Source organism: Stenomitos rutilans (genome assembly GCF_059505485.1).
On record NZ_JCACKR010000091.1, the window covers coordinates 1 to 57,671 of the forward strand.

The 57,671-nt window shown below is 51.8% G+C and carries 52 protein-coding genes; 18 read left to right on the top strand and 34 right to left on the bottom strand.

The window, feature by feature from the left end:
- Positions 1 to 189 precede the first annotated feature (189 nt).
- The gene (locus AC5JLP_RS18225; protein WP_496069358.1) at positions 190 to 1,545 is read right to left on the bottom strand and encodes a dihydrolipoyl dehydrogenase family protein; all 1,356 of its coding nucleotides are present in this window, start codon (positions 1,543 to 1,545) and stop codon (positions 190 to 192) included.
- A 106-nt stretch (positions 1,546 to 1,651) separates the two neighbouring features.
- Here AC5JLP_RS18225 and AC5JLP_RS18230 point away from each other — a divergent pair, with 106 nt between their 5' ends.
- The 5 genes from AC5JLP_RS18230 (at position 1,652) to hisC (ending at position 6,431) form a co-directional block, all read left to right on the top strand.
- Positions 1,652 to 1,855 carry a hypothetical protein gene (locus tag AC5JLP_RS18230; RefSeq protein ID WP_496069359.1) on the top strand — a complete coding sequence of 68 codons (204 nt, stop codon included), beginning with the start codon at positions 1,652 to 1,654 and terminating at the stop codon, positions 1,853 to 1,855.
- Positions 1,856 to 2,064: 209 nt separating this feature from the next.
- Complete coding sequence (locus AC5JLP_RS18235) at positions 2,065 to 3,021, top strand: S1C family serine protease (RefSeq protein WP_496069360.1); 957 nt, start codon at positions 2,065 to 2,067, stop codon at positions 3,019 to 3,021.
- 4 nt (positions 3,022 to 3,025) lie between these two features.
- Positions 3,026 to 3,916 (top strand): S1C family serine protease, encoded by an 891-nt coding sequence (locus AC5JLP_RS18240; RefSeq protein ID WP_496069361.1) that lies wholly within the window; start codon positions 3,026 to 3,028, stop codon positions 3,914 to 3,916.
- On the top strand, positions 3,883 to 4,599 hold the full coding sequence (locus AC5JLP_RS18245) for a LuxR C-terminal-related transcriptional regulator (RefSeq protein ID WP_496069362.1): 717 nt from the start codon (positions 3,883 to 3,885) through the stop codon (positions 4,597 to 4,599). Before AC5JLP_RS18240 ends, AC5JLP_RS18245 begins: the two co-directional genes overlap by 34 nt.
- Positions 4,600 to 5,381: 782 nt before the next feature.
- Positions 5,382 to 6,431, top strand: coding sequence for a histidinol-phosphate transaminase (hisC, locus tag AC5JLP_RS18250; RefSeq protein ID WP_496069363.1), 1,050 nt, complete (start codon positions 5,382 to 5,384; stop codon positions 6,429 to 6,431).
- 287 nt (positions 6,432 to 6,718) lie between these two features.
- Here the strand turns inward: hisC and AC5JLP_RS18255 are convergent, their stop codons facing one another.
- Positions 6,719 to 7,213: a ubiquitin family protein gene (locus AC5JLP_RS18255; protein ID WP_496069364.1), complete on the bottom strand. Its 495-nt coding sequence runs from the start codon at positions 7,211 to 7,213 to the stop codon at positions 6,719 to 6,721.
- 50 nt (positions 7,214 to 7,263) lie between these two features.
- On the opposite strand from AC5JLP_RS18255, the gene aroA reads away from it, so the two are divergent.
- Entirely contained in the window at positions 7,264 to 8,631 is a 1,368-nt protein-coding gene (aroA, locus tag AC5JLP_RS18260; RefSeq protein ID WP_496069365.1) for a 3-phosphoshikimate 1-carboxyvinyltransferase, read from the top strand.
- A gap of 228 nt (positions 8,632 to 8,859) precedes the next feature.
- On the opposite strand, the gene AC5JLP_RS18265 is transcribed toward aroA, so the two are convergent.
- From AC5JLP_RS18265 to AC5JLP_RS18280, 4 genes are all read right to left on the bottom strand, one after another.
- Positions 8,860 to 9,420 carry a carboxymuconolactone decarboxylase family protein gene (locus AC5JLP_RS18265; protein ID WP_496069366.1) on the bottom strand — a complete coding sequence of 187 codons (561 nt, stop codon included), beginning with the start codon at positions 9,418 to 9,420 and terminating at the stop codon, positions 8,860 to 8,862.
- Between the two features lie 1,515 nt (positions 9,421 to 10,935).
- The gene (locus AC5JLP_RS18270) at positions 10,936 to 11,664 is read right to left on the bottom strand and encodes a DUF4230 domain-containing protein (RefSeq protein ID WP_496069367.1); all 729 of its coding nucleotides are present in this window, start codon (positions 11,662 to 11,664) and stop codon (positions 10,936 to 10,938) included.
- 216 nt (positions 11,665 to 11,880) lie between these two features.
- Entirely contained in the window at positions 11,881 to 12,591 is a 711-nt protein-coding gene (locus AC5JLP_RS18275; RefSeq protein WP_496069368.1) for a M48 family metallopeptidase, read from the bottom strand.
- 95 nt (positions 12,592 to 12,686) lie between these two features.
- On the bottom strand, positions 12,687 to 12,851 hold the full coding sequence (locus tag AC5JLP_RS18280; RefSeq protein ID WP_496069369.1) for a hypothetical protein: 165 nt from the start codon (positions 12,849 to 12,851) through the stop codon (positions 12,687 to 12,689).
- A gap of 60 nt (positions 12,852 to 12,911) precedes the next feature.
- On the opposite strand from AC5JLP_RS18280, the gene AC5JLP_RS18285 reads away from it, so the two are divergent.
- The 5 genes from AC5JLP_RS18285 (at position 12,912) to AC5JLP_RS18305 (ending at position 17,212) form a co-directional block, all read left to right on the top strand.
- On the top strand, positions 12,912 to 13,568 hold the full coding sequence (locus tag AC5JLP_RS18285) for a GNAT family N-acetyltransferase (RefSeq protein ID WP_496069370.1): 657 nt from the start codon (positions 12,912 to 12,914) through the stop codon (positions 13,566 to 13,568).
- Positions 13,569 to 13,656: 88 nt separating this feature from the next.
- On the top strand, positions 13,657 to 13,914 hold the full coding sequence (locus AC5JLP_RS18290; RefSeq protein WP_496069371.1) for a TIGR03643 family protein: 258 nt from the start codon (positions 13,657 to 13,659) through the stop codon (positions 13,912 to 13,914).
- A 34-nt stretch (positions 13,915 to 13,948) separates the two neighbouring features.
- Entirely contained in the window at positions 13,949 to 14,878 is a 930-nt protein-coding gene (queG, locus tag AC5JLP_RS18295) for a tRNA epoxyqueuosine(34) reductase QueG (protein ID WP_496069372.1), read from the top strand.
- 88 nt (positions 14,879 to 14,966) lie between these two features.
- Positions 14,967 to 15,686: an ATP-binding protein gene (locus AC5JLP_RS18300; protein WP_496069373.1), complete on the top strand. Its 720-nt coding sequence runs from the start codon at positions 14,967 to 14,969 to the stop codon at positions 15,684 to 15,686.
- 434 nt (positions 15,687 to 16,120) lie between these two features.
- On the top strand, positions 16,121 to 17,212 hold the full coding sequence (locus AC5JLP_RS18305) for a glycosyltransferase (protein WP_496069374.1): 1,092 nt from the start codon (positions 16,121 to 16,123) through the stop codon (positions 17,210 to 17,212).
- Positions 17,213 to 17,281: 69 nt separating this feature from the next.
- Here AC5JLP_RS18305 and AC5JLP_RS18310 read toward each other — a convergent pair whose 3' ends face one another.
- The 9 genes from AC5JLP_RS18310 to glyS form a co-directional block, all read right to left on the bottom strand.
- Positions 17,282 to 17,980, bottom strand: coding sequence for a glutathione binding-like protein (locus AC5JLP_RS18310; RefSeq protein WP_496069375.1), 699 nt, complete (start codon positions 17,978 to 17,980; stop codon positions 17,282 to 17,284).
- Positions 17,981 to 18,062: 82 nt separating this feature from the next.
- The gene (locus tag AC5JLP_RS18315; protein WP_496069376.1) at positions 18,063 to 18,410 is read right to left on the bottom strand and encodes a GFA family protein; all 348 of its coding nucleotides are present in this window, start codon (positions 18,408 to 18,410) and stop codon (positions 18,063 to 18,065) included.
- Positions 18,411 to 18,453: 43 nt separating this feature from the next.
- The gene (locus AC5JLP_RS18320; RefSeq protein WP_496069377.1) at positions 18,454 to 19,323 is read right to left on the bottom strand and encodes an oxidoreductase; all 870 of its coding nucleotides are present in this window, start codon (positions 19,321 to 19,323) and stop codon (positions 18,454 to 18,456) included.
- 30 nt (positions 19,324 to 19,353) lie between these two features.
- Positions 19,354 to 20,034 carry a nitroreductase family protein gene (locus AC5JLP_RS18325; RefSeq protein WP_496069378.1) on the bottom strand — a complete coding sequence of 227 codons (681 nt, stop codon included), beginning with the start codon at positions 20,032 to 20,034 and terminating at the stop codon, positions 19,354 to 19,356.
- Between the two features lie 98 nt (positions 20,035 to 20,132).
- Entirely contained in the window at positions 20,133 to 20,927 is a 795-nt protein-coding gene (locus AC5JLP_RS18330; protein WP_496069379.1) for an SDR family NAD(P)-dependent oxidoreductase, read from the bottom strand.
- Between the two features lie 170 nt (positions 20,928 to 21,097).
- Complete coding sequence (locus AC5JLP_RS18335; RefSeq protein ID WP_496069380.1) at positions 21,098 to 22,198, bottom strand: alkene reductase; 1,101 nt, start codon at positions 22,196 to 22,198, stop codon at positions 21,098 to 21,100.
- Between the two features lie 424 nt (positions 22,199 to 22,622).
- The gene (locus tag AC5JLP_RS18340) at positions 22,623 to 23,594 is read right to left on the bottom strand and encodes a hypothetical protein (RefSeq protein ID WP_496069381.1); all 972 of its coding nucleotides are present in this window, start codon (positions 23,592 to 23,594) and stop codon (positions 22,623 to 22,625) included.
- A 207-nt stretch (positions 23,595 to 23,801) separates the two neighbouring features.
- On the bottom strand, positions 23,802 to 24,167 hold the full coding sequence (locus AC5JLP_RS18345) for a BON domain-containing protein (RefSeq protein WP_496069382.1): 366 nt from the start codon (positions 24,165 to 24,167) through the stop codon (positions 23,802 to 23,804).
- A gap of 193 nt (positions 24,168 to 24,360) precedes the next feature.
- Positions 24,361 to 26,520 carry a glycine--tRNA ligase subunit beta gene (gene glyS, locus AC5JLP_RS18350; protein WP_496069383.1) on the bottom strand — a complete coding sequence of 720 codons (2,160 nt, stop codon included), beginning with the start codon at positions 26,518 to 26,520 and terminating at the stop codon, positions 24,361 to 24,363.
- A 338-nt stretch (positions 26,521 to 26,858) separates the two neighbouring features.
- Between glyS and AC5JLP_RS18355 the strand changes: the two genes are divergently transcribed.
- Entirely contained in the window at positions 26,859 to 27,038 is a 180-nt protein-coding gene (locus AC5JLP_RS18355; RefSeq protein WP_496069384.1) for a hypothetical protein, read from the top strand.
- A 44-nt stretch (positions 27,039 to 27,082) separates the two neighbouring features.
- Here the strand turns inward: AC5JLP_RS18355 and AC5JLP_RS18360 are convergent, their stop codons facing one another.
- The 5 genes from AC5JLP_RS18360 to AC5JLP_RS18380 form a co-directional block, all read right to left on the bottom strand.
- Positions 27,083 to 28,159, bottom strand: coding sequence for a tRNA dihydrouridine synthase (locus tag AC5JLP_RS18360; protein WP_496069385.1), 1,077 nt, complete (start codon positions 28,157 to 28,159; stop codon positions 27,083 to 27,085).
- Positions 28,160 to 28,163: 4 nt separating this feature from the next.
- Positions 28,164 to 30,101 carry an ArnT family glycosyltransferase gene (locus AC5JLP_RS18365; RefSeq protein WP_496069386.1) on the bottom strand — a complete coding sequence of 646 codons (1,938 nt, stop codon included), beginning with the start codon at positions 30,099 to 30,101 and terminating at the stop codon, positions 28,164 to 28,166.
- Positions 30,102 to 30,168: 67 nt separating this feature from the next.
- The gene (locus AC5JLP_RS18370) at positions 30,169 to 31,815 is read right to left on the bottom strand and encodes an ArnT family glycosyltransferase (RefSeq protein WP_496069387.1); all 1,647 of its coding nucleotides are present in this window, start codon (positions 31,813 to 31,815) and stop codon (positions 30,169 to 30,171) included.
- A 141-nt stretch (positions 31,816 to 31,956) separates the two neighbouring features.
- A complete protein-coding gene (locus tag AC5JLP_RS18375) occupies positions 31,957 to 32,460 on the bottom strand; it encodes an MgtC/SapB family protein (protein WP_496069388.1) in 504 nt (167 codons plus the stop codon).
- A gap of 166 nt (positions 32,461 to 32,626) precedes the next feature.
- Positions 32,627 to 34,315 carry a hypothetical protein gene (locus AC5JLP_RS18380; protein ID WP_496069389.1) on the bottom strand — a complete coding sequence of 563 codons (1,689 nt, stop codon included), beginning with the start codon at positions 34,313 to 34,315 and terminating at the stop codon, positions 32,627 to 32,629.
- 283 nt (positions 34,316 to 34,598) lie between these two features.
- Here AC5JLP_RS18380 and AC5JLP_RS18385 point away from each other — a divergent pair, with 283 nt between their 5' ends.
- Entirely contained in the window at positions 34,599 to 35,705 is a 1,107-nt protein-coding gene (locus AC5JLP_RS18385; RefSeq protein WP_496069390.1) for a Gfo/Idh/MocA family oxidoreductase, read from the top strand.
- A 458-nt stretch (positions 35,706 to 36,163) separates the two neighbouring features.
- On the opposite strand, the gene AC5JLP_RS18390 is transcribed toward AC5JLP_RS18385, so the two are convergent.
- From AC5JLP_RS18390 to AC5JLP_RS18405, 4 genes are all read right to left on the bottom strand, one after another.
- Positions 36,164 to 36,709, bottom strand: coding sequence for a transposase family protein (locus AC5JLP_RS18390; protein ID WP_496069391.1), 546 nt, complete (start codon positions 36,707 to 36,709; stop codon positions 36,164 to 36,166).
- 9 nt (positions 36,710 to 36,718) lie between these two features.
- A complete protein-coding gene (locus AC5JLP_RS18395) occupies positions 36,719 to 37,045 on the bottom strand; it encodes a helix-turn-helix domain-containing protein (protein WP_496069392.1) in 327 nt (108 codons plus the stop codon).
- A 96-nt stretch (positions 37,046 to 37,141) separates the two neighbouring features.
- On the bottom strand, positions 37,142 to 39,691 hold the full coding sequence (gene recG, locus AC5JLP_RS18400; RefSeq protein ID WP_496069393.1) for an ATP-dependent DNA helicase RecG: 2,550 nt from the start codon (positions 39,689 to 39,691) through the stop codon (positions 37,142 to 37,144).
- Between the two features lie 39 nt (positions 39,692 to 39,730).
- On the bottom strand, positions 39,731 to 40,675 hold the full coding sequence (locus tag AC5JLP_RS18405) for a hypothetical protein (protein WP_496069394.1): 945 nt from the start codon (positions 40,673 to 40,675) through the stop codon (positions 39,731 to 39,733).
- A 543-nt stretch (positions 40,676 to 41,218) separates the two neighbouring features.
- Here AC5JLP_RS18405 and AC5JLP_RS18410 point away from each other — a divergent pair.
- Positions 41,219 to 42,400 carry a septal ring lytic transglycosylase RlpA family protein gene (locus AC5JLP_RS18410; protein ID WP_496069395.1) on the top strand — a complete coding sequence of 394 codons (1,182 nt, stop codon included), beginning with the start codon at positions 41,219 to 41,221 and terminating at the stop codon, positions 42,398 to 42,400.
- Here the strand turns inward: AC5JLP_RS18410 and AC5JLP_RS18415 are convergent.
- From AC5JLP_RS18415 to AC5JLP_RS18440, 6 genes are all read right to left on the bottom strand, one after another.
- Positions 42,395 to 43,057, bottom strand: a complete 663-nt coding sequence (locus AC5JLP_RS18415; protein ID WP_496069396.1) for a Crp/Fnr family transcriptional regulator — start codon at positions 43,055 to 43,057, stop codon at positions 42,395 to 42,397. The genes AC5JLP_RS18410 and AC5JLP_RS18415 overlap by 6 nt on opposite strands.
- A 105-nt stretch (positions 43,058 to 43,162) precedes the next feature.
- Positions 43,163 to 43,645 carry a hypothetical protein gene (locus AC5JLP_RS18420; protein ID WP_496069397.1) on the bottom strand — a complete coding sequence of 161 codons (483 nt, stop codon included), beginning with the start codon at positions 43,643 to 43,645 and terminating at the stop codon, positions 43,163 to 43,165.
- 187 nt (positions 43,646 to 43,832) lie between these two features.
- Positions 43,833 to 45,245 carry a GumC family protein gene (locus AC5JLP_RS18425; protein ID WP_496069398.1) on the bottom strand — a complete coding sequence of 471 codons (1,413 nt, stop codon included), beginning with the start codon at positions 45,243 to 45,245 and terminating at the stop codon, positions 43,833 to 43,835.
- Positions 45,238 to 46,329, bottom strand: a complete 1,092-nt coding sequence (locus tag AC5JLP_RS18430) for a polysaccharide biosynthesis/export family protein (RefSeq protein WP_496069399.1) — start codon at positions 46,327 to 46,329, stop codon at positions 45,238 to 45,240. The genes AC5JLP_RS18425 and AC5JLP_RS18430 overlap by 8 nt, the downstream gene beginning before the upstream one ends.
- Before the next feature lie 145 nt (positions 46,330 to 46,474).
- Positions 46,475 to 48,385: a lipoxygenase family protein gene (locus AC5JLP_RS18435; protein ID WP_496069400.1), complete on the bottom strand. Its 1,911-nt coding sequence runs from the start codon at positions 48,383 to 48,385 to the stop codon at positions 46,475 to 46,477.
- Positions 48,386 to 48,695: 310 nt separating this feature from the next.
- Positions 48,696 to 50,510: a serine/threonine protein kinase gene (locus tag AC5JLP_RS18440; protein WP_496069401.1), complete on the bottom strand. Its 1,815-nt coding sequence runs from the start codon at positions 50,508 to 50,510 to the stop codon at positions 48,696 to 48,698.
- A 391-nt stretch (positions 50,511 to 50,901) separates the two neighbouring features.
- On the opposite strand from AC5JLP_RS18440, the gene minC reads away from it, so the two are divergent.
- From minC to AC5JLP_RS18460, 4 genes are all read left to right on the top strand, one after another.
- Positions 50,902 to 51,708, top strand: a complete 807-nt coding sequence (gene minC / locus AC5JLP_RS18445) for a septum site-determining protein MinC (protein ID WP_496069402.1) — start codon at positions 50,902 to 50,904, stop codon at positions 51,706 to 51,708.
- A 434-nt stretch (positions 51,709 to 52,142) separates the two neighbouring features.
- Positions 52,143 to 52,949 (top strand): septum site-determining protein MinD, encoded by an 807-nt coding sequence (minD, locus tag AC5JLP_RS18450; RefSeq protein WP_496069403.1) that lies wholly within the window; start codon positions 52,143 to 52,145, stop codon positions 52,947 to 52,949.
- 174 nt (positions 52,950 to 53,123) lie between these two features.
- A complete protein-coding gene (gene minE, locus AC5JLP_RS18455; protein WP_496069404.1) occupies positions 53,124 to 53,468 on the top strand; it encodes a cell division topological specificity factor MinE in 345 nt (114 codons plus the stop codon).
- 32 nt (positions 53,469 to 53,500) lie between these two features.
- Positions 53,501 to 54,364, top strand: a complete 864-nt coding sequence (locus AC5JLP_RS18460) for a shikimate dehydrogenase (protein ID WP_496069405.1) — start codon at positions 53,501 to 53,503, stop codon at positions 54,362 to 54,364.
- Positions 54,365 to 54,397: 33 nt separating this feature from the next.
- Here AC5JLP_RS18460 and AC5JLP_RS18465 read toward each other — a convergent pair whose 3' ends face one another.
- From AC5JLP_RS18465 to AC5JLP_RS18480, 4 genes are all read right to left on the bottom strand, one after another.
- Positions 54,398 to 55,189 (bottom strand): MlaE family lipid ABC transporter permease subunit, encoded by a 792-nt coding sequence (locus AC5JLP_RS18465; protein ID WP_496069406.1) that lies wholly within the window; start codon positions 55,187 to 55,189, stop codon positions 54,398 to 54,400.
- Positions 55,190 to 55,377: 188 nt separating this feature from the next.
- Complete coding sequence (locus AC5JLP_RS18470; RefSeq protein WP_496069407.1) at positions 55,378 to 56,169, bottom strand: hypothetical protein; 792 nt, start codon at positions 56,167 to 56,169, stop codon at positions 55,378 to 55,380.
- A 478-nt stretch (positions 56,170 to 56,647) separates the two neighbouring features.
- On the bottom strand, positions 56,648 to 57,304 hold the full coding sequence (locus AC5JLP_RS18475) for a MarC family protein (protein WP_496069408.1): 657 nt from the start codon (positions 57,302 to 57,304) through the stop codon (positions 56,648 to 56,650).
- A gap of 131 nt (positions 57,305 to 57,435) precedes the next feature.
- A complete protein-coding gene (locus AC5JLP_RS18480; protein WP_496069409.1) occupies positions 57,436 to 57,669 on the bottom strand; it encodes a hypothetical protein in 234 nt (77 codons plus the stop codon).
- Positions 57,670 to 57,671: the final 2 nt, after the last annotated feature.

A 57,671-nucleotide genomic window follows, 5' to 3' on the forward strand; every position in this document is an offset into this window, starting at 1 on the left:
GATCTGGTTTTTCATTCACCACTACAATGCATCCTTACCTCTTTAGCACTACCGAAATGAGAATGTTCCTGTTTCAAGCAGAAACACTCTCGCTTAAAACAGAAATGTTCCTACTTGAAGCAGCATGAATCCTGTTTCAGGTGCAAAGCTTTTGGCTTTACGCACGATCGCCCACTGGCGAATGCCATATTAGGGACTGTCGATCAGCAATCGTGCCAGACTGGGTAACGCTTCTCCGTAGGTGGGATGGATGTGCACCGATTGTTCTAGCAATTGCCAGGTGGCTCCGGCTTCCATTAACGATAAAAAGACGTGGACTAGCTCTGCGGTTTCATACCCAACCAGCGTGGCTCCCAAGATTTTGTTGGTGTCCTGGTCAATTACCATACGGTAGAAGCCGAAATCGTGCCCCCACTCGATCGCGCGGGCAATCTGGCTCATGGGTAGGGTAACGCTACGCGCGTTGATGCCTTTTTTCTGCGCCTGTTCGATCGTCATGCCGACGCGTCCTACTTGCGGTTCGGTGTATACGGCGTATCCCAGAACGCGATCGTCACGGGTGCGCTGTTCACCCTTAAGAATGGCTTTGAGACGACGATAATCTTCCCAAGACACATGGGTAAAAGCAGGCTGCTTCGCCGCATCGGCGATCGCATACACACCAGAACAGGTGGTATGGAATTGATCGTCAATTTTGACAAAGCCTTTATCGTCGAGTTCAATTCCGCTGGCTGCGACGTTCAATGCGTCTGTATTGGGTTTGCGTCCAATCACCACCAGCAATGCATCGCCTTGGAGTTGTTCCCCATTACTCAAGGTGAGCGTAAACGTCTCGTTCTCATGCGCCACTTGCTCGACATTTACGCCACAGTGAAGGTGCATGCCATCCTGCTTGAGCGCATCAGCCAGAACATCGCTCACATCGGGTTCTTCTTGCCCCAACACGCGATCGCCTCGCACGATGAGATGAGTCTCACTGCCTAAGCGCGCTAATCCTTGACCCAGTTCTAGTCCGATGTAGCCTGCACCTAGCACTAACAAACGAGACGGTAAGGTTTTCAAGTCGAAAAAATTTCGGTTTGTCAAATAGGGCGTACCTGCCAGACCAGGTACATCGGGGATCAAGGATGAAGTGCCCGTATTGATGACGACTAACGGCGCTTGTACCGTGACATCCCCACCTTTTACCGTGCGCTCACCTACAAAGGAGGCTTCGGCACAGACCACTCTCACACCTGCACCGTCTAAGCGCTTGCGGGCACCCTGGTTAAAGCGATCGCGAATCCCGCGTACTCGTTCCATCACCGTCGGAAAATCAACTTCAACATGGGTATGAATGCCCAACTTTTCAGCCTGACGCGCTCGTCCTGCCCCATGAGCCGCTGCCAGAAATGCCTTGGAGGGAGTGCAGCCATAGTTAATGCAGCTACCGCCCACCGCATCGCGTTCAAACAAGACGACATTGCGCCCCTCTCTGGCATAGTCAGCCGCCAGTGGAATGCCACCCTGACCGCTGCCAATCACAATTAAATCTGCTGTTTCCATGCGGTATGGCTCTCCCTGAGACGTTTGCTTGATGGAACTGCTTTTTGAAAGTGTCGCGCCTGAAGCTAAGAAACCCTTGAAGTAAAGCTGAGTGGAGGCTTAATTTGTGAACCTGAAGCCGATGCATATTAGGACGATCGCACAAACACCGCGATCGCTCAGATACTACCACTTGAAACAACGGATCAAAACCATACGTTCAGCCAATGTTGCCGCGATTGAAAAGACGAAACACGCGATCGCAGAAAATACAAAGACTGCAAAACGAGGTCTCTGCGGCCTCAGCACCTCAGCGGTAGAACAGCAATGAGAATGCTTTCCTTTCTTTAAGTGAGAATGCTTTCTCCTGCCACCTTGCACATTGCAGCCACAAGCCTAGCCATTTTTCCAGGGTCTTACTCCCCATTTCGTCGATGTGGTTGAACAGGCAAAGCTTGCATCCTGAATATAGGCGGAGGCAACCATTAGCAGATGCACAAAGCGCTAATCGTTAAACGCTAAATTTTATGGAGACATGACATGACGAATTCACCCCCAAATCTACGTTCTGAGGAAAACCGATCGTTAATCGCGTTTTCGGATCAACTGGCAACGATCGTTGAACAAGCAGGCGCATCGGTGGTAGCGATGAATGGACGACGACGGCGATCGACCAGTGGTGTTTACTGGCGACCAGGCATCATCGTAACAGCGGAACACGCGATCGGTCGAGATGACGAACTCACAGTAACGCTGCCAGATGATCGCACCGTGACTGCAACCTTGGTCGGACGCGACCCAGGAACCGATTTAGCGGTTTTACAGCTCAGTGAAAATTCACCACCCGCTTTACAAGTCCCAACAGTTGGCGACCCTGCCGCGCTTAAAGTCGGCCATCTGGTGCTGGCGATCGCACGCGGTAGTGATAGTGGAGTGAGTGCCAGCTTTGGTGTGATTAGCGCGATCGGTGGTACATGGCGCTCTTGGCATGGTGGGCGCATTGACCAGTTCATTCGTCCGTCGGTCATGCTATATCCAGGGTTTTCAGGGAGTGCTCTAGTTGACACACAGGGGCAAGTGGTCGGCATCAATACAGCGGGACCACGACACATGGCGCTAACCATTCCAGCTTCTACCGTGAACCGAGTGGTCGATCGCCTGCTGCAAGGTGGCGGTTCCCAACGTGGCTTTCTGGGTTTGGGGATGCAATCCGTGGAGCTACCCCGCGCACTGCTCGATCGACTGCACCTGGCTAACCGTCAGGGAGTCATTGTCGTCAGCGTCGAACCCGATGGCCCTGCGGAGCAGGCAGGTGTCTTATTGGGTGATATTCTCATTGCCCTGGGCGGCGCACCCATTAGCGATGTCGGCGATGTCCACAATTTACTAGACCCAGAACAAGTCGGGCAACCGCTTACAGCACAGATTATTCGTGGCGGCGCGTTAATTGAAATCACGATTACGGTTGGCGAACGACCACACCAAACGCGAGGGTAGAAGGATGCAAGAGAATCAATTTGTTCAGCCAGGGATCGTTCAGCCAGACCTTGCGGGGGCGATCGCTGCGATCGCCAAACACCTTCGTCAGTCTACCGTACAGGTACGTACCCAGCGCCAGGGAGCCGGATCAGGCGTGATCTGGAGTGCCGATGGGGTCATTATGACCAATGCCCATGTGGTCACGGGAAACAGCGCTACGGTCGAACTTGCGGATGGGCAGGTGTTGGAAGCAGTGGTAACAGCACGCAATCGGCAGCGGGATTTGGTCGCGCTAAAGGTCGAAGCAACAGGGCTGACCGCAGGAGCGATCGCGGATTCAACCCGGCTGCGGGTGGGCGAAGTCGTGGTGGCAATGGGCAATCCGTGGGGCGTTGTGGGAGCGCTCACAACGGGCATCATCCACAGCTTCAAGCCCCATTATGGCAACCAGCACTGGATTCAAGCCGATATTCAACTTGCTCCGGGTAATTCGGGTGGTCCGTTGGCAAACGCGCAAGGACAGATTATTGGCATCAACACTATGATTGTGCACGGTCGGGGCTTTGCGGTGCCGAGTCACGTCGTGCAGCAGTTCCTTAGCCAGGGCAGCGACGAACCATTCTTAGGGATTACTGCCCAACCAGTGGGCGTGCGGCTTGCGCGTCAGTTGGCGATCGGTCTCTTGCTAACGGCGATCGAGCCTCAGAGCCCAGCAGAAATCGCCGGATTGCAGGCTGGAGACGTGCTACTGGGCGTTCGCGGCAACCTCTTTCAATCGCCCAACGAACTCTTCCATTTACTAGAAAATTCAAACGTAGGTGACGGGTTGCCGTTGGAGGTTTTACGGCAGAATCGGCGCTTTACAGTGGACGTGGTGCTATGCAGCAAAACCTTTCAACCACAGGCAGCATGATCCGCGTTCTGGTCGCTGCAAGCTCGGTGGTGATGCAGGCTGGGCTAGAGGCGCTCCTTTCCTCCAGCTCAGACATTGACCTTGTTAGCAGGCCTACGACGACAGAAACGCTGACACAGCAAATCGCACGATCGCAGCCTGATGTTGTGCTGTGGGAATGGAATGATGCGGAGACAGACGGTATTCCAGCGGTAATAATTACCGATCTAGGTGAAGGAAACGCTGCGCCTGCAATGGAGGGAGGGAGTATAGAGAGCCTCAGCCCCGCGATCGTCGTTATGGTGGATGACTGGCAACCGCCTGCAATTGCCAGCGTTCTCAATGCCGGAGTGCGGGGTATTCTACCAAGCGATGCCACCGCCACTGAGTTTGTGGGCGCGATCGTCGCGGCAGCCAGAGGTTTAACCGTCATTCACCCCGACCTGCTCAGCCCCTTACTCAGCAGTTTGCCCTCCAGCACTCGTGCTACCCCTATAGAACAAGGCGAAGCGCTCACCAACCGCGAGGTAGAAGTGCTCACCATGCTGGCAGAAGGACTGGGCAACAAAGCGATCGCCCGTCGCCTTAACCTCTCCGAGCACACCGTCAAATTTCACATCGGCTCTATTTTCAGCAAGCTTCATGCCTCTAGCCGCACCGAAGCCGTAATTCTAGGCGCACGACAGGGACTTATTTTGCTATGAGCGATCAGTTTGGCAGTGGGGAGTAGAGAGTGGGGGAAGTTTTGAGTTTTGTATAGCCTTCTTCATTCTAGAAAGGTTAGGACTTACGCAAATTCTCACAAAACTAGCCTACCAGCCCCAAATTTGGGCAGAGTAGCTTCATACACCAGTAGAAAAAAGCAAAAGCCCGATTGCCTTGTTTCTGCGATCGCAATTTGAAGCGAACCGCAGCGAAAAAATCAGGAGTCCAGCTTATTCTTTTCTTATATGAAACCACCCTGCCCAGCCCCCAATTTATAGCCCTAGCGGGCATACAAGAAAGGGGGAGCAAGAACTTAAAGTCCCCCAGAATTGGGGCTTAAAGCCCTTTGGGTATACAAGAAAAGGGGCGACTGCATAAGTCCTATTGTCGTTGGATTGTTCAAGTTGTGCTGCGTCCCGAACATTTCAAACACCCTCTGAAGTTAACTTACGATTATCCACCAAGACGCAGAAGTAACAGAAACGCTTTGCGTTCTCTACGCCTCTACGGTGATTTCAAATCTGTATTCCTGTGGAATGAGCACGCATTGGGAAAGGCCATTGAGAAAGACGGCTCGATCCTTTAGGCTAAGGTAATTGATCGGAGCTTGTGGAGGTATGAGATGTCTGATCCAAAGGTGAACGTGGTTAAGGTGGATGCAGGCACACTCTTGCTCATTGTCTCTGCACTGATCTTGCTGCCACTTTTGCTCACAGGATTTTTGTCTCAATGAGCTACTTTCCAGTCTGCAATTTATCTCAGCACGTATTTTTCTATAGCCGTGACTCATTATTTTCGCCCAGCGATCGCTGCGATGACGGGCTACGTTCCCGGTGAACAGCCAAAGCCCAATACTACGATCATCAAGCTCAATACCAACGAGAATCCGTATCCGCCGTCTCCAGACGCGATCGTGGCACTGCAAAACATCCAGGGCGAATGGCTGCGGCGCTACCCCGATCCCTATGCCAACGAATTTCGGCAAGCGGTTAGTGCCGCGTTAGGGGTACCGCTCGATTGGATTATCGTGGGCAACGGCAGTGACGATATTCTCAATGTCATCATTCGCGCCTGTGCTGAACCCAAGCGAAACGTCGTGTATCCAGTACCAACTTACGTGCTTTACCGCACATTGACCGCGATGCAGCCCGCCGAGACAATCGAAATTCCCTATGGGGACGATTACCATTTGCCGATCGCAGATTTGATTGCGACCAATGGTGCCGTTACGTTTATCGCCTCACCCAATAGCCCGTCTGGACATGTCGTGGCGATCGACGAACTACGCCAACTGGCAACTGCACTCACAGGCGTACTGGTGATTGATGAAGCCTACGTCGATTTTGCCGAAGGTTCAGCGTTGCCCCTTGTGCAGGAGTTTGAAAACGTTATTGTGACGCGCACGTTGTCGAAGGGCTATTCCCTGGCAGGGCTGCGGCTGGGTTTTGGGATTGCTCAGCCTTCGCTGTTGAGTGGTTTGTTTAAGGTCAAAGACAGCTACAACATTGACGCGATCGCAAACGCAGTGGGTGCCGCAGCTATGCGCGATCAGGCATACAAAAACGAGTGTGCCGCAAAAGTGAAAGCATCCCGAACGAAGCTGGCGATCGACCTCAAGCAACTGGGCTTCCACCTGTGGGAATCGCACGCAAACTTTCTCCTGGCGCAGCCACCCCAAGGCAATGCGGAACAAATCTACCTTGCCTTAAAGGAACGCGGTATTTTGGTGCGCTACTTCAAGCAAGCGGGCTTAAGCGACAAGCTTAGAATTTCGGTGGGCACTGACGAGCAAAACCAGTTACTGGTTGAGGCCTTGCTGCCTTTGGTGTAGCGATTGGGATCGTTGATTCCGGCCAGCTATCAGCGGTCAGCCATCAGCCGTCAGCTATTAGCGATCAGCTTGATTAGGGTTGAGATTATGTAAGAGGTTGGTGCAAGACAAGCTTAATCGCCATGCTGCAAGTACTGATTGAATTCTACACATCTATTGGTAAACGCTGAAGCATCTACAGTCCTCAATCCTCAGCACTCTATTTTGAGATTTGCACAGCTACCAAAGCTAACCGCCGAGAGCTGAAAGCTATCCCTCAACAATAAACACAACTCCAACTGAATCGCTTAGTGCCGAATATCAAGATTCAGAACGTAATGTCCAAGCAACATGTTAGCTGTCCACAGTTCATATTCCACGCGCAGAAAAGTGGGTAGTGGATGTGCTTCTAACGTCAAACTGCGAGTGAAGTTGCGCAGCTGAAAGTGTCCATCCTCCAGCTTCATCGTGTCAGACTGCAACCAGTAGCGACTTGTACCATATAGCCCCTGTCGCCAAACGTGTCGATAGCTAAACTGCCCTTGGCCTTGCATGGTTAACGTGACTTGGTAAGGCGAAAACTCTAGCCACAGTAAGCGTGGTGTCGTAATTGGAGACGCTGTCGTCACATCGTGGCTGCCTACAAGAGACTCACGATCGCTTACCGTTGGCTCGGTCATGAGGAGATGAAACTGTTCCTGATCTTTCTGGTAGAGCGTGCCAACCGTCTCAAGCCCTGACCACATAGGTAAATCGGTTGCAGTCAGCAACAGGCTGACAGGTTTGCGGTGATGGAGTTGCATAAAGGCGGTACGATCGCTAACGCAATGCCCACCTAGTCTATCTGATCCCCATGTCGCCGAACGTGATTTCCCTCAAAGCTGCTGAACCTCACCAAGACCTCATCATTGCACCGCCCACAACCGGGCTGACCATTAACGGACGGATTCAAGTACCGGGGGACAAGTCAATCTCTCATCGAGCGTTAATGTTAGGTGCTTTAGCAGAAGGAGAAACGACGATCGCCGGACTGCTGCTGGGGGAAGATCCCCGCAGCACGGCTGCTTGCTTTCGAGCGATGGGAGCAGAGATTTCTACCCTCAATACAGAACGTGTGACGGTACGAGGGATCGGTTTAGGGCAATTGTTAGAACCGTCTGATATTCTGAACGCGGGAAACTCTGGTACCACTTTGCGGCTCATGCTAGGGGTTCTGGCATCGCATCCTGGCCGCTTTTTTGCTGTTACCGGGGATCAATCCCTGCGATCGCGTCCCATGTCGCGCGTTGTAAAGCCACTGCGGCAAATGGGAGCCGAACTATGGGGACGGCAAGAAGGAGCCTATGCACCCTTAGCCATCCAGGGCCAATCGCTTAAGCCCTTTCATTACCACTCACCGATCGCCTCTGCTCAGGTCAAATCTTGTCTATTGCTGGCGGGGTTGATGACTGAAGGTCAAACAACCGTGACCGAACCTGCCCTCTCACGGGATCACAGCGAACGGATGCTCAAAGCATTTGGAGCCAATCTAACGGTCGATCCAGAAACCCATAGCGTCACCGTTACTGGGCCAACCAGGTTGAAAGGGCAACCAGTAGTTGTGCCTGGAGATATTAGCTCGGCGGCTTTCTGGCTTGTGACTGGCGCGATCGTGCCCGGTGCCGATCTCACGATCGAAAACGTGGGTGTCAACCCGACTCGGACAGGGGTACTGGAAGCGCTGCTCCTCATGGGCGCAGACATTACCCAGGAAAACGCTCGGACGGTAGCTGGAGAGCCAGTTGCCGATCTGCATGTGCGCTATGCGGGTACAGGCGATCGCCCCCCTCTCTCTGCTTGCACTATTGCAGGAGACCTCGTTCCTCGGTTGATCGATGAGATCCCGATTCTGGCTGTCGCGGCTACGGTTGCTCAAGGCACCACCATTATTCGCGATGCGGCAGAACTGCGCGTGAAGGAAAGCGATCGCATTGCCGTCATGGCTCACCAACTCAATCAAATGGGCGCTCGCGTGACGGAACAACCAGACGGCATGGAGATTGTTGGCGGCACACCGCTTGTAAGCACTGAAGTAGACAGTTATACCGATCACCGTATTGCCATGAGTCTGGCGATCGCAGCACTCACAGCAACTGGCTCCACAACCATTCATCGTGCCGAAGCGGTTGCCGTCTCCTATCCAGATTTTGTTGCTACTTTAGAACAGCTTTGCGCCGTCTAGGTGCCTCTGAACCGCGCCCAACTCAACGAAAACTAGATAAAGGCATCAGGACTTACGCAAAAGCGGTCGTCTTTCGCCCCCTAGCCCCCAATGCTGGGGGAACCGAGTCAATTAAAGCCCCCAGTATTGAGGGTTTGGGGCAAGTGCGTAAGTCCTAGGCATATCTGTTTGGGTGCAGCCTTTAATTGTGGAGCAGATCAAAATGCTTTAGAAAGACCCTGTTTAGAATCAAGCAGAATCGAGGTGGAGCAAATTAGTGACTAGGCACAGTTGTTCAAAGAGCGCGATCGTGGCTACCAGCTCCAACTGTTCGTCTTCTTCTAAACCCGTGTCATGTAGCGCCTGCCTGGTTTGATACTGTAGTCGATGCCACTGATGTTCAGCGGGTGTTCTGGCTAATGTTCGATTGTTGATCGCCATTGTTGTAAACCGCAGTATAGCCAGCGTTGCGTGGCTCACCTCTGCCGCTTTGTAGTTCCCTTGAATGATCGCCGCTAATGTTAGCTGTTCAGCCTGTTGTTCTATCAAGCTATGTAATAACACTGCGCAAATATGGTCACAGTTGGCGGCTGTGGCAACAACGAGCCCTACCATCTCTTTTAACACTCTAGGCAAGTCACCTTGTAACACCAAGGCGCGAAATTGTCCCCAGAGATGTGTTAGCAGTGCCGGTTGAGCCTCCAGCCGTTTAAAGACTTTCGGTATGGTGTCTACACCAAATTCCTGCTCAATTTGCTCCAATATGTGCTTTGGTGGTGAGTCGCTAAAGGGAATTGCCCTAAGTTGCATTGGTTGGCTCCTTTCGCCATCGTAATGGGTTGATGGCAAGCAGATGGTGAAACCAAAGGCAGTAGCTTGTTAGAGCGTGGAAAGCCCACTTCTCCTATGTCAGTCTAATGAGCCGAAACTAGAAGGCATAGAAGTGCCCAAACCAGTTCTAATCATAAACTGCACGGGTTGTCAGTGGCTCCAAGTTGCTAGTACCTTGACTCGATGATGTGATCACCAATTGCTTGCTGATTCACGTCTTCCTTTTGAGGAAGCAGCCAGTGCAGTAGGGGGCTTAACTGAATAGCTTGAGAATGGGTATAGTCCGCTTTTCGCTCGGGCAAAAAACGAAAAGTGAACAATAGCTGAGACAGTCAATTAACTAATATGAGCGTTGAAATAAAATCAACAATATCAACGCTTGTTGAGGCTCGCAGTTAACACGAGCGTGGTTCCATTTAGACCTTTGAGAAATAGCCCTCCTTTAGCTGCTTAAGCATAATTGACGCAGTGAAAAAATTCTACGCCTCAGTAAATGGTAGCTTGAAGTCTGAAGTTCAAAGGTTAAATTAAGATTTAACTTTGTTACAGCAGGTATTGTTAAGGCTCGCCATGATGGCTGATAGGGATCGATCAAGACGTTAGGCACTGTGCGATACAAATGTCCGCAACTGATGTTTGAGAGAAGGCTAAAGCTACAACCCTACACCACTGAGCAACTATGTGTTGTGGATGTAGAGCCACCGTCTGAAGATGTCAAGCAACTAAGCTTATCTTAATAGCTAAAGCAGCATCGATACAGACAATCATAAAGATAACAACGGAGAGTCTTGCCATATGAAGACTGAGTAAAAGAAAATTACCTTTCGCTAGTAAATAAAAAACGAGCGATTGTTTCTCAGCCTTCTTGTATAGGTGAGTAAGCTCTATTGATTCAACCAGATCGGTTCTGCTTCATCAAGCTATGTACGTCTCCTTTTTAGCTTTTTCGCACTGAACATGCTGTCATTGAAGCTCCATCCTGAGATGATGGAGGAGAAAGAAATAAGTTACGGGCTTCAATTGTTCACTCAAGTCTTGACTTACAGCGGTTACTGATTAGCTAAGCCACAGCCCCTTGAGAGGATGTCTTAAAAGGTATGAATACCTACCCGAACCGCCCCCCTGCCCCCCAAATTTGAGGGGTTCTGAGGTGGAAGTCCCCCAGAATTGGGGGATTGAGGGGGCGAAGGCAGCGTCTCTGACACTTCTCAGACATCCTCTGAGGGCGGGCTTGGGGTTTAAGGTGTTGGGTGTGGTGAATGCAATTGAAAATGGCTGTAAAAGCAAAAGGCTGGAAGTATACGCTCCAAGTGAAGGAATGGTACTCAAGGGCCGTCGATAAGGCTCAAAAGTCAACGTAATAGTGCCCAAAAAAATGAAATAGGTTACGATTGCTTGCTCGCAATCACTGAATTTAATTTATTTTTTAGAAATGCTGGTAACACCACCAAACGCTTGGCAGCATCAAATGGTCGTTATCTGACGGGAACCTTGCTATTGATTGGGTTGCGCAACGGTACAGGCTGCTGATGGCGGTGACTGCGTTTCTACAGTGACATTTTGGTAGCCTGCTGTTGTCAGCAGTTGGGTTACAGCTAACTTGGCGCGATCGTTCGCTTTGTCTAACACTCTGTCAGTACAGGCCGCTTCAACGATTTTTTTCAATGCCTCTTGTTGTGCCAACGCTTGTAATTCGGGGGCTACGTCAGGGCCAAGCCCAAGTGTACCTCGGTTGTAATCGTAGACATTGGAGCGGCTGACATCAATTTTGTGATCGAGTAGTTTCGGTGGCGGCAGTTGAATACGAATGGTGTCGCTAGCGATTTGGACGCGGTCAGGCGTAAGGCTGCTTAAGTCAATCCCTGCTTTTACTTCGCCGTAGGCAATGTATAACAGCTTCGTAGTCCCGATCACAAAGCCATTAAAGGTAGTATTTTGGCTAGTGGGCACAACGGCCTGCATGGTGAACACGGCTGTGGTTAGCTCACTCACACCTTGAACTTGCTTGATAACCACCGATCGCACATCGACCTTCGGTGCTGACTGAGTTGGGTCGAAGAGGGACTGCACTGTAGAGAAGACTTGATCGCCCATACGCCAGACACCAACACCCACCAGCAAACTACCTACGGCTATACCTCCTGTAAGCATCCAGCCTATGCTACGAAGAATGCCACCTGCACCATACCGTTTTTTGTAATCTTCGTAATCTTCGTCGCCCATACCCTTTTCCTGATTACGCGCCAAAATAATTCAATTGTACTATTATAAGACTTACGCAGAGCGAAGAGGAGAGGCACTTGACTCTAACTAAAAATCGCTAGAGTGAAAGGATGAAAGACCTGTCACTCAGCTAGATTACTGCCAATATGTGCTCGTTAGCCAAATTAACTATACCTTGACCAACTTTGCCGACCACAGCGAGGTAATGCATCATGACTACGCTTCCATCCACAACGGCACATGATAACGAGCGTCCCGCAAACCTGCATCAAGCTGCTGATAGCAAGGCTCGTAGTGAGCAACCAGTGCCCAAAACGCCGATGAGTGGTTGAGATGCACGGTATGGCATAGCTCATGAATGAGGACGTAGCGCACCAGTTCACTCGGCAGAAAGAGCAGCTTACAGTTGAGGCTAATAGTCTGACGGCTAGAACAGCTTCCCCAACGCGTTTTTTGGCCCCGCACCGACGCTGTTTCAAACGGTAGCTCTAACTCTTGGCTGACGGTTCGCAACCAGGGAAGCAAATGCTTTTGAGCTTTGCCAATCACCCATTGTTTGAGCATCTCGCTACAAGCACTCTGGTCAGCCGTTTGTCCAAAAAGCATGAGGTTCAGGTCGGGTTGTTCGATCGCCCGCACGCCTGGTAGCTGAGTGGGGCAGTAGTCAATTTGCCATGTCTGTTCGATCGCTCGCAAGCATAGCTGCACAGGTAGCTTGTCTGCGGGTTCGATCCCAACTAACGCATGGCGTGTCTCAACTTGCTGCGTGACTCGATTAATCCAGCGTTGCTTGCGCTGTAAGATCGCAGGGATCGCTGTCTGGTCATACCCTTGAGGCACCACAACCTCTAGACTGCCTGCAACTGAAACCTTGAGAGAGACGTGCTTCGCCTTATGGCTTTCTCGCACGGTATAGCTCGGCAGCATAGCGACATCAATTCGTTGTCTTTTTTTGACATTTCTATTAACGCACTCTCTTGTGAAAGTGTCACCCCTCTAAGCATAGAGACTTTACAGCCAGTTCACGCTTGGGCAACTCCACTCCGCAACAAAATCTTCAGACTAAAAGCAGTATTCACTGCGATCGCCCCAAAAATCGGTGAATTTATTCTTCGTTTCGATACTTCTAGCGTTTTAGCAACGCCGTCTACTTCAGTAACGGCTTCCAGCAGAACGACCAATGCCAACAGCAGTGGTTCGTCCTGGTGCCAACCTCGGTATACTAAGTGACGAGTAGAGCGCTAGACATGCTATTGCAACCATTCGCACAAAATATTACTTTGCGTCCCGCGATCTTGGACGATGTGGATTGGGCGGCTCCGCTTTTCTTTGCGGCAGGGCCAGCCTTGTTCAGCTACATTTTTGCGTCGCCCTTTGATGAATCAGAAGCAATTTTTTGTCAGGCGTTTGCCTATCCTCAACACGCTCTCAGCTACGAACACGCCCAAATTATTGAAGTGCACAGTCAACCTGTTGGGGTAATGATTAGCTACCCTGGCTCTTTGAAGCGTCAAGCTGATGAAAAAGTGCATCAGGTGATGGCACGCATTTTGCCCCTTCGCAAGCTACCCAAAATTCTGGTCAACCTAGCCGACCTGACACGCATCAAGCAGGATATTGCAGCTCAGGACTACTATATTTTGGGTCTGAGTATCCTTCCAGCCTTTCAGCAACAGGGGTTAGGCACTTACTTGCTGACCCAGGCCGAAAAGCAAGCCCATGCCTACAATTGTCGAGCGATCGCGCTCGACGTGACCTACGCCAACACTCCTGCTAGAGCGTTATTTGAGCGCCTTGGTTATCGCGTTACATGTAGCAAATCAACCCAGCGCTTTGAGCAGCTTACCCGGTCTGGTGGGCTGCATCGCATGGTTAAACCGTTAGATAGCAACCCGTTGGCATAATGGCCGTTGATCACTCAGGTCGTAAGCAGCCGATTAACCTCTATCAGCGTTAGGCTAGAGCTATTCGACTGCGTTTAAGGCTGCTACGATGAATCTCCCAGAGCTTGATGCCGAAACCATTGGTCGTATTCTCGAAATGGCGTGGGAAGACCGCACTCCCTTTGAAGCGATCGAACAACAGTTTGGCTTGTTAGAAAAACAGGTGATTGCACTCATGCGGCGAGAAATGCAGCCATCAAGCTTCAAAATGTGGCGCAAGCGCGTTAGCGGTCGGTCTACCAAGCATCTCAAAGAGCGGGAATTTGTCGCTGGACGCTTTCGATCGCACAACCAGAAAGGTTCTTAGCCAGCAACTCAGTAGATGCAAGAAACCAGCCGTGATGTCTCTCGATCGCCAGATTAAGCAAAAAGCACTGGAACTAGGCTTTCACAAAGTTGGGATTGCTGCGATCGAGCCTCATGCATCAGATCCAGCAATACACCTGCGTACCTGGCTCAACCAGGGCTATCACGCTGATATGGCCTGGATGGAAAATCCCAAGCGGCAGGATATTCGGCAAGTCATGCCAGAGGCGCGATCGGTCATTTGTGTCGCGTTGAACTATTACACTTCGATCGCTCGTCCTGATGGCAACACAACGGCAAAAATTGCTCGTTATGGTTGGGGGCGCGACTATCACAAGGTTCTACACAAAAAACTGAAAGCACTATCAACCTGGATATGTACTCAAGGAGAATCCATAGAGGCTCGCTACTACGCAGATACGGGGCCTGTTCAGGATAAAGTCTGGGCACAGCAAGCAGGCATTGGTTGGCTTGCTAAAAACGGCAACGTGATCACGCGAGAATACGGTTCGTGGGTGTTTTTAGGCGAAGTTTTGACCAACCTGTCGCTCCAGCCAGATCGCCCCCATACGGCTCACTGCGGCACCTGTACGCGCTGTATGGATGCCTGCCCTACAGGGGCCATTCCTCAACCTCATATTGTCGATGCTAATCGGTGCCTTGCATACCATACGATCGAAAATCGGGCAGAAACCTTACCAGATACGATCGTGCCTCACCTTCAAGGTTGGGTTGCAGGCTGCGACATTTGCCAGGATGTGTGCCCCTGGAATCAACGCTTTGCTCAAGCCACTGATGTGCCAGATTTTCAACCGCAGCCCTGGAATGTCACCTCAACCCTGGCAGACCTTGCTGCCATCCCAGACGAAGCTTATAAACAACGCTTGACGGGTTCCGCACTACGGCGTATTAAGCCCTGGATGTGGCGACGAAATGCTCAAGCAAACCTGAGAGACCAGCCATGAAAAACGGTAGAAAAATGGTAATTTTTTACAATCCTTAACAATACCAGGTTATAACTATCACTATACGCAATCATACTTTTTGGACACAATGTCCCAAGCACACGCGCTCACTAAAACACAGCCCAACGCGCTCCAGCAGTTGCAGTCAGAAAACGAGCAACTGAAGAAGTACCTGACAGCCCAAAAAACGGTCATTGCTTCGCTTGAGCGACGAGTGGGACGATCGCTTGACACGTTAGAGAGCCATTTGCGACCGTTGGTCGAGTCTCTTCAAGCATCACCCGATTACTATAACCACTTGTCCAACGTCCAGAACGAAGTGCATGGCCTCTGCGATTTAATTGCAGACACCATGCTGCTGCAAAAGTTAGAAGCTGGTAAAGTTGATGTAAAGCTAGCACCACTGGCATTAGAGCCACTTTTAGGCTCGGTAAGTCGCCACCTTCTAGAGCCGAGAGACGGACGTGTTGCCTGCCTCATTTGCGAAATTGATATACCATTGCCTTTGGCCTTAGCCGACCAAGACCTTACTGAAGCCGTGCTGACTGATCTTTTAGCCAGAGGTTCAAAATATTCTGATATTGGCTTGCCCGTAGTACTGAGCGCTGAGCATCAAGACGATCGCATTCACCTTCGCATCACAGCCCAACGGTTTGCGCCTGCAGGTAATCGCGATTTTGCTACGGAGATTATCCTTTGCTGTCGTCGCATTGAAGTCCAGCGTGGCACCATAACCTGTCAGCAGCATCCTGATGGCTTGCAAACGGTGACGGTTTCGCTTTACACCGCCGCTCGATCGGCTGCGTGAAGCTGAAAAAAGAGCGGTTCTCGCTTTAAGAAAAAGACATCCTAACTCAATCCTCTAGCCTCAATTCCTAGCTTCAGTCAGCGCTACCTGCTAGACAAGAACGATCTTTGCAGTGAATCATTTGTTGTGATCAATTCTTTAAAGATTTCGAGAAGACAATCGCTCAGCATTTTAACTTTCTTGATCGACGCAAGATACTTTAGGAAGCGATACTTTTATTCTTTGAACATTCGTAATTTGATATTCAAGTATCTCCCCGATCAGTGCTTCGGTTTTTTGGTTCAAGCATTTTTATCCAGGTACCAAAATGCAACGTCCCTTCTCTCACTCAGTGAACGTTCTCAATTGAGTGAAGCTGACGCGCAAAAAACTTTCTTCATCTAGAGACGGCTACAACAATCTGATCGGTGAAATATAGTTAAAGCTTTAATCCTATGACGCAACTGGAGTCCATGCATCAGACGAATCCCTACTTCACCGATGAGCAAAAGCCATTAGCGTTGCTGCCACATCCGGTTTATTTCATCACCAAAGATGCGAAGTGGCAAGATTTAATCAATAACCCTGATCAGCCAATTAGCAGTGCCCTTTATCAGCAGTGTGTGATCTCAGAAGACATCTGGTCTGCCCAGACATTCATGAATTTGAAGAAGCGGGGGTTGAATGTACGCCTTGCCTCAGATCCGGTTCCTGGCTGTATCAGTATTGTGCCGTTTGATTATATCCACCTGTCAGATTTCGCATACAACAGCTATGTCGTGACTGTGCAGTACGATCGCCCACACCCCGAAATTTGTGCGCAATGCATTGTGTTAAATCAACGCGGCGTGGTTGATTCGACTCACCACTTTATGCCCCACTGGCCCCAACCAAATTTGCAACCCCGCGATCCAGCACGTGGTACACGGGTTGAAAACCTCACCTTTAAAGGCAACAGCTACAACTTGGCGGAAGGCTTTAAGAGTCCAGAGTTTCTAAGCGCTCTCAGCGACATGAACATTAAGCTCATGCTGAGTTCCGAAGATGAGGGCTTTGATGGCTGGCGGAACTACACAACGGCTGATGTGGTGATTGCTGTACGCAACATCACCCAATACGACAGCACCCTCAAGCCTGCGCTGAAGCTAACCAATGCCTGGTTTGCTGGTTGTCCCGCTATTATGAGTCCTGAACCTGCGTATCAGGCATTACGGCAATCCGAGTTAGATTATTTTGAAGTCACTCGACCAGAGCAGGCGATCGCGGCCCTCAAGAAGCTACAGGATGATCCAGCACTGTACACTGCAATGGTTGAAAACGGCTTCCGACGGGCCGCCGAGTTTACAGAAGACAACGTCGCGCTGTACTTTCGGGATGTGCTAGCGGGGCCAATTGCCGCAGGGTATGAGCAGTGGATGCGCCAGTCACCGTTTCAAAAGGCGATCGGTCGGCCTCTGCAATATCTTGGGCGTGTTGCCAAGCAACGGCGTGCCCGTCAATACTATCTGACCAACATCCACGAGGGGCCAAGATTGCTCGATGCTTAGCGCAATCGTGATTGAAAGGCAGGATGAGGCTACTTTTTCCCATCCTACCTTTCGTGCTTGCAAGCTTTCCTAGCGCTGGATGGTTTGAGCAGACTGGTTAAAGAGCAAGTCGCGGGACTGTTCAGGACTGACTGCTTGGTTTTTGAACGCGTCCGCTTTGGCATAGGCACGAATGGTTGCAGGGCGAGACTGAATGGCTTCAAACCAGCGCTTCAGGTTGGGGAAGGTTTCCAGCGATTGCCCCTGACGCTCGTGAGGCACGATCCAGGGATAGGACGCAATATCCGCGATCGAATACTCACCTGCCAAGAACTCGCGATCGCTCAAGCGCTTGTCCATCACGGCATACAAGCGCCCCGTTTCATTGACATAGCGATTAATTGCATAGGGAATCTTTTCGGGCGCATACTGGCTGAAGTGGTGGTTCTGCCCTGCCATTGGCCCCAAACCGCCCATTTGCCAGAATAGCCATTGCAAGACTTCGGCACGTTCATGTAAGTCGGCTGGAATCAGCTTGCCTGTTTTTTCTGCCAGGTAGAGCAAAATTGCGCCTGACTCAAACAGGGAAAGCGGTTCGCTGCCTGTTGCAGGTTCGTGATCGACGATCGCGGGAATGCGATTGTTCGGTGCGATTTTGAGAAATTCGGGTTTGAACTGATCGCCTGCACCAATGTTGATAGGGATAAGCGTGTAAGGCAGGCCGACTTCTTCTAAGAAGATCGTAATTTTGTGGCCGTTGGGTGTCGTCCAGTAATAAAGGTCAATCATGGGGGATGGGGTGTAGGGGAAGGGGGAGTTTTGAGTTAAAAGTTTTGAGTTGTAAGTTAGAAGAGATGAGGAATGGGGTGGGTCAGTCGTAGACGGCACCGTTGACTAGCCCAACAGTCATATAAGTGAGATCTGCGTTTTCGAGGCAGGCGACATTGATGCGGTATTTGTCAGGTGCAGTGCGAGGTCGATGAAAGGTGTAAATGCCGCAAACCTTACAGAAGTAGTGTTTTGCGGTTTGGGTATGGAATTGATACAAGGTCAGCAAGTCCTCACCAGCCAGCAACTTGAAGCGATCGGCAGTAACGCTATGCATGATGGCACCACGCCGAGAGCAGAACGAACAATTGCAGCGATCGCCCCGATCGAGCATGGTCGTCACTTCAAACTGCACCTGACCGCAATGGCACTGCCCTCGGTAAGTTGTCATGCCATTCATGCTGACTCCTGACTGCTGGCTTCTGATTTCTGACCTAACCGCCGATCGCACTCACAACCGACCCTTCAAACGCAGTATCAAGGCTGACCTGCTTCCATGCATCAAGTTCAGCTTTGACTGATTCCAGTTTGGCGGCGATCGTGTCTACCGCATCGGCTCCTAACGCCAACCGAAGTGGAGGATTGTCACTTTCAACAACCTGGATCATCGCCGTCGCTGCTTTGTCTGGATCGCCCGGTTGCTTGCCGTCCATGCTCTCAAGCCATTGGAGAATGCCACCTGTGCTGTCAGCGTAATCATCAAGGCGCGTGTCTGCTATTACCAGCCCTTGCCCATTAATTTCAGTACGAAAAGCGCCTGGTTCCACGATCGTCACCTTAATGCCTAACGGAGCAACTTCTTTAGCCAGCGCTTCAGAAATGCCTTCTAGCGCAAATTTTGTGGCGCAATAAATGCCAAGCGACCCAAAGGAGACGAGACCGCCGACAGAAGAGATATTGAGAATGTGACCGCTTCTTTGCTGCCGTAGGGTCGGCAATACTGCCCGTGTCACATCTAATGCTCCAAAGAGGTTCGTCTCAAACTGGCGACGAACGGTATCATCACTCACTTCCTCAATCGCCCCAACAGAGGCAAACCCTGCGTTATTGACGACGACATCAATGCGACCAAAGGCGTCGATCGCTGCTTTAATCGCCTCTCGCACGTCTTGCGGCTTGGTTACATCCAGACGCACCACTTTGGCAGTTGTTGGGTATTGATGAATCAAGCTGTCAAGCTGTTCTGGTTTACGGGCCGTTGCGACCACACGATCGCCATGCTTGAGAACGGCTTCTGTCAGCGATCGACCAAAGCCAGTGGAGCTACCTGTAATGAACCAGACTTTAGGATTTTGCTGGGACATGGAAAAACCTCCGGTGACAAGGAAAAGAAATTAACCGACGTAGGGATGGTCAATGCGATCAACAAAGACATTGGCACTCAGTGGCAGACGACCAGGGTTTTTGCGCGGTTCTTCGGCATAGCCAACGGGCACAAGCAGGGCGATCGCCAGATCATCGCTGCCCGCTGCACCAATCACCGTTTTTACCTGATCTTCCACCCAACCGTTCATGGGGCAGGTTGAAAGCCCCAAACTTTCGGCAGCCAGCATCAAATGCGTCGCGGCGATGATGGCATCTTTCACCGCATATTCGCGCCGCTTGTCTCCCAAAGCCGTTTGACCTTGAGGAATGGCCTTTTTGAAATACTCGACGGTGCCTTCTGTCCAGGCTCCTGTTTGCAAACCCTTTTCATAAATGGCGTTCAGATCGCCCAGTCCTGCATTCGCACTTGCTGCAAAGACAACCGTTACGGGCGCTTGCACGATTTGCTGTTGACCATAAGCCGCTTGAGATAACGCCGCTTTCTGTGCAGTGTCTTGCACCAGCACAATACGCCAATCTTGAATGTTGTAGCTGCTGGGTGCCGCCACCGTTAATTCGACCAGGCGTTTGAGCAGATCGGGCGCGATCGCGTCCGGTTTGAAAGTTTTAATAGCACGGCGTTGGGCGATCGCGCTGGGTACATCGAGAGGCGCAGTGAGGAGATGTGATGGTGAGGTTGTAGCAGTCATAAGGCTCCTTGATCAATCAGGGTATGAGATGACGAAGCACGTAAACGGCCTAAAAGCTGAACGTTCGCTTGAGGTGAAGACTGTTTAGAGCCAGAAAGCTAGAGGATCGATCGCACTACGCCGCCATCGACTCGCAGTGCGGCACCGTTTGTGGCTGATGAAAGTGGACTGGAAACATAAGTAACCAGCGCAGCAACTTCTTCAGAGGTGGCGAAGCGTTTAATCAAAGAAGACGGACGCACCGACTCAAAAAATTCTTTTTCGACCTGGGCCGTATCTACGCCGCGATCAGCTGCCATCTTTTCGACAAAATCCTCAACGCCTTCAGAGCGGGTGGGGCCAGGCAGCACAGAGTTGACCGTTACGCCTGTACCAACGGTCATTTCGGCTAAACCACGGGCGATCGCAAGCTGTGCTGTTTTGGTCATGCCGTAGTGGATCATCTCGACCGGAATTTGCACGGCTGATTCGCTGGAGATGAAGATAATCCGCCCCCAGTTGCGCTCTAGCATGGTGGGAAGATACTGACGGCTCAAACGAATACCGCTGAGCACATTGGCTTCAAAGATATTGAGCCAGTCCTCATCAGCAATGTCACCAAAGGCTTTTGGCTCGTAAATCCCCAGGTTATTCACCAGAATATCGATCGTCGAAACTTGCTGAAAAAGCTGATCAGCAGCCTCACGCGTGGATAGATCCAGCGCAGCACCTGACACTTTGGCGTTTGGTGTCGTGGCTTTGATTTTGTCGATCGCCTGGTTGACGCGCTCCTGCGATCGACCATTGACGATGACCGTTGCGCCTTCCTGAGCCAGAGATTGGGCGATCGCAAACCCAATACCGCCTGTAGAACCGCTGACTAATGCCGTTTTATCAGCTAATTTCAAGTCCATAATCGAGTCTCCAGAAAGATAGGAGGGAAGCCAGAAGGGCGCTATACTCTGGCTTCTGACTCTTGACTCCTTGTGTTCTCAAAAGGAGTTAGAAGGGCGTTATGTTCTGGCTTCTGACTCCTTGTGTTCTCAACCAATACTTCGTCTTGTTCTGAGCATCGACTGCCCATCTAGCTAACTTGAAGCTCAAGCGCAGGGTAATCGATATAGCCCTTCTCGTCGCCGCCATAGAAGGTTGATGGGTCAGGCTCATTAAGCGAGGCGTTGGCCTGAAAGCGCTCCGGTAAGTCGGGGTTGGCAATAAACAGCTTGCCGAAGGACACCAAATTAGCCGCACCACTAGCGATCGCAGCGTTGGCTTTGTCGCGATCGTAGTCCCAGTTGACCATTAGATTGCCTTTGTAAATGGGGCGGAAGTAGGACGTGGGAATGGAGGTGCCACCGTGACGTTCATCGGCTTCGCTGGGTTCTAGCAGATGCAAATAGGCCAGCCCAAAACGGTTCAGGGCGTCAATCGCATACCCAAACGTGGCTTTAGGGTCAGAGTCCGTCATGCTGTTGAAGGTACCGCTGGGCGAAAGACGAACACCCACGCGATCAGCTCCCCATACCCCAACCACAGTTTCGGTGACTTCTAGTAACAAACGGGCACGATTTTCAATGCTGCCACCATAGGCATCGGTGCGTTTGTTTGTACCGTCGCGCAAGAACTGATCGAGCAGGTAGCCATTCGCTCCATGCACTTCCACCCCGTCAAAGCCAGCCGTCATTGCATTGACAGCACCCTGACGGTATTGCTCAACGATACCCGGAAGCTCATTCGTCTCCAAAGCACGAGGCGTGACGTAGGGTTTGGGGCCTTCGTAGGTGGTGGCTTCACCGTCCGTTGGGGCGATCGCGCTGGGTGCTACAGGCAACACGCCATCCGGTTGCAAGGATGGATGGGAAATGCGTCCCACGTGCCAGAGTTGCAGAAAAATGCGTCCTCCACGAGCGTGAACAGCTTTAGTCACTAACTTCCAGCCTTCCACCTGTTCGGGTGAATGAATACCTGGAGTAGCGGGATAGCCTTGTCCGTAGGGCGTAACCTGGGTTGCTTCTGTAATCAGCAAACCTGCCGATGCCCGTTGTGCATAGTAGGTTGCATTTAACTTAGTCGGGACATTCCCTTCACTGGCACGGTTACGGGTCAACGGTGCCATCACAACGCGATTTGGCAACGTGTAAGCCCCCAATTGAATGGGCGAAAAAAGATTGAGATCAGAACTCATGGCACACTTACTCCAAAATTGCTGAATCGTTATCGATACATCAGCCCAACGTCTAAATGACAGATATAAACCAGGAGATGGCGGAACCAGGAACGAAGAGAATGTCTCGCTAAAAGCGACAAAACGCTTCTATCTAAAAGCGACAAAACGCCGCTGTACGCTTTGCTGGTCCTTATCAACAGGTCTGGTCTTCCTCAATAGCCTTAGTTTAATATTTCAAGATTCTCGAACTATTAAACTATACTGTGTGCGTTTCGATCGCGCAAGTAGGTTTGCAGAATCTGTGAGGCCCAGAGTAAAAATAGAACAAGTGATAGAGTAGATGGCTTGCCGATGGCCGCTTCTAACGTATGCCTGAATACATCATTGCAACCATGATGATGTGCTCTGGAGTGAAGCGGTAGCCAAGATGCAGAGTTAAAGGCTAGAAGTTAAACGTCTTACAGTCATTACGCTGCTCAACAGTGTGACGGACACGCGACCACAAGACATCCTCCTGTTGGTACAAACTTAAGGCCGCGATCGCGTCTTTTGCGTCCTGGGTTGTTCCTTTAGCGACCAGCGAAAACAGGAAATCAAGCGGTTCATCCTGCCGCAGCATCGCGATCGCCAATAAACCCGTTTGACGCAATTCGGGATCGCGCGATCGCTTCCACCACCGATGCAGTGGCTCAAAGGCTTCCGTCAAACGTGATTCACCAAGCGCCAGTGCGGTTATTTCGGCAACCTCAGCGGCTCTGTCAAGAGGGAAGAGTTCCTTGGATGGGTCAAGAAACTGAATGACCAAGGGTAACGACTGTACTGGCGCTAACTGGAGTAGTGCCAGTAGGTATTCTGAAAACACCTGCGGTTCGTCTCCAACCTGCACTCGCAAGCGCAGCAGCGGTACGGCGTCTGAATGGTTTCTGTAGGCGATCGCGCGTGCAGCACCAATCCGTGCTTCTGCTTTGGGATCAGCCAGTAAATCGGCGAGTTCGCTCAGCACGTGCGGATAATTCATGCGCACTAGACCCAGTGCGCACACGCTGCGTAAGGCTGGGGCCGTATCTTCTTTACCACCCCATACGGCCTCTAGTTGCACGTGCCGAATGCCTGCGAGAAAAAGCGCTTCTTCCCGGTAGTCCAGATGGTACAGCGCATCTGCGATCGCCGTTTTGGCGTGGCAGTTGGGATCGGTTGTTTCAGGCTTGATCAGACATCGCTCAAAGGCCGCAACCAGATCAGGGATCAGCGTGTGTAGTTCTGCTTTGTGGATTAGACGGCTGGCCTGAGCAATTGCCAATCCTTGCTTGCCATGCAGCACCCGATGAAGAGTTTCAATCGCCGCCTCAGAGCTGGGATCAGTAATTTGGTTCAGTGCAGCCAGTGCTTCTTCTAATGGGCGAGATTTTGCCATTGATCGGGTCGGCAGCGAAGGCTGTAGCGTCCATTTTATAATACAGATGATCTAGCTGAATGTTGAGAGAAAAAGGGTGGCAACTGTCCTTAAACTGTGAAAAGCAGCCGATCGGGAAGATTGACTGCTTTTTCACAATGTCTGCTTTACATTCGTCTGAGACCTTACACCTTAGTCTGAGACCGATCTGTCACGTCAAAAGACAGGCTAGCCTACGTTCACTTCAGCGGTTGTGACATCGGCAGCACCATTCACAGTTCTAGCAATTTCAATGGCTTTGTTAAGAAGATCCTGGCTGGGAACTTTACCCTTTAGCACAACGGTTGTGCCAAGCTGCGCGACCCACAGCGTCTCAATGTCATCCAGGCTGGGATCTTCATCAAAAGCGAGCGCTACCCGCTTTGCCAAACCACTCTGATCGTATTCACCATTTAGGCCCACTCGCTCAGGCGCGATCGTCCCTGATGACGTCTTTTCTGCCTCTGGCACTTCTGGTGGTGCTGGTGCTGGTGCTGGATTCACTTGAGCACCTGCGGGCTTTTCTTTCCCAAAAATTCGTTGTAGCCAACCCATGTTTTTTCTCCAAAAGTACAGTTTTTTAACCGTCAGGCAACCAACTGAGCCTGCACTCAGTGATGATTTTCTCTCAATCAACCAATTCCTTTGTCACCCTACAGGGAGAAGAGTTGAACTTCAAGAAAGAAAGCATTAAGGTAGCGGATCAAAAACGTTAGCGTTGATACGGCTATGAGCCGCTTTAAAGCCGCTAGCTTTTGACGATCGCGCTAAAGTCTGCCAGCACTCGCGCATGGTTACGCAACACGCCTAACAGGTTGAGCCGATTTTGCTTAATGGCTGGATCGGGATCCATGACCAATACACTTTCGGCACCATCAAAGAAGCGACTGAGGGTCGGGGTCATCAGGCTGAGGGTATCAACCAGCCTTTGGTAGTGTGGCTGTTCTTGCGTTGACTTCCCTTGCATCAAGCGGTGCAACTCGCTGAGGGCATCGTAGAATGCCTGTTCCGAGTCTTTTTGGAACAATTTAGGATCAACAACAGCGGCAGGATCAAGCCGATCGGTGGCTAAATTGCCCTGTGCTGCAAGACGTGAGGCGCGATTTACCACTTCATAGATGGTTGCTAGGGTGCCATCGTTGCGGCGGGCTTGCAAGAATAGGGCACGATCGCGCGCATCCAGCACGTTCTTCAAAGCCCGTTCGGCATACTCTGGGTCGTTTTCACCGAGTACCGCATGCACCAGATCGTAATCAACCTGCTGGTCTTCTTGCAGCAGGGTACGAAGACGCTGAAGCATAAAGTCTTGCAACTGTTGCAGCAAGGTTTCCCGATTCAATTTGGCAACGGTAGCGAAAGATGTAGTAAAGCGATCGGTTGTTTGCTGTAGCAGCGCGTAAACATCTAGCGGCAGGTTTGCAGACCAGATGATGTGGACGATCGCTGTAGCCGCACGACGAAGGGCGAAGGGGTCAGAAGAGCCTGTGGGCAGCAGCCCCAATCCAAAAATGCTGACGAGCGTATCGAGCCGATCGGCTAGCCCGATCACCTGTCCCGCTAATGATTGCGGCAGACTGTCTCCTGCACCTTTGGGTAAATAATGCTCAAAAATAGCGGTGGCAACAGCCTCCGCTTCGCCACTGGCAAGTGCGTATTTTTGACCCATTACGCCTTGCAATTCAGGAAATTCGCCCACCATTTGGGTCACCAGATCGGCCTTACACAGCAGGGCCGCCCGTGGAATGTCTTTGTTGTTCTCGACGTGAAGCTGTTCTGCAATCAAAGCCGCATTGGTACAGATGCGATCGACCTTGGCACGGACTGATCCCAGGCTTTCCTGGAAGGTGACGGTATCAAGCTTCGGCAGGTAGCTTTCGAGAGGTGCGGCGCGATCGGCATCAAAAAAGAATTTGCCATCCGACAGACGTGCCCGAATCACCCGTTCATTTCCCGCTGCAATGAGGGTCGCTTTTGCTGGAGCGCCATTAGAAATGGTGATGAAATAGGGCAGCAGTTCGTTCGTTGTGCCTTGCTTGAGGGCAGGAAAGTAACGCTGATGGCTTTCCATCTCAGTCACAATGACTTCGGAGGGTAGTTCCAGAAAGGCTGGTTCAAACTTGCCTACGACAGCGGTAGGCCACTCCACCAGATTCGTCACTTCACGCAGCAGTCCTGGTGATATTACCGCCGTCCCGCCAATGTGAGCCGCTGCCGCGTGTATTTGCGCCTGAATGGCTTCCTGTCGTGGCGCTGGATCAACTATCACAAACGCCGACTCCAGGGTTCTGGCGTAAGCTTCGGCGTGCGGAAGGGCGATCGGTTGGGGATGGAGGACGCGATGTCCCCAGGAGTGGCGATCGCTGGTACAGGTTTCCGATCCGCTCACCAGCGTAATTGGTAAAACCGCATCATCCAATAGCGCGACCAGCCAACGAATCGGACGCGAGAACCGTAAATCGCCATCACCCCAGGTCATAAAACGTTTGCCCTGAAGTCCCGTAATCCACTCAGGCACAAGCTGTTGCAGCAGGCTAGCGGTCGGCTGCCCGACGATCGTTTTGCGAACAAACACAAACTCGCCTTTCTCAGTGGGACGCACCTCCAGATCGGCAAGCGCCACGCCTTGTTTTTGCGCGAAGCCTTCAGCGGCTTTGGTTGGCTGACCGTCTTTGAAGGCTGCTTGAGCCGGTGGCCCCTTTACCTCCTCTTGCTGATCGGGCTGTTGCAGCGGTAAGTCTTTCAGCAATAAGGCTAAGCGTCGTGGGGTACCATAAACCTCGATCGCCGTTGGGTCTAAGTAGCGCTCCTTCAGGGTTTGGGGAATGCGCGATCGCCACTGCGCCAGCGCTTCATCCACAAAGCTTGCGGGCAATTCCTCTGTCCCAACTTCAAGCAAAAACGTTGCCATAACTCCCAAACCTAACGCCAGACAGCTCTCAATTTCACCAGTTTACCGTGCTGAGAGTCGGTATCGCTGTTCTTGAGTAACGGAGAGTGGCTTGCGAAGGTAGAAGGCAGAGGGCATTCCTCACAAGTTAAGACAAAACTGTTCCTGTCAAGACGAATGGGGACGGCGAGCAGTCGAGCTTGGGAGGGTTTTGGCGTACCGCCTTGAGGCCAGCAAGGTCGCGAGTTGCCGATGCAGCGACGTCGGTAGCGAAGGCAGCCAATCAATGACGTCAGGTGTGTCAGAAACTCCCCTCTCGTCCGTTATCGCTGTGGGATGCGGAGTAGCGGTGTGCCCCGTTGCGCAAACAAACCGCTGACATTGCCTGCGATCAGTGGATTCGCTTACGCGCCAAGCGAGTGCTGTATGGTGCACCGCCGCTTGATGCTGGCACTGGACGACCGCGAGTGCAGGGCAACAAGTCTATTCTTTTACTTCCTGAAGGTCTCTTAAAGCACTCAACCGCTGCAAAGGGTTGAGCTATTTCCCCTGCCGTTAGTCTAAACTTCAGTTCTGCCTTTCCTCATCCAACCACCAATGCCCGATCTCTTTCTCGATTAGGACGTGCCGCCAGTCCAGGATATGGTTCTGACGCAAATGCGCGGTTGGGGTCACTGAGCAAGTGGCGATCGCAGGTGTCATACAGTTCCGCTTCTGTGCGAGCGTGGCGCATCTCACTCAAGAAGGCACCAGCGGCATCCACTCCCTGCCCGATGTAGTTGAGATACATCTTCATGTGGTTAACCCGTGCGCGTTCTGGTATCGCTGGGACATACATCGTGACTCGTAAGCGATCGATGTAGCCATGTACATCTGCCAGCGTGATGACCGAAACAGGCTGACTACTCAAAAATTGGCGGGTTTGCTGAAAAATCCAGGGGTTACGGATGGCAGCACGACCAATCATGACGCCAGCGGCACCCGTTTGAGCAAGAACCGTCCCTCCCGCGATCGCAGAAGTCACATTGCCATTGGCGAACACAGGACACTGCACCCGCTGCACGGCATGGGCGATCAGGTCGTAATGCACAGCACTGTGATACATTTCCCGCACGGTACGTCCATGCAAGCTTAATAAATCGATGTGGTGGTGATTGATGAGGCCAAGAATGCGATCGAAGTGGGCGGTATCCTCAAACCCGACGCGCATTTTCACCGTCAACCGTCCGTCTACAGCTTCTCGCAGTGCGCCCAGCATGGCATCAATCTTGTCTGGATCGCGCAGCAGCCCACCGCCCACATTTTTGCGGTAGATTCTGGGAGCCGGACAGCCCAGGTTCAGGTCAATCCCGGCGATCGGGTACTGGCTCAACTCACGCGCAATGCGGATCAGGTCAGGAATGCTCTCGCCAATCAACTGGGCAAACACAGGGCGATCGGTGGCGTTCTCGGTAATCGATCGCAGAATGTGTTTATGCAAGCCCGAACTGGGGTAAACGCGAAAATACTCTGTAAAAAAATAATCGGGACTGCCATAGTGAGCAATCACGCTCATAAACCGCACATCGGTCACATCCTGCATCGGTGCAAGCGCTGTTAAGGCCAACCCCGGCGACAGAGGCGGTGGCAGGGGAAGGGACGAAGGCATGGGAACAGTCATGGTTTTACTTGGGTGCGTGCAACGTAGCCACTCGTATCAGGCGGTAAACGCCAGAGCGGCTGATTTCCTGATATTGATCAGGCTGTAAACCAGATTCCTGTAACGGTTTAGTTCCAGCAATGATCAGCGCGCCCGTTCGATCGCCCGGCTGCGATTGAAGGTAACTCGTCACCTTCACAGGCTGATTGAGATAGGTCACATGTTGGCGTGTATAAAACACCAAACTCGGCTTCTTAAAGCCCAACATCAGCAGATCTTCAGTAGGTTGCTTCATTTGCACCACGACCTCGGCGAGTTGCCGCAACGGGAGTTGACGCTCGACATCGGCAATCAACACCATCGGGTGAATCACGAGAATAAGAAACGCCAGAAAGCCCAGCATATTCGCCAACCACAGCCAGCGACTACGCCACAGCCATAGCCCGATCGCCGCGATCGTCGTTGCACCCCAAATCACACCTCCCACAATGGGCAACTGTGCCTGCTGTATCTGCAACCCCAAATTTGGCATCCAGGGATCATTGCCCAACCAGTGGGGGCAATACACGCTCACTACTGTCAATACGATTAGAAGCACAAGATTGAAAGCGCCGCTGAGCAGGAATCCTGGTTGTCTACGAATCTCTGCTTTTGTGATGTAGTCCGTCCACAGCAGCGCTACCAGAATGGACGCAGCAGGCATCAACGGTAATGTGTAGCTGAAGTACTTGGTTGTGGCGATCGTAAAAAAGCCCAGAATCACGACAAACCAGAACAGCGCAAACAAACCAAGCTGCTGAAAGCGGGGCTGTGCTTGCCAATAGCGGCGTTGCAACGGTTTGACGTGAGCGATCGCGGCTGGCAGATACGCCGCCCAGGGCAAAAACCCTACCAAGATGACCACGATGTGAAAGTACCACGGCCCTGCATGGCGATTGACGACCTGTGTGAACCGTTCAAAGTTGTGATAGCCAAAGAATGAGTTAATAAACGCCTCGCCATTTGCCAGCGTCACTAGCACATACCAGGGCAGCGCGATCACCAGCACCACCAACGTGCCCCGCAGTAACCGCATTTCCCGCAGCACAGCCCTAGCGTTGCCAACGTACAGCAAAAAGCAGCCAATAATCAGTCCAGGGAGGATAATGCCGATCGGCCCTTTTGTCAGCACTGCCAGCGCCATCAGACCATAAAACGCAAAATACCAGCGCTTCTGACTCACCGGGCGATCGGGCTGAGCGTACCCCAGAAAAAACGTGAACAGCGTCCCACCGACACACGCCGTCAGTAGCATATCCGAATAGCCCGTGCGCCCCCAAAAGAAGGTGTTGGGGTTGAGAAGCAGCATGGTTGCGCCAAGCCAGGGGGTGAGGAGTGAGGGGTGAGGGGTGAGGGGTGAGAGTTTTGAGTTTTGAGTTTTGAGTTTTGAGTTTTGAGTTGAAGTATTGGACTCAGAATTTTCTACCTCTCCACGTCTCTGCGTCTCTGCGGTGCCCCTGTCTGCTTCCCCTGCTTCCCCTGCTCCTTCTACCCCCTGCTCTCTGCCTTCTGCCTCTTGTTCCATCCCTTCTACCCCATGCCGTTGGAGTATGTAAAAGCCAAAAAGAACGATCGCAATGGCTGCAAGAACCGATGGCAGACGTGCAGCAAACTCATTGATGCCAAAGACTTGAAACGCGATGACCATCAACCAGTAGATGAGGGGCGGTTTGTCAAAGCGTGGGTCGCCATCAAAGGCAGGAGTCACCCAGTCGCCTGTCACCCACATTTGACGTGAGGCCTCGACAAACAGGGGTTCAGTTTCGTCAATCAGGCCAATGCTGCCAACATGCCAGATGAGTGTAATCGCCGCGATCGCCGCGATCGCCAGTAGCCAGAGCCAGGGAAGCGTCTTGACCAGCGCTGGATACCTTTTTCTGTAGCGCTGTAACGGCTGCATGACACGCGCAAATTTCACACCCATGCGGTTCTTCAGTTCAACATCTTGCGTTGTTCAGACTCACTGTAGCGGGAAATGGGCACAGGTGGCTTTATACCGACTGTGTTTTTCCACGCGTCAGCAAAACCAAACCTTCGGCGCTTCCTAATGGTTGGGCAGACGGCAAGGCAAGGTGGGCCAAGGCTGCTTTTTCTACCAGAATATAGGGGTGAGGCTCTTCCTGCCAGTAGGATGCGATCGCTGCTTCGGTCGCCGTTTGCTTGATGCGTCGATCGCTATAAAAGTTGAGCGAGGGACGACTGTAAGGATAGAGTATCCAAACACTGGCATCCGGTGGCGTGTATTGGCGCACAAGAGCGGCAACAGGCTTGACTGGATAAGACTCATCTAACTCCCAGATCCAATAGGGGGATGCTACAAAAAGCACCAATGAAACATACATGCCCCATAGCAGCACCAGGAGAAACTGCGAATCATGTTGCCAGAGCAGCACGATCGCTACGGTAAGCGTGAGGGCGATTGCTCCAAGAATGACGGGTAAACCAGCTTGAGAATCAGGCCCAGCGGAACTGAAATAGACACTGCCGATCCAGCCTGCGATCGCCACCAGACCCAGCAGCCCAGTCCAGGCGATCGGATAGCGGGGGCGATCGTGACGTAACCCAACCAGATCTGAAGGGTGCCAAAGCTCAGCAAAATAGACTCCAATAATCAGCGCCAGGGCAGGATAGGCTGGCAGCACATACCAGGGCAATTTTGTACTCATCAGCGAAATCACGAGCAGATAGCCAGCCACCCACACCAGCGTCAGCTTTGCCCAGCTTAAACTCCGATGTTCCCACGCCAACCGAAAGCCCTGGGGAAAAAACAGCAGCCAGGGGAGGCTGTATTTTGCAATTTCGAGCAGGTAGTACCAGGGTGCGCCCCGATTGCCTTCGACGGAAACCACCACCCGATCGAGCGATTGACCCAACACGCTCGTACTCAAGAACTGCTGACCGTAGTGCAGCCATTGCGCCCAGTACCAGGCAATGACTGGCGCACTGCCCAGCAGTACCCCCAGCCAGACATAAGTAGACGTGAGTAACCGAGGCGTATCCCATGCGATAAAAGCGATCGCGATCGCGCCCAGCAGTAGCGCTACAATCCCTTTCGTCAGGCAAAGCAGCCCAAACGACAACCCAACCCCCAGCCCCCAACGCAAATCTCGTCGCGATCGCAGCAGACAAAAGACCAGCAGCAGAAAAAAGCACAGCACCGTTCCATCCAGCATTGCCAACCGTCCATGTCGCACGACGGGCAGCAGCGTCAGGTAGACCAATGCCGCAAAAATGGCGGGTGAACGACGAGCAAAGAGTTCTCGACCAATGCTATAAAGCAACGGCACCGAGAGCGCAGTCAGGGTTGCTCCAGGCAGACGCGCCATCCACTCATTCACACCCCCTAGACGAAACGCTAGCGCCATCAACCAGTGCATCAAAGGCGGCTTGTTGAGATACGGTTCGCCCGCGATCGTGGGATGCAACCAGACCCATGAACCGGGTGACGATCGCCAAATATCCCGCGCCACTTGTGCCACTGTTCCCTCATCCCAGTCTCGCAGCGGCAACGTGCCCAGATTCAAGCCAAACAACACACCTGCTGCTAACAGAAGTCCAAGTAGCCACAGACGATCGATCCATACGGGAGCGATCGTCAAGTGACCGGAGTTGTTCCAGGGAAGCGGCTTGCGAAGCATTGGCAGCGTTTAGAAGGAGAAGGTAGAGGAGGGAGCAGGGGAAGCGGGGAGCGGGGGAGGCAAAGGGGGCAACCGCAGAGACGCAGAGACGTGGAGAGGCAGAAAATTCTGAGTCCAGTACTTCAACTCAAAGCTCTCCCCTCACTCCTCTCCCCTCTCCCCTCTTTTCTTCTCATGAGGCACAGGCACAAATTGTTCAAGCCACTTTGCTCCACTTAACGTTAGCAGTGCCATTAGTGTTCCAACTAAGCTAGCTTGCCAATACCCAACGCTGGCAACCATCCCCAACGCGGCTGTTACCCAGATAGCGGCGGCAGATGTTAAGCCTTTTACTTCTGATTTGCCTGACTTCGCACGCGACTGATGCACAATCTCGCCCGCACCTAAAAAGCCAATACCTGTTGCCACACCTTGAACCGAACGGCTGACCGCATCGGGGTGAGCTGTACCGCCGATCGTATTAATCACGACAAACAGCGCCGCCCCCAAACTCACCAGCATATGCGTTCTCAAGCCACCCGCTTTACCAGCCATTTGCCGATTTAAGCCGATTGCCCCGCCCAACAGCGACGCTAACAGCAAACGCCAGGTCAACCCCCACCAATCACCCGCGTCAACCGCAAGCGCCTCTACAGATATTGCCAATGAGTCACCTTCATGCAAAAAACTAGAAGACTCATTATACGGCGAGGGGAAGCTGTGGGATGAAGGACCCTTTCTTGTATGCCTGAAAGGCTCTAGGGCTTTACAACCAGAAACTTCTTCTGCCTTCAACCTTCGACCTTCGACCTTTTGCCTTCTACCCTCTACCCTAATACCCGATCGGCAAGGGTCTTGTCGTCGGATTAATCTCTGGCTGAGCAGGTGGCGACGTGATCGACATTTCTGGCTCCGGAGCAGACATGCGATCAGCTTTGGTAAGGTCAATCGATGCGATCGGCGTTGGTTGAACAGCAGCTTTGGCTAGTGTCGGCTTGGAATTAGAGGCCTCTGGCTGTCGAACCGGAATGTTTGCAAGAGGGGTCACTGAGTGCGCTTGCATTTGATGGAGCGATATCTGCCGTTTCGGACTAACCGAGAGTTTACCGTTACGCAAGGCAGCTTCAATAGCATCTAATGCGATCGGTTTGCTGGCGTTACCCGGCAGATCCACGACAACGAGGTAGCCTGTGAATTTCTTACCACCGACCATTTCTAGTGCATTGAGAATTTTGGGCATATCTGCCTGCACGAGTTGCCCTTGTTCGTTGTAGAGTTCCAGTGCCGACAGACAGCCGATCGTGGGATTCCAGTTGTAGATATCAGGATTTTTGTCTTTGCCGCTGAAAAAGTCTGGTGACTCACCCGTGCCATGAATGCGAAAGAACGATCGTCCAGCTTTACCAGCCCAGAAGCTTTCCTGAAGCGGCCAATGACTGCGCCAGGAGGGCGGTAGCAGGCGTTTGTAATCTGCCAGGCTGCCTCTAAAAGGTCCCGACTTTCCGGGTAAAAACTGTTTCGCACCCGACTCAAATGGGACGAACAGATTCACCAGCGCGAACTGACCGTATGCTCTGAAAAATTCATCATCGGGCTGGGGCACTTCGCCTTCGATGCGAAAAATCCCTTGAGGCGTTTCGCCCCGAATGAAATTCCAACTGAGGCCGTGAATCGATCGCAAGAGCAGCGGCACCGACCAAAGCTGCCCGTTCTGCTGCCGCACGAATCCGCCCTTGCGATCTTTCAGCACCGTCTGGCAGAGCACATCTCGATTTTGCTGACACAGGACGTACATTTGCAGTTGATTAGGGGCGATCGTCCAGGTGAGCAAATCTCTCAGGGGGGGTACCGGGCTGGGCGAAATCAACTCAGCCATTTCGCGCAGGGTGGTTTGCAGAGAGATATTGGCTGACCAATTGGGAAACCGGGCCTTGATCCGCCCTACGAGTGGTTGAATTTGCTCTGGCTCCAGACCGCCTTTAGCAAGTCCAGAGAGCGCCATTGCGACCCATTCAGGGTCAGGGCTGCGATCGATCGTTTGGCGAAACTGCTCACCAATGCTGGCATAGCGGTTGGGATTGCTTAGATACAGTTGCGTTCCTACCCGTGCCGCTGCGTCAATCGTTCGTTTTTGCGCATCCGATAAACCAGGATTGAGCGTCATTGCCAACACCCGCTCGATCGTATCGGCAACAAACGTCTCCTGGGGTTGCACCACGGCAGTTGTCCACAGCAAATTGCGCCAGTATTTTTCGGTTTTGTTCGTAACAGGATAACGATTGAGATCAAAATTTTCAGGCAAAATTTGGCGCTGTTGTTCTTGCCGTTGCTGCACTCTAAAGGCAACACTTGCCTGACTTTGTTCGCGATCACCGCCGGCCAATACTTGAGGGATATCAGCATTCGATCGCAGCGCTGGTTTGAGTGCTAGTCCAGCGCCCAACAGCAACAGACCCAGTGCTCCTACCGCACCGTAGCGCCGAAGCAACTGATCATTAAATGAGGGGGAGAAGCGTTTCATCAGAGCCCAAAAGTATCAAAGGACACAAAGCGATGATGTCAAAAGAGTTCCCTATTTTTAGCATTCCTCAGCCATTTATCCGAGGATGTGCAAAATCTTAAAAAGTATCAGACACGAAATATTGGTTCAAAGGCTGTTTTCCAAAAAGTATGAATGCTTTGGGAACTTTGTCATAGCTTTGAAATTCTTCACAAACAGAGATGCCATGTTACCATCTGGATGGCTAACGTAGCTCTATTGCATTAGTTGGTCAGATTCTCGGTGGTGGAGGAGATTAATAGAAATGCAAAATAGCATTTCGTCGGGTTTTACGGGCGCACAGGCCGCAAGCGCTCATCTTACAAGCGCTCAGTTACAGCGAAATCACCCCGAACCGATTCGGGTTGGTGTGATCGGGGTTGGTAACATGGGTCAACATCATACTCGCGTTCTGAGTATGTTGAAAGACGTTGAGCTGGTGGGTGTGTCTGATGTCAATGTCGAGCGCGGCATTGATACGGCTAGTAAGTATCGAGTTCGCTTTTTTGAAGACTATCGCGATTTGTTGCTACACGTTGATGCCGTTTGTGTCGCTGTACCGACGCGGCTGCATCATCAGGTAGGTATGACGTGCCTTCAAGCAGGCATTCATGTGTTGATTGAAAAGCCGATCGCGGCCAGCATTGCCGAAGCCGAATCTTTGGTGAACGCAGCGGCAGCATCACAATGCATTCTGCAAGTTGGACATATCGAGCGCTTCAATCCAGCGTTTCAAGAGCTGAATAAAATTTTGAAGGGCGAGGAACTGCTGGCCTTAGAAGCACATCGGATGAGTCCCTACTCCGATCGTGCGAATGACGTGTCTGTCGTTCTGGATCTGATGATCCACGATATTGATCTGCTGCTGGAGCTAGCTGCGTCACCTGTTGTTAAGCTCACCGCTAGCGGCAGCCGCGCTTCCGATTCCGGCTTCTTAGACTACGTGACCGCAACGCTGGGCTTTGCAAATGGCATTGTGGCAACGTTAACCTCTAGCAAAGTGACCCATCGCAAAATTAGACGCATTGCGGCTCATTGTAAGAATTCGCTGACTGAGGCAGATTTCCTGAACAATGAAATCTTGATTCATCGCCGCACCACGTCCAACTGCATGACCGATCATGGGCAGGTACTCTATCGGCAGGATGGCCTGATCGAAAAGGTCTACACCAGCAACATTGAACCACTCAATGCCGAACTGGAGCATTTTGTGGGCTGTGTGCGAGGTGGTAATCAGCCATCAGTTGGCGGCGAGCAGGCACTCAAAGCACTGCGGCTCGCTAGCCTGATCGAACAGATGGCGCTGGATGGGCAGGCATGGCAGCAAAAGGATGAGCGCTTGAAGGAGTACTCTCAGGCTGTTGCCGTCTAGAAACTACCAAACTTTCTAGTGAGTCGGCGGTTTCTCAATTTCTTCGGCGTTTCAGCCCAAAGCTTGAGTACTTTACCCTGATAGACTGACAGATCGTTTGTTGCGGGTTGGGTTAAGCAGCATGAAACCCAACGCCGAGCTTACTCCTGCTGAGCGACACTAACGCTTTCTGGTACGCCAGAACAGCTTACCCAACCGACGAGGTGTTGGGATTGCAGGCGTTTTGTCAGTCTATCGGGTATTTTACCCGTTTCCAGAACTTAATTTAATTGTTAGGGTTCAATAAGCTCATTGAACCCTTTTTTATCGTTTGTACGTATCTTTTCTGGTTCCAAACAGAAAGTAGCGATTCAGCGATTCTTTCGGGCATCTTTAGCTAAGGATCGTGGATTAAATAAGAGATTTGTTGAGGAATAGATCTGGTAGTGGAAATAGGGTTTTCCCACTTCATCTCTCCCCTAGGCTGCCTCCAAGTAAAAGTTCCACAAGCCTGCTGCATTGAACATCAAGCGGTCATCGAAATCAGGCACACGATTGCGATAAACATCCGTTACCGACCGATACCGCTTGATGCCTGCATGGGCATGTTCACACTTGACTCGTTGACGACTAAATGCTCGATTTTCTTGCTTTTGCTGGTCGCTCAGTTCTTTGCCTCTGGGCTTTTTATGGGGAAAATGAATGTTGTCAAACTCATTTTGTAATCCTTGAAAGCCTAAATCTCCTTCCACAGCCACCGCATCGGGGATGTGACCCACTAAATCCTCTTCATCCAACTGCCGTTTGTCGTGGATTTTGCCTGCTTTAGCGTTCGGCAGCAGGATCACCCGCTTTTTTCGCGTACTCCCCGTCATGTGCTTGCAGGTATGCCGTTTCTTCTTACCAGAGTAATGCTCATGCTGTTTCTCTGAGTCTTTGGGGCGTTGGACTGGACGTTCTGTGCCATCTAGGATGACTTCTTCAATGTCGGGAAAGCGTTCTGGCAACGCCTGTTTGTACCCCAAAGCCTGCTCTCAGGGCAACAGTCCATGCACCCAGTCCCAAGCGCAGGAGCGGTCAAAGCCAAACAACACACTCATCAAGTCGAAGGTGCAATAGCACTTGCAGTACAGCAAAATGTAAAACAGTTTGTCTTGAGTCGTTCCTAAGGTCGCTTTGCGTCCCCCGCCAGGTGCGCGTTTGCGCTTTACTTCTGGTTTGATTTGACTTTGCCGATAAGCTTCGCTAAAACTGGGCACTAGTTCTTCAAAGGCTTTACGGTTGAGTCCTGTCATGGCTCGCATCATGCGGTTATTCTGGAGGATGCGCTCTAGATTTAGCATCGGTACAGTACCCGGCAACTGCTGCTTATTATCCCTTATATCCCAACAGGTCTATCATTGTACTGGCTGAAACTGAGCCATTCTTACCCTCCTGTAATTTCAAGTGGGTCGGTGTCACGTTAAAATTGCACCACCCATTAAGCGACGGTAGCGGTAGTCTAGCTCTTGCTGCAAGAGTGTCCAGCGGCTCAGGGTTTCGTCTTTTGCCATCACTTTTTCGGCGGCCTGTCGTGCAAGTTCCAGCACGTCTTGATCTTCGACCAAACTTGCTAGCGCAAAGTCGGGTAAGCCTGACTGACGGGTGCCCAACACTTCACCGGGGCCGCGAAAGCGCATATCCATTTCGGAGATGAAGAAGCCATCCTGGGATTGTTCCAGCACCTTTAGCCGTTGTCGTGCGGTTTCGGTTTTGGAACTGCTCATGAGTAGGCAGAAGGACTGAGAGCCACCGCGTCCGACTCGTCCTCGTAGTTGATGAAGTTGGGAAAGACCGAAGCGATCGGCGTGTTCAATCAGCATCACTGTGGCGTTAGGGACATCGACACCGACTTCTACCACGGTGGTGGAGACGAGAATTTGCGTTTCGTTATCGCGGAAGCGGGTGATAGCATCGTCTTTTTCGGCGGAGGTCATGCGTCCGTGCAGCAGACCCACCTGAAATTCGGGGAAGACGCTTTCTTGCAGGGCGTGGTGTTCGTCGATCGCCGACTTCAAATCGAGCTTTTCTGACTCTTCTACAAGGGGCAAGACTATGTACACCTGCCGTCCCTGAGCGATTTCGCGGCGAATCAGGTCATATGCCTGCATTCGTTCTTTCCCAGTGAGTACGGTCGTTTGAATGACCTTCCGTCCGGGTGGCAGTTCGTCAATCTGACTGACATCCAGGTCGCCGTGCAGGGTCAGCGCTAGCGTGCGAGGAATGGGGGTTGCCGTCATCGTCAGCACATGGGGATGTTCGCCCTTTTGCTGGAGCCGTGCCCGCTGCTGGACACCAAAGCGGTGCTGTTCGTCGATCGCCACCAGTCCCAACCGCTGAAAGTTCACGGTGTCCTGAATTAGTGCGTGGGTGCCGACTAGCAAAGGCAACGCTCCGGTTTCTAGCTGCGCGTGAATTTCGCGTCGTTTGGCGGCTTTTGTAGAACCTGTCAGTAGTTCAACGGGGAGATGCAACAGGTTAAACCAACCGACGAGCTTGCGATAATGTTGTTCTGCTAATACTTCTGTAGGTGCCATCATCGCCGTTTGGTAGCCCGATTGAATGGCGGCGAGTAAGGCAACTACTGCCACGACTGTCTTCCCAGAGCCGACATCGCCTTGGACGAGCCGATTCATCGGTGACGGCTTTTGCAAATCGTTGAGAATGTCGTTGATAACGCGCTGTTGGGCATTCGTCATGGCAAAGGGCAGGATGTCGTAGAACTGATCGATCAGTGTGCCTGTGGGAGCCATCACTGCGCTGGCTTGAATCTGGCGTTGGCTCTGACGACGCTTGAGTAAGCCCAGTTGCAGGTAAAAGAATTCGTCAAACACCAGACGACGACGAGCCGTATCTAACGCAGCGCCATCGGGCGGAAAGTGGATATGGGCGATCGCGTCCTGAATCCCCACCAGGCCATACTGTTCGCGCAGGTTCTCTGGCAAGGCTTCCTGGATTTGCTTGACTGCAGGAAGTGCGGCGATTACGGCTCGGCGTACCAGCGCGGCATCTACGCCTTCGGTCAGTGGATAAATGGGCACGACACGTCCCACCGTAAGGGAGTCGATCGCATCGCCAGAATGCTGCAACACCTCGATATCGGGAGCATCCAGCGTCATGCCAAATTTGCTTTTTTTGACCAGACCAGAGGCGGCGATCGTGGCACCAGGTGGGTATTGTCGCTTCTGCTGCTCCTGCCAGCCTCGACTACTATAGCGACTGCCTGCAAAAAAGCGACCGAGCTTGATCTGTCCCGTGTGATCGCGAACAAGCAATTCTAAAATCGTTAGCTTGGGGTTACGAGGACTGGAAAAGCAGGTGCAGCGCTTCACTGTGCCCAGCAGCGTCACCGTTTCGCCCTCCTTTAAATCGCGAATGTTGACCTGACGCGCATAGTCAATGTGGTCACGCGGATAGTAGAACAGCATATCCCGCACCGTGAACAGCCCTAGCCTGGCTAACTTCTCTGCGTTCTTGGGGCCAATTCCCGGCAAATACGTGACGGCTTGATCAAGGGAGAGTTTTGAGTTTTGAGTTTCGAGTTTCGAGTTTTGGGTCAGTGAAGCAGTCTTGGGGTGTTTGTCAGAAGACGTAACAGATTTTAATGCCGCTGACTCTTGACTTTTCTCTTCCCGCGTTTGGCGTATCTGATGCAAAAACCGCCGTGTATCGGCAACGAGATGCTGACGTTGCGCGAAAGACAACTCAGAGTAGGTGGTGAATTGCTTACCCAATTCTTGCCAGCGATGCTGGTCGATCGCAGGCAAACCAGCGGGCAACTCACTCAAGGTCATGCTAAGAAACACGCTAAAGCGATGCTTTTTGCCTTCTACATCGTCGAAACCGTTTTCGGCTTCATAGGAAAGGGCTTTTTGCAGGCGAATCCAATCTGGGGTGTGGGGTGTGGGGTGTCGGGTATCGGGTGTCGGCATATCTGAAGCCGTTGGCTTTTGCTCTAAATCACTCATCTCCTACTCCCTACTCCCGATTCCCAACTCCCCTTTTCCTCACTCTTCTGTCCAGCTCGATCGCCATGCAGCCTGTGCTTCGGCGATCGACTGTTCGTGCCGTTTTTTCTGATAGTCTCGCCCCAGAGCTTTCAATCGGGCAAACAAGCTGCGAATTTTGCTACGAGCTGCCGCAACAGCCGGATCAGCAAACTCAATTTCGGCAAGGCGTAAGTAAATGGCAACGATATGCATGAGAGCATTTCCGTTAGATTCCTCCGCTGATTCGGTTTCTGCTGCATTGCTACTCGTTTCTACCAGCAAATTCAACAAGTTGGGAGCGCCTGCTCTTGCTTCCGAACCCTCAGCTTTGGTTGCGGCTTCCAAGACGGGTTCAGGCAGCGTTTGGGGCAAAATTTGGGCTTGCTGCAACAGCCGATTTGCTGCATGGGACGTTGCTTTAAGTTCAGCCACGATCGCATGCTCTAGCTCTTCACGCCAGTGGGCAAGATGGCTAGGTGTGAGCGATCGTGGCTCAGGGGGTGTCGATGTAGCAAACGTTGGGTTAACCGTTAGCGATGCTGGATTGGGCTGGCTGGAAGTGTCTGCGGTGGCATTTTCCGTGCCTAGCGCTGGATCTCCCACTGCTGGATCTCCCGCCGCTACGTCTCCCAATAAAGCATCTAGAGAAACTGGATCAATCTCTGGATCATCCAGCAAAACCGGAACATGAAGTTGGGCTAGAATTTCTTCCTGCACCTGCAAGCCCAGATTTCGCAGCCGTTGCTGTAGCTGCTGCCGTTGGCTGTACGGCAGGCGCAAAAATGCTTCTGGATAGCCCTGGGTACAGACGTGGTAGCTGGCAAGAATCAACTGTTGGCGCACAGTTTGCCCCAAAACGACGAGGTATGCCGAGTAGGCGCTATAAAGTTCGTCCGCGATCGCGCTGGTTGCCTTGTTTAATGCAGCGATTTCCTGTGCAATACGCTCAATCGTTCCGACCATAGACCTGCTGATCCTTGCCCTAGCCAAGACACTATATTCCAGGATAGCGGGTTCGCTGAAGCATCTGTAGGACAGAATGAAACAGCGATCGACCGCTATCACTCTTTACCGAAGCTCATCTTTGCTCTCTTCAGCACTAATCGCAGATCAGCACTAATCGCAGAAAGGGAGCGATCAATAACAGTCACCCTTAAACCAGCCTGCTGAGAAAGTGTTTGTTTATCGAGAACTTACTCTAAACGGTCTCTTTAAGCTTTGCGATCGACCTTCAAGAGTTTTCTGATTCAGTGTTTTTTCTAAGCTGAACGCTAAAAGCTCAAAACAGTAGAGCCACGAATGTGACGCCTTTACAGGCTACCGTCATCCAATTTTTTTATCGTCTGCCAGTCATCGACACGGTCTTTTAGTCGCTTAAGCACCGCTCAAATGGCAGTCTTGTTACAATCATTATCCTTGGGATAGAGATTTAAAGGTTTTGTGAAGGGTACTATAGAGTACTGTTTTTCGCTTTGTAGTGCTTACTACCATTTACCAAACTTATTCATGCCAATTTTCGGACTTGTATGGGTTGCATCTTGGGTAAACTGCTTTTTCTCGTCTAGCCAAGACCTCCTGCGCGCACCCTCTTACCTGGCAAATATTTTGCCAACTCAGACAACCACTCATTTGAGTGGTGCTCAAACTGCGTTACTGTTACCAACGGTTCACGATCGTCATGACATTGCATTGTCTGATGCATCGCTAAAGCGTTCATTCGGACAGTCAATACAGCCTTTTCACACGGTTTCATCCGCCTCAGCACTACTGCCTTTTCATAGAGACACACCGTTGCCTTCACTTGGCTTTCTAAGTGCCTTTAAAGGGTTGCTCTCCGGGTTTCAAAAATTGACAGCGGTTAATAATGCACCTTCAGTAGTGGTTACTCCGGTTGATCCAAAGCAACTTGCAGTAGAAAGGTCGCATTACTCAAGCACAGCAGGGGTGGGTTTTGATCAATGCCTATCACTTGCTCCAGAGCAGCCATCAACGTCCAAACAGGCCGCTCTAAAGCATCGCCTCTTTCAGGTCAAGGTAAAGGGGCATGTGGTGAGCACTGCCCCCAAACAACAGCAAGCAGTGCGCATCGCGCATCGCCTCGAGCAAGTGCTGAGTGAAGTGAAGCCTCCATTGCAACAACTTCAACCAGGTATCGTCAACGGCGTTCCGGTTGGGCAGATTGGCGATCGCGTCCTTTTTAAGGTTGATCAACAGGTCGCCGCTCAGTGGGATTGCACCCCTGAGATGCTGGCTATTCAATGGATCAACGATTTACGTATGGCTGTTGCAGAACCGCCTCTATCGCTTGCCGACGCTCAGGCGAAGATGTATGGACTACAGGCAACGGGAGCATACATTGAAGGACTCGCGTCTTGGTACGGCCCGTATTTTCACGGACGGCAAACGGCTACGGGAGAAACATTCAACCAAGACGGCTTTACTGCGGCCCATCCGTCACTCCCGTTTGATACCTTTCTCAAAGTCACCAATGTCGAGAATGGCAAGAGCGTGATTGTGAGAGTAAACGATCGTGGCCCTTATTTTGAAAACCGAACACTAGATCTTTCGCGGGAAGCGGCGCGTTGTCTTGGCAGCGAGAATGTAGGCGTTGTGACCGTAGAAGCTGAGATTATGCAATCGGCAAAATCACCGATAGATATAAGTCAAACGATCGCCCAACGGTTATAGCACCACCCCGACTGGCAGAATCAAATGGCGACTGGCATCGACAATCAGCCGTCCTTCACTCCGAAGTTGTCCTAATAGTCGGGTGACAGTCACGCGAGTCGTGCCGATCGCGCTTGCAAGATGTTGATGGGTTAGTCTCACGCTAATGCGAGTGCCTTCGGCTACCGGCTGACCAACCTCCATCTGCAACAGCAACAGCAACTGACGCAGCCGATCTTCAACACGTCGATAGCCAGCCATCGCCAGCATGGCCTCTGTTTGCCGCAGCCGACGTACCGTATGGCGACCAATTTCTTGCGCTAATGGGGGTGATTGATCAATTTCAGCGCTGGTTAGCCCCATCAGGTCAACATCAGATAAAGCTGTTGCCTGGTAGGGATAAATCAACGTCAACGGTAAGCCAAACGGCATTGAAGGCCCTGCTAAGCCCAGGAGTGCCTCATCACCACTTTGGTATAAAGTGCTGAGTTGCACCACCCCACGGCAAACCACCCAAACCACCTGCGAACTCATGGGAATGGACTGACCAGGCTGAAACGAAGTCAGATCGCGCCCCTGATAGAGTTCTTCCAAAAATTGACGCAGATCGGGTTGAGAAAGTTCTCTAGGGGCGTAGGCTTGCAGCATAGAGCATACGAGTGTGATGGAGATTACCATCAGACTAGAACCTCTATTTCAAGGGAAGTTAATTGGGAGGTTGGCTTCAGGTTAAATTTTGCCGCAGGTTGAAACAAGCCTGCCTGATGCAAGCCCTCTACCCGCCTAATCGCCACCCCGCCACATATCAATCAGTTCATCCATGCTTAGCCCCAGGATGCGTGCTAGCGGGCTGAGTTGAGTATGCTCAATGTCTTCGCCCAGATAAATCGCCTGGAGTTCGGCGCGGGAAAGCCGGAACGTATCGCAGAATTTGGCAAACTCTGCATCTGTCAAGTCCAGGTCTTCTTGACGGTGCTGCAATAGCATGACGATCGCCGCTGTACCGCTCTTAGGGCGTGTAGCCTTGCTCAAATATTGCTGCACTATCTCACCGACACTGGCAGTACTCCCACCCGATCGTGCCGTCAGGTCATAGCAAGCCAGCTCCAGCGCTTTATATAATTGCTCCGCCTCATTCAACTGCTTCACGACATGACGCGCATAGGCTGGCTGGCAGAAACCAACAACTTTACCCTCATGGATCATGGAGATAAAAGAGTCAGATTCGTTGACGACCCAAGGTAACGGTTGCTGCATTTTCGCCATGCGGTTGCTCCGGGAGAACTCAGAACTCTCATTCCTCACTATTCCCTAAACACAACCAAACAGCACAGTGGTCATGTAGTGATTTGCCCGCGCCCACGACCAGATCGGTACCAAATATGGGCAGTGCATAGTCCGATCGAGAAACATGACGCAATGCAAAATGCCGAGGGTTAACCGACAGCGGTTGCTATGGCTTAAAGCCACTCCACCGCCACTTAGTCACCGACGAAGCTTTACGCAACCATGCCACAAGTAGCCCACCCACAATCAGCAGCGAGAGCACTGATGCTGCGATAAAGAGAGGCTGACGGCGCGGAATAGTCGCAGCCGTAGGCAAATTTGGTTCAGCAACGAGTTGAATCGGTGGGTAAGACCCAAAAATATCACCTTTATCAACCTGTAACCCCGCCAGGGTAGAAGAGAAAATCGCTTGAGCGATCTGCACATCCCGGTTAAGCGCTTCGAGGGTAGAGCTGCGCTGCGACAAAACGCTGAGCCGTTGCTCTAGCTGTTCTAGCTGGCGATCGAGCTCTTGCACGCGTGCTACCAGTCCACGCTGATCTACATCATTGGTCACAACATCTTTGAAGAGAAGCTCACGTGGGGTACTACCTTGCGCACTAGTACCTGTGTTGAGACGAGCGATCGTAGTCAAGTCAGTCGGATGCCCCAGCAGCGTCTGCCCACGGCTTTGAAGAGCGCTTTCAGCCGTTGTTTGGCTGGTTGTTGCCTGCACCACTACGGGATGTTTAGGGCCAAACTTAGCCGAGACATCAGCCAGACGGGCCGTTGCTTCGCTGTATGCACGCAGATATTCCTGAAACAGCGGATCGGCTCGCAGCGTAAATGCCTCCGTTGCCATTTGGGAGGAAAGATTCAAGCGGCTCGACAATTGCTGAGTCCGTATCACGGCATCGCGTTGTTGAACGATCGCTTCCACCCGTTGCCGCCGAAGCGCCTCAATGTTGTTCGCAAGCTGATCAATTTGCTCGTTCGATGCGAGTCCAGAGCGTACCTTATAGTCAGAAAGGCGAAGCTGAGCAGTTTCCAGCTTTTTACGCACGACGCCCAGAGAGTTTTCAAATCCGGTATCGACTTCGGCTGACTGCTGTAAGCGCAGTTGAATCAACCGCTCTTGAAACGCTTCGTACAATGCTTGTGCTTTTTTCTGCGCTTCCTCTGGCGTTGAGCCTACGATGCCAAAATTCATGAGCGCGGTGCCCTTGGCCCCTTCCACCCAGGGAATGCCAAACTGCGAGGGTGTCATTCCCAGCTTGTTAGCCGCCGATCGACGCACTTCATCCGTGGTGGCAATCAGCTTGTAGCTAGCCTTCACATTTTCGCGGGTACTGTCCGTTATTGCGGTAGGAGACTCAAAGGCTGGACGACCAGACGAACTCTCTTTGGTGCGGCTAATTTGTTCTGGTAAAACAATGGCATACAGGCTGGTGTAAAGACGCGGTGAATCTTTGAGCAAATAGAGCGCTAGCCCCCACACGGCTGCATTTAGCGCTGCCGCGATCGCCAGGTACCGCAGTCCACGCCCCCGGTCTACTGCTGACAATGATGCAGATTGGGAAAGTTGAGGAAACTCATTCATTCCGAAACAACCTGTGGATTAAGAAGAACGGACTGGCAATATCAGTAATCAAACGGAAGATGCTGGCAAGATTCGTGACAGTTGAATCGTAGCAAACTACCCCATCCTGCGGCATTAAAAAGGGATTTTCCGTATCGTCATCCGATCGCCTGAGTAGACGCTCAATTGGACGTTCGAGAACCGTCGTTTTGCCCGTCAGTTGGTCGGTTTGTACCAGCACAGCACGTCTTCTGGCATTGGTGCGCTGGGTGCCACCCGCACAGCCTGCCACGATCGCAGCCTGAGAAAGGCGCGACCCATAGGCAAGCATGATAACCTGTCCACCCTTACTGATATTGGGGGCATTCGGAACCGTCAGGTTCGATAGAAAGACCGGGATTTCCGTTGGCGTGAGCTGTGATGGACGCACCAATGCATTTTGGCTATAGCTTAACGCTGGTACCACAACCTGATCACCCGCAATTAGCGGTAGGTCAGGCACGGCTGTACCCGTCAGAATGCCGGAAAAATCTACGGTTTTTTCCTGCTTGCCGCGTACCAGACGAATGTGTTGCAAATCGGCAGCAGGTTTCAAGCCACCCGCATGACGAATCGCCGTGCTGAGATAGCGATCGGGTGTGTAACTACCACTCACCACTTCTGTTGTAAGCGTTGATCGTGCTGCATCCCTCGGTTCATTCTCGGTGGGCGTGTTAATCAGTACACGCCCTGGCCGAAACGTTTCACCCATCACCGTGACCTGCACGGGTGCCCAAGCCACCACGCTAACGCTTAACTCCAGCGATTCGGGACGAAAAAACCCTTTGTCAACCAAAGCCGCCGCCAACTTTTTTTGCACCTCAGACACTTCCAACCCCACCGCAGGCTGTGGTTCTAAAAACGGGATTTGCAGGGTGCCATCCAGGTTGACCTCATACAATCCACTGAGACGAAAGCGGCTATCTGTTGGCAGTTCATCATCCATCGGCGTTAACACCCGCAACCGATCTCCCGGTGATAGCGGCAACGCACAACCAGGAAACGCCGATACCGTTGCGATCGCAAACGCTGTAAAGATGGAAAGAGCCGCCTGTTGAACGTGCATTGAGGGAGAGATAAGAAATAGGAGTTTTGAGTTTTGAGTTTTGAATTAGATAGCCATCAGCGGTCAGCGGTCAGCCTTTTTCTAAAAATTAAAAACTAAAAACCAACAACTTCTTTAGCCTTTAGCCTTTTACCTTTTGCCTTCTCTAAATGTTGATGCTATTCGGAATGCGCGACGGCAGCAGATACGGATACTCTACCCCGCTCTCGGCGAGTCGTTGCTGATTGCGGGCGTTGATTTTGGCTTCGATCGTTGCGAGATCTGCCTGAAATTGAGCCAGGATCTGGCGATCGCCCGCCTCCACAAATTGCATTAGCTCTGAGCTACCCAAGGTGCCCCAGCGAATACCGCTCAGGGCAAACGAGAGTTCCATTTGAGCCAGATCCTGATCAGCGGCTGGTAGCAGTTGTTGCACCGAAGCGGCTGTATCGGGCCGTCCATAAAGCGCGAGTGGGGCATTAGGGGCATAGCCAACATAGTCAAACTGGCTAAAGTTAACCGCTGCGTGCTGTGGGCCACAGGTGAAAATAACCTGCGTTGCAATGTCGATTAGCTGTTGCACACTAGTTAACGAGCCGCTATCCGTGTCTGAACCGACATGCGGTGGAAACCCTGGTACACGCGGGTAGGTTGGTAAAGGGTCAGGGACAAGTTTGGTTTGCTGGAGCCACTCCGGTGGCAACCATGCAGGCGCTTGGGGAAACTCAGTTGATAGGCGAGAGTCTAACGGAGCGCCCAATTCTGCTGCCCAAGCTTGCAGGTACGGGTCTTGCCGAATGGCCTGATCGTCTGGATAGTACCGCTGCAAAAACTGGGTGACGTAGCGCGCGATCGCCTCCCAAAGCAACAACGCATCATCCCGATACGGAAAGGGCAATGCCTCTGAGTCAAGCCCTCGCTGCGAAATGACCGTGGGTAAAGCGTAATCCTGAAACGATCGCGATCGATACGCCTGGTTAATGATGCCTAGTGAAGCTGCCCGCGTGGGAGCCATCAGGTTATCGATGGCAGCGCCTTCGCCCAACAAAATCGTATTGCCGCGCGTATTAATTGCCAGTAGAAACCGGAAATGAGGACGCAACAAACGATATATGGGATGAGTTGTGGGTAACTGACGGGGAGTGGCGATCGCAAACGCCTCCATCGCTAGATGAGTATCACAGAGATGCACAATCAATTCGTGAGCGGTGACATCTGCCGTCTGCACAAACAGCTTTGCCTGCATCCAGCGATCGACATCCGGTTGGGTGGGCGTGACCAATCGACCCGGTTCAACCTGAATCAGCACAGGCTCCAAACTAGTATCAGCGCGATAGAAGACGGCGATCGGACTACCGACATAGCGCCCAGTTTGCAAATCAGCGGGAGTCAGTTTTTCTAACCAGGGGTAATCCGCCACAAAAAGGCGATTTGCCGCTGCCGCCTGGATGAGATCAACAGCCCCTTCTGCGCTGGCATATTCAGCCCACGTTTGCAGACGTGCTTGATCCGCGTGTTGTATCTGACGCAGCGCCATCGGATTCTGCCCTGCCACTCGCTGACGCGCAAATTCACGATCGCTCAATCCACCCTCGCGCTCATGAATGCGGCTCACCACAGGACGGATACGTCCCAAATCTTCCAGCATTTGATAGAACTGCGATCGACGCACTCCTGTATCAGCATGCAGCTTAGAGGCAGCTTTCGCGGCCAGTAGCGTCCCTGTCATGGCACGTCGTTCACGCACAAACGCGGCATCAAACTGCTCGTTAGGCGGTAGGTTGGCGTTAAACCAACCCGATTGCAACACTTTAAAATCCACCAATAGCGTGGCAAACTGTGACCAGGCTTTTTCCAGCGTCTGATGCGTTTCCTCAAACTGTCGCAACCATAAACTTAATGGTTCTGATAATTGACCCTGAGCCAGCAAATTGTGGCGCAGTTGAGTCAGCACATACTGCAACAGGCCATCTGCACCAGCATGGGGAAATAGACGGGCAGGCCCTTGCTGGTCAAGCGCCGTCGGATCATAACGATAGTGACCCTGCTGCTCAGTCGGAGAAACATGGAATCCCATAAGCTACTCCAATCGTAGATGGCTCAATTAAGACAAAGGCGATCACGACGCATCATAGCAAGTAGATTGCTGCGATGCGATAAACCAGCAAACAATTGGCGAGGAGAGGGGAGGGGGAGAAGGTAAAAGGTAGAAGGCAGAAGAAGTTTTTGGTTGTTAGAAGCTGGCAGAAGGCAGAAGCTGACTAGTTTTTGATTTTTGGTTTTTGGAAGGAGGCAGGGGCAGAAGGTAGAAGGCTAACCCCTAACCCATGCCCCCTCAATTAACTCTTACCTCCGCTTCCCCTGCTTCCCCTGCTTCCCCCTCTTCCCTACCTGCCAGCCAAATTTGTTTCTTGCAGATAGCTCCCCGGATTCAAATCCTGCATCGCTAGCACGTCTGCCCGCACCCGCTGTTTTTCGCTATACTCACGCACCTTCAATTGTGCAGTGGTGTAAGTTGGTGTCGCTTGAGAAATTTGATGGAGCGTTTCAAGTGCTTGATCAAATTCCTTGGCTTCGGCCTGATCGTAAGCCTTCTGGAGGTAGCTTACAGCCTGAATCTGCTGTTTCTCACCATACTCACGGAGCTTTTCCTGCGCTTTCTGGGACACAGAGGTATCTGCGGGAATTTGTTTGAGTGCCTCGATCGCACTAGCAAAATCTTTGTTGATCGCTCGACTGTACGCTTCTTTCAACGATTGAGCCGCCGCAACCTCAACTGGATCGTTTGACGTTTGGGCTGTTGTTGCAAGCGGCGATGGCTGAACGCCCGTTTGCGGTAGCCCCTGTACTGCCGCCATGAACTCGCTACTACGCCGAAACGACGGCTTGGAGAACAGGGCCATACGGTCGTCGAGAAGGGGGTTACGCTGCTGCGCGACGATCTTGTCACGGTTGGGTGCAGCGACACCGCCATTGGAACTTGAGTGAGAAGGGATTGACTCTGCCACCGACACAGCCTTGGGAATCTGCCTTGCTTGCTGGCGCTGGGTTGCATCTGCTACCGATTGACCATCCTGATCACCGTCGCTAAACAAGGTGCGATCGAGCAAATGGGGTAGGGCATAGCCACAAACGGCTGCTGCCATAACAGCACCAATGCCAACTCCAATTTGCACCGCCGGACTAAAGAATCGATCCACCAGCGTTTCTCGATCGGGCGCGCTCAGGGTGGGGAGTGGCAAAGCGTCCTGTAGAGGCAAGAGGGGCGCGATCGTAGAAACCGCTAGCTTCTCCACTGACTCCTGACTTGCAGAACCAACTGAAACAGCCTGCGCAAGCTGACGCAGAGCCTGCAATGCTTCTTTTGCAGACGGGTACCGTTGGGTATGGTCAGCACGCACCATCCGGCTTAGCACGGCAACCAACCCATGCCGCAGCGTTGAACCAGCCGTTTGACCAAAGGGCTGCCAGGTAATCTCTCCTGTTACAGGATCACGGCTCAACTGTACTGGTGAAATACCTGTCAGCGCTTGAATGCCGATTAACCCAACCGCATAGATATCGCTGGCGAGGCACGGTAGCCCTTGCACTTGTTCTGGAGGCTGATAGCCTTCCAGATTGGGTACCATTGAGGGCGCAGCCTGACCTTGCAACGTCATAAGCGACAAATGGCTATCGCGTACAGTACCAAAGTTGGTCAGAATGAGTGCACCGTCCTGCGATCGTCGAATCACATTATCTGGCCGCACATCACCATGTCGGCAGCAGTCTCCATGTACTACTGCTAGCACCTCCAGGCACTCCAGCAGCAGTTGCACCACCCGATCCTCCTGCCAGGGCTGAGACCCTAGCTCCACACTCAAGGCGGTACCGCTCACAAATTCCTGCACCAAATGAAAGCCCTGTTCATCCTCAAAACAGGCAAGCAGTGCGGGCAGGTGCTCGTGCCCACCTAGGCGCTCCAAAGTCGCCGCCTCGCGGACAAACACCTGCCGCAACGCCGCCTGATAAGCAGAATCATGATCGACTGGTAGAACGTGCTGAATCACGCATTCTGGTTGACTGGGGCGACGAGTATCTTGCGCAAGATACGTATGCCCCCAACGGCCAGTCGCCAAAACTTGAATAACTTGATAACGCCCATCCAGTAAGCGATCTAGCCCTGGATAATTGATTTCAACAGGAGTTAATACATTTGGCATAGGGAAAAGATAAAGAAGCAGTGGGTAGGAGAAGAGCGCGCCCCTGTTTCAGGATGCATAATCCTCAAGAAGCACAAGCAAAGCACCGAAATCGAGACCCTTAAATTTCTGTTTACAGGCGCTGAGTTCACTGCTCCGGATCGTTGTGGTAAAAAGCAGAAGGCAGAAGGTAAAAAGTAAAGGCAGAAGGCAGAAGGCAAAAGAAGTTGTTAGTTGTTGGTTGTTAGAAGCAAGCTGGACAGTTAACGGCTGACCGCTGATCACTGAGTCACTGAGAAATTGCGTAACAGCTGTTGTTCACCAATGATGCTTTGCCCAAATGAGTCGATCGACGTGCCGATCGCAGCGTTTCAGCTTACTATTAAAGCCGTTAAAGCTCCGGTTCCCCCGCATGACTGATGCCTCCTCCTCTACATCGGTGCCTGTCGTTCCACCGACTCCTACAGAACCCGATCGCACTCAGCCCGATCACAATCAGCAGGTGCGCTTTCGTAATGAAGGAGGCAAATTGCTGTTGCTCCTGCCCCCCGAAGGCGAAGACAATGAATCCAATACAGCGTTTCACTGGACGGAAGTATGGCAGCAACTGAAGCAGCGGCTAGACGCAAATGAACGCTTCTGGCAGCCTGATACTACTGTGCATTTGTTGGCTCGCGATCGCTTGCTGGATGGGCGGCAACTTCAGGCGATCGCCGATGCACTCACCGAAGCTCAGCTTCAACTCAAGCGGGTTTACACAAACCGACGACAAACTGCTGTGGCAGCTGCCACAGCGGGATATTCTGTAGAGCAGCAGTCTTCGATCGTGCACCTGAATCAACCCACGCAAGAAGCCGCGCAAACCTTAGCAGAACCGCTGTATCTCGAAACTACTTTGCGCTCCGGTGCAGACATTCAGCATAACGGTACCGTGGTCATTCTGGGCGATGTGAATGCGGGTAGTGCGGTTGTTGCAGAAGGCGATATCTTAATTTGGGGACGGCTGCGAGGGGTGGCGCATGCAGGCTCAAAAGGCAATGCTCGTTGTCTCATCATGGCAACGCAAATGGAACCAACCCAGCTTCGCATTGCTGATTTCGTCGCTAGAGCACCTGAAACGCCTCCAGCGCAGTATCAGCCAGAGGTGGCTTACGTAACGCCACAAGGCACTATTCGCATTGCTAGAGCCGTTGACTTTCATCGTGGCGAGAAGGGGTAAAGGAGGAAGTACATTGAGGAGCCAGGGGGCAGTCTTTAGCCTTCTGCCCTCGTCTTCTGCTCTCTGCCTTCTGCCTCCTTCCAACAACCAAAAACCAACAACTAGTCAGCTTCTGCCTTTCACCTTCTGCCCCCTGCCTTCTGCCTTCTTCTTAAAATTGCTTTTTCTGATACCACGATCGGAATGTTACAGACGGAGTATAAGGATAGTCAGGTTCGGTATAGTTAAAGCACTGGTACTGAAACGTCTTGAGCGTCCGATACTGCACTGTTAATTCACCGCGTTACGTCTCAGCCATTTGTCCAGCGTCAGATGCATTTAGTGTCAACACTTTAAGGCATCATTTAGAGTTTAAAAGCAGATGGTGCCACTCTCTGCCTAAAGACCTCCGGTCATTCAGTCCATTGTCCCTGTCGTTATTTACTGCCTAGTCCATGAGTCGCATAATTGTTGTCACATCTGGCAAGGGGGGAGTGGGCAAGACCACGACTACCGCCAATCTAAGCATGACGTTGGCACGGCGAGGCCGTAAAGTTGCCGTGGTGGATGCCGACTTTGGTTTGCGCAACCTGGACTTGCTGCTGGGTTTAGAGAATCGCGTGGTTTACACGGCGGTAGATGTGCTGTCAGGGCAGTGTCGCCTGGAGCAAGCGCTGGTGAAAGATAAGCGCCAACCCAATTTAGTTTTGTTACCCGCTGCGCAAAATCGTACCAAAGATGCGGTCAATCCTGACCAGATGAAGCAACTGGTGCTGGCATTAGCGCAAGCCTACGAATATGTGTTTGTGGATTGCCCAGCAGGCATTGAAATGGGCTTTCAAAACGCGATCGCCGCTGCCAGAGAAGCGATCATCGTCACGACCCCAGAAATTGCTGCCGTCCGTGATGCCGATCGCGTCGTCGGGCTGCTCGAAGCCAACAACATCAAAAAGATCCAGCTCGTCGTCAACCGCATTCGCCCTGCGATGGTGCAGGCAAACGACATGATGTCGGTCGAAGATGTGCAAGAAATTTTGGCAGTTCCGCTCATCGGAGTCGTGCCTGACGATGAACGTGTCATTGTCTCCACGAACAAAGGCGAACCGCTTGTGCTCTCAGAAACTCCTTCCCTTGCGGGATCAGCCTTCGACAATATTGCCCGCCGATTAGAAGGCGAAAAAGTTGAGTTCCTGGACTTAAGCAACACTAATGACAGCTTCTTCACCAAGCTACGCAAGGTTTTGAATAAGAAGATCTTTTAGTGATACAGGAGTCAGAAGTCAGAAGTCAGGAGAGAAAAGCCGATGGCTGCCCCCTTAATCAACGCAAAACTTTGAATTCAAAACTCAAAGCTGTTTCCCTTGCTTCCTCTGCTCCCCCCGCTCCCCTTGCTCCCTCTATACCCTCCTCCCTCATCCTTCACCTCTGTATGCTCCATGTTGATTGAACTTCTCGAACGCCTCTTTGCTCGCCCCGGTGACAACAGCCGCAGCCAGGTGAAGAATCGGCTTAAGCTCGTACTGGCGCACGATCGCACAGACATTCCACCTCAAGCACTGGAAGCAATGCGCAAAGAGATTCTGGAAGTGGTTTCTCGCTACGTGGAGCTTGACACCGAAGGCATGGAATTTGCACTCGAAAACAGCGATCGTACCACTGCCCTCATCGCCAACTTACCGATTCGTCGAGTTCGCCCCACTTCTGAAACCCAACCAACAGAGCCAATCAAACCTGCAAACGTCAACGCCGAACCCACCACAGACTCTATTGTTTTAGAGTAACCTGCACCCTATCCCCCCACCCCATTCTCCCGTTGATTACTGGTAAAACGAAACTGCTCGGTGTCATCGGCTCACCGATCGCCCATTCGCTATCGCCCATTATGCATAATGCTGCGATCGCTCACCTTGGAGTTGATTACGCGTATTTGCCATTTCTCGTCCAGGCAAACTCGTTGAAGCAGGCGATCGAGGGGTTCGCGGCTATTGGACTTCAGGGATTCAACATTACGATTCCTCACAAGCAGGCCATCATTCCCCTGCTAGCAGACATCGATCCGATCGCGCAAGCCATTGGAGCCGTTAACACCGTCTGGCGTACAGAAAAGGGCTGGAAGGGTACTAATACTGATGTTGCAGGCTTTCTGCATCCACTGACGCTGTTAGCGCGAGATTGGAGTCAAACAACGGCTGTGATTCTGGGCAACGGGGGGGCTGCCAGAGCCGTGGTTGCAGGCTGTATGCAACTTGGCTGTGCTGCCATTCAGGTTATTGGACGCGATGCTCAGAAGCTAGAGAACTTTTTGCACAGTTGGGTTGGCTTTTCAAGGAGCGCCAAGGTCGAAGTCTACACCTGGTCAGCATTACCCCATCTGCTGCCGCAAGCAGGCTTACTTGTGAATACAACCCCGATTGGTATGTCGTCTCATGAGGCGAGATCGCCCCTCACGTCCAAAGAAACCGACGGTCTCGCGCCCAACGTCATAGCTTACGACTTAATCTATACGCCCAGTCCGACGGTTTTTCTACAGCAAGCCGTTGATCGAGGCGCGATCGCTATTGATGGGTTAGAAATGCTCCTTCAGCAAGGCGCGGCGGCTTTAGAAATCTGGCTACAGCAACCTGCCCCTGTAGAAGTGATGCGGCGATCGCTCAAGCAGCAACTGGGGATTGCTTAGAGAAAACCCGCACAGTAGGCAGGGTAAAACCGTTTAAAACCCTTGTAGCCCAGCATCACTCACGCCTGTAAACATAATCCAGGAGAGAAAGAAATCAGAGATAATGATGGCAAGAATGCTGGTCACGACGGAAGTTGTAGTTGATTGCCCCACGCCCTTTGCGCCACCGCTCGTCGTCAGGCCCCAGCTACAACCAATCACAGCAATCAGCATCCCGAAAATGATGCCCTTGATTGGCCCAGCGAAAATATCCCAAACGGTCATGAGGTCGTGGGCAGATGAGAGAAAAACGTTTGGAGACATATCATACATCTGCGTGGAAATGAGTAAGCCACCAGCCATGCCCGTGAAAAAAGAAAGAATGGCTAAACCCGGCAGCATCAAAGCACAGGCCACCACGCGGGGTACAACCAGGTAATCGACCGGATCTGTTTTCAGCATGTAGAGTGCGTCAATTTGTTCAGAAACGCGCATGGTGCCTAACTCAGCAGCGAAGGCAGCCCCCACCCGTCCCGCTACCACAACCGCCGTGAGAATGGGCGACAACTCGCGGGAAAGCGCGATCGCCAAAATGCCCCCCACTGCCGAGCCTGCACCCAGGCGCAAAAATTCTCGTGAAACCTGAATGGTGAACACCATGCCAATGAACGCCGCTGTAATCAGCACGATTGAGAGCGATTGAGGCCCGACAACCTTCATTTGCTCGATCGTGTTGCGGCGATCGATTTTACCCGTCAGCAGGTGATAGATGACTCGTCCAGCCAGCAGCACAGCCGCCCTTAACCGTTGATTCCATGCTTCTAAAGACGACAACGTTTCATTCATCGGAAACACCAGTGCAAATTATTTGTGATCATACTTCCTAGTCCACTGTAGGCAAGAGCACGGACGAAAACATCACCCCTTACCCCAACTTTTCCTGCTGCTCTGCTGCCGCAGCGTCTCTACGCCATCCTAGAAACGTCTTCACCAGGCTGGCACGTGCTGGAGCAAGCCGATTTGAGCCGTTGCCCTCACCACAGTACGTTTTCAGGCGGTTGTTGGCTGTTCAAATACTCCTGATAGCCGTTTCTGTAGCCATTGGTGTAAGCCTGCTGCTCTCTTGCAGTGACCAAACCCAACTGGTTAATCCCGTTGTTTGGATCTCGAGGCAAATTTGCTTGAGCATCGGCATAGCCATTATTACGGCCTTGCTGCCTCAGTTCAGAAAGCCGTCCCGGTGAAATGGTTGGTAGAGGCGATGGCGACGGTGAAGGACGCTGCTGATACCCCGCATTATAGGCATCGGTATAGATCTGGATCTCTGTAGGGTTTGTCAGCCCAAGCGCTGCAATACCGCTGCCAGGGTTAGACGCAAAGTTTGACTGAGCATCGATTGACCCCTCTTGATACCCACGTCGTTGTAATTCGGCTTTGCGGTCAGGTGAAACCGAACTGGTCGGAGATGGAGACGGAGAGGGTGACGGCTGTTCTCCTTTTCCCTGAGCGTAACCACGGTTGTAAGCATCGATATAAATCTTCTTCTCAGCCTCATCAGTAATGTTCTGACTCACAAGGCCGATATTTGAGTTAGATGGAAACCTTCCAGATCCGTCTTCATAACCATCCCGGTAGCCCTGCTCGTCAAGCTGGTTTTGGCGATCGGAGGCAAACCGTTGAGACTTAGGCGGTAGCGCCGTAGTCTGCCTTGATGTTTGTGAATTCGTTGCCTGATTTGAGCTTTTTGCTGTTGGCGTGGAGATGGGGACACTACAACCAGTGACGATAAAGAGTGCAAACGAAAAGGCGGCAATCCTAATCAACATTCGTTCCTTTGATGGATCATCTAACAAGCTCAACCATGACGCAAAAGAGAGCGCATACGGAGCATTACATCGCTATTAGCTCCAAAGCTCGTAAGTAGCCGAAAGCAAATGGCTTCGATGCTTTCATATTCCACTAAACAAGTATTTTTTGAACGAAAAACGGTGAAGTTTTTTGGGCACACGATCGTCAATCCACGAAGCCTGTTAAAACCATCCGTGATCGGATCTCAAGCTAGCGGCGATCGTTATACCAATTTGAATTGAAAATGCGACACATCCTGTAGGGGCAAGGCATTGCCTTGCCCCTACCCACCGATTGATCTGTAGCCGTCATTCTTTAAATCGGTATTAGACATGGAATGCCCCCAGCCAAAATGGAAGCAATGCGAATAAATCTTGCTTCTAGAGGCTACGCGGCTTACAAAGGTGCTATGGCTTGTTTGCAGCCAGCGATCATCTTTCCACGCGCTAGCAGAATTTAACGCAAGCTGGGAACTGCTTGCTTAACCAAATCCGCTACACCATCTGCCACAAACTGCACAGCTATCGCCAGGATAAAAAAGCCCAACACACGGTTGAGCGCACCTAGACCACTACTACTCATGCGTTTTGCCAGTGTTTCACCTAAAACAAGACAAAGATAAAGCACGATGCCCAGAAGCCCAATACCAACCAGGCAGCCGACGTAATCTACAACTTGGGTAGCCCGCTCAGACATGCCGATGACAACCCCGATCGCACCCGGCCCACCGATAAGGGGAACAGCCATTGGTGTGAAGGAAATATCATCCTTATCCTGCGCGTCCTGGTGCTCGGTTGCGTTGAGGCGTTGCCGTGCTGTGACCATCTCCCAGGCAGTGTGTCCAACGAGAAGTCCGCCCGCTATACGTAGCACTCCAAGTGAAATACCAAAAAAGGCTAGGATAAATTTGCCAATCAAAAAGAACGCTGCCAGTAACCAGATGACATTGATGGCAGTCATACGTGCCTGCTGCATGCGGTAGCGATCGCTATCAGCTTCTGTCAGGCTATAGAAAACGGGAGCAGCACCAATTGGGTTCGCAATGGGGAATAGTGCCACAAAGGTACCCAAGCTGTACTTTGTTAAAGACTGAATGATTTCACCAACGAGCATGTCTGCATACTCAACGCCTTATCGCTACACTACAGCAATTAAACCAATGTTGCTGACTTTAGATGTTTAAAAGACTGGCTAAACGAAGCAGTATTGCTACGGCAGCCGACGTTTCGGCAGTCGCTTTGAGTTTATGTCCAATCGTAGACTAGCTCTCCATTGGCAACTTTCTCGTGAATGAGTTCTCGGACGAGGTCTAGTTCTTCTGGGCTAACTTTGCCATTTGACCAAATGATCGTTTTGATCGCGTGCATTTCTTGAGCTGTCACCTTACCATCTGCGATCGCCCGTTCAATGACGCTCTTCAACTTTTCCAAATGTTTTGCATCTTCCAGCATACTCACTGGCTCATGGCGGTTTTCCATTG

Excerpts from the sequence above, each read along its gene's own strand:
- AC5JLP_RS18225 (WP_496069358.1), bottom strand. The coding sequence starts at position 1,545 with ATGGAAACAGCAGATTTAATTGTGATTGGCAGCGGTCAGGGTGGCATT.
- AC5JLP_RS18235 (WP_496069360.1), top strand. The coding sequence starts at position 2,065 with ATGACGAATTCACCCCCAAATCTACGTTCTGAGGAAAACCGATCGTTA.
- AC5JLP_RS18240 (WP_496069361.1), top strand. The coding sequence starts at position 3,026 with ATGCAAGAGAATCAATTTGTTCAGCCAGGGATCGTTCAGCCAGACCTT.
- AC5JLP_RS18245 (WP_496069362.1), top strand. The coding sequence starts at position 3,883 with ATGCAGCAAAACCTTTCAACCACAGGCAGCATGATCCGCGTTCTGGTC.
- AC5JLP_RS18255 (WP_496069364.1), bottom strand. The coding sequence starts at position 7,213 with ATGCAACTCCATCACCGCAAACCTGTCAGCCTGTTGCTGACTGCAACC.
- aroA (WP_496069365.1), top strand. The coding sequence starts at position 7,264 with ATGTCGCCGAACGTGATTTCCCTCAAAGCTGCTGAACCTCACCAAGAC.
- AC5JLP_RS18265 (WP_496069366.1), bottom strand. The coding sequence starts at position 9,420 with ATGCAACTTAGGGCAATTCCCTTTAGCGACTCACCACCAAAGCACATA.
- AC5JLP_RS18270 (WP_496069367.1), bottom strand. The coding sequence starts at position 11,664 with ATGGGCGACGAAGATTACGAAGATTACAAAAAACGGTATGGTGCAGGT.
- AC5JLP_RS18275 (WP_496069368.1), bottom strand. The coding sequence starts at position 12,591 with ATGCTGCCGAGCTATACCGTGCGAGAAAGCCATAAGGCGAAGCACGTC.
- AC5JLP_RS18285 (WP_496069370.1), top strand. The coding sequence starts at position 12,912 with ATGCTATTGCAACCATTCGCACAAAATATTACTTTGCGTCCCGCGATC.
- AC5JLP_RS18290 (WP_496069371.1), top strand. The coding sequence starts at position 13,657 with ATGAATCTCCCAGAGCTTGATGCCGAAACCATTGGTCGTATTCTCGAA.
- queG (WP_496069372.1), top strand. The coding sequence starts at position 13,949 with ATGTCTCTCGATCGCCAGATTAAGCAAAAAGCACTGGAACTAGGCTTT.
- AC5JLP_RS18300 (WP_496069373.1), top strand. The coding sequence starts at position 14,967 with ATGTCCCAAGCACACGCGCTCACTAAAACACAGCCCAACGCGCTCCAG.
- AC5JLP_RS18305 (WP_496069374.1), top strand. The coding sequence starts at position 16,121 with ATGACGCAACTGGAGTCCATGCATCAGACGAATCCCTACTTCACCGAT.
- AC5JLP_RS18310 (WP_496069375.1), bottom strand. The coding sequence starts at position 17,980 with ATGATTGACCTTTATTACTGGACGACACCCAACGGCCACAAAATTACG.
- AC5JLP_RS18315 (WP_496069376.1), bottom strand. The coding sequence starts at position 18,410 with ATGACAACTTACCGAGGGCAGTGCCATTGCGGTCAGGTGCAGTTTGAA.
- AC5JLP_RS18320 (WP_496069377.1), bottom strand. The coding sequence starts at position 19,323 with ATGTCCCAGCAAAATCCTAAAGTCTGGTTCATTACAGGTAGCTCCACT.
- AC5JLP_RS18325 (WP_496069378.1), bottom strand. The coding sequence starts at position 20,034 with ATGACTGCTACAACCTCACCATCACATCTCCTCACTGCGCCTCTCGAT.
- AC5JLP_RS18330 (WP_496069379.1), bottom strand. The coding sequence starts at position 20,927 with ATGGACTTGAAATTAGCTGATAAAACGGCATTAGTCAGCGGTTCTACA.
- AC5JLP_RS18335 (WP_496069380.1), bottom strand. The coding sequence starts at position 22,198 with ATGAGTTCTGATCTCAATCTTTTTTCGCCCATTCAATTGGGGGCTTAC.
- AC5JLP_RS18340 (WP_496069381.1), bottom strand. The coding sequence starts at position 23,594 with ATGGCAAAATCTCGCCCATTAGAAGAAGCACTGGCTGCACTGAACCAA.
- AC5JLP_RS18345 (WP_496069382.1), bottom strand. The coding sequence starts at position 24,167 with ATGGGTTGGCTACAACGAATTTTTGGGAAAGAAAAGCCCGCAGGTGCT.
- glyS (WP_496069383.1), bottom strand. The coding sequence starts at position 26,520 with ATGGCAACGTTTTTGCTTGAAGTTGGGACAGAGGAATTGCCCGCAAGC.
- AC5JLP_RS18360 (WP_496069385.1), bottom strand. The coding sequence starts at position 28,159 with ATGACTGTTCCCATGCCTTCGTCCCTTCCCCTGCCACCGCCTCTGTCG.
- AC5JLP_RS18365 (WP_496069386.1), bottom strand. The coding sequence starts at position 30,101 with ATGGGTGTGAAATTTGCGCGTGTCATGCAGCCGTTACAGCGCTACAGA.
- AC5JLP_RS18370 (WP_496069387.1), bottom strand. The coding sequence starts at position 31,815 with ATGCTTCGCAAGCCGCTTCCCTGGAACAACTCCGGTCACTTGACGATC.
- AC5JLP_RS18380 (WP_496069389.1), bottom strand. The coding sequence starts at position 34,315 with ATGAAACGCTTCTCCCCCTCATTTAATGATCAGTTGCTTCGGCGCTAC.
- AC5JLP_RS18385 (WP_496069390.1), top strand. The coding sequence starts at position 34,599 with ATGCAAAATAGCATTTCGTCGGGTTTTACGGGCGCACAGGCCGCAAGC.
- recG (WP_496069393.1), bottom strand. The coding sequence starts at position 39,691 with ATGAGTGATTTAGAGCAAAAGCCAACGGCTTCAGATATGCCGACACCC.
- AC5JLP_RS18405 (WP_496069394.1), bottom strand. The coding sequence starts at position 40,675 with ATGGTCGGAACGATTGAGCGTATTGCACAGGAAATCGCTGCATTAAAC.
- AC5JLP_RS18410 (WP_496069395.1), top strand. The coding sequence starts at position 41,219 with ATGCCAATTTTCGGACTTGTATGGGTTGCATCTTGGGTAAACTGCTTT.
- AC5JLP_RS18415 (WP_496069396.1), bottom strand. The coding sequence starts at position 43,057 with ATGGTAATCTCCATCACACTCGTATGCTCTATGCTGCAAGCCTACGCC.
- AC5JLP_RS18420 (WP_496069397.1), bottom strand. The coding sequence starts at position 43,645 with ATGGCGAAAATGCAGCAACCGTTACCTTGGGTCGTCAACGAATCTGAC.
- AC5JLP_RS18425 (WP_496069398.1), bottom strand. The coding sequence starts at position 45,245 with ATGAATGAGTTTCCTCAACTTTCCCAATCTGCATCATTGTCAGCAGTA.
- AC5JLP_RS18430 (WP_496069399.1), bottom strand. The coding sequence starts at position 46,329 with ATGCACGTTCAACAGGCGGCTCTTTCCATCTTTACAGCGTTTGCGATC.
- AC5JLP_RS18435 (WP_496069400.1), bottom strand. The coding sequence starts at position 48,385 with ATGGGATTCCATGTTTCTCCGACTGAGCAGCAGGGTCACTATCGTTAT.
- AC5JLP_RS18440 (WP_496069401.1), bottom strand. The coding sequence starts at position 50,510 with ATGCCAAATGTATTAACTCCTGTTGAAATCAATTATCCAGGGCTAGAT.
- minC (WP_496069402.1), top strand. The coding sequence starts at position 50,902 with ATGACTGATGCCTCCTCCTCTACATCGGTGCCTGTCGTTCCACCGACT.
- minD (WP_496069403.1), top strand. The coding sequence starts at position 52,143 with ATGAGTCGCATAATTGTTGTCACATCTGGCAAGGGGGGAGTGGGCAAG.
- minE (WP_496069404.1), top strand. The coding sequence starts at position 53,124 with ATGTTGATTGAACTTCTCGAACGCCTCTTTGCTCGCCCCGGTGACAAC.
- AC5JLP_RS18465 (WP_496069406.1), bottom strand. The coding sequence starts at position 55,189 with ATGAATGAAACGTTGTCGTCTTTAGAAGCATGGAATCAACGGTTAAGG.
- AC5JLP_RS18470 (WP_496069407.1), bottom strand. The coding sequence starts at position 56,169 with ATGTTGATTAGGATTGCCGCCTTTTCGTTTGCACTCTTTATCGTCACT.
- AC5JLP_RS18475 (WP_496069408.1), bottom strand. The coding sequence starts at position 57,304 with ATGCTCGTTGGTGAAATCATTCAGTCTTTAACAAAGTACAGCTTGGGT.
- AC5JLP_RS18480 (WP_496069409.1), bottom strand. The coding sequence starts at position 57,669 with ATGGAAAACCGCCATGAGCCAGTGAGTATGCTGGAAGATGCAAAACAT.